This window comes from Gracilibacillus xinjiangensis (genome assembly GCF_042651765.1).
In the GTDB taxonomy this organism is placed as follows: domain Bacteria; phylum Bacillota; class Bacilli; order Bacillales; family Amphibacillaceae; genus Gracilibacillus; species Gracilibacillus xinjiangensis.
The window spans coordinates 1-56,397 of the sequence record NZ_JBHSDT010000009.1 but is presented as its reverse complement, the minus strand read 5'-3'; the positions used below and the strand labels follow the sequence as shown (position 1 = coordinate 56,397).

The following is a 56,397-nucleotide window of genomic DNA, read 5'->3' as shown; positions in this document are numbered from 1 at the left end:
TGAATCGTCATGCCAAATCAATTGACAATGCATTGCAGAGGGTCAAGAAAAAACTTGAAAGGTATCTGGAAGAAAGCGATATACATATTTCATGATATAATTATATCTACCATCCGTTGACAGGCTAATGGAACCATGCTACATTTATAAGGGTGAATAAACATGGGAAAAAAGATCGTCCTCGCTTGTGAGGTTTGTCATAATCGTAATTATAGTACGGATAAAAATAATACAAATACTACTCGTATGGAAGTGAAGAAATTTTGTAAGAAATGCAATCAGCATACCGTTCATCGAGAAACGAAGTAGATATAATGGTAGTAGACGACAGTTTGGAGGTACCTACAGTGAACCCAGTAACTTTTTTGAAAAATGTAAGTAGTGAAATGAAAAAGGTTTCATGGCCTCGAGGGCGTGAATTGACTCGTTACACAATTACTGTTCTTGTGACAGTTCTTTTTGTTGCTATCTTTTTTGCACTTATAGATCTAGGAATCACTCAATTATTAAACTTACTAGTTGAATAAATAGTCTTTATATATGTTATACTAAGAATAAATATGTTATTACAAAAACCCGTTCGGCGGGTTTTTTAATATGGACAGAATTTATCGCAATGGTAGAGTTAATTTACTTTTTACAAAACAGTCTATTAATAACGCGCCATAAATGGTGCTGGAAATTGACTAATCGGTTAAGGGAGGGACGGGCGGATAATCGCCCTCTGCAAATGGAAAAAAGATGGTATGTCGTACACACCTATTCAGGCTATGAGAACAAAGTAAAAACCAATTTGGAAAAGCGCTTGGAATCTATGGGAATGGAAGATAAAATATTCCGAGTGCTTGTACCCGAAGATGAAGAAACAGAAATCAAAAACGGCAAGAAGAAAGTTGCTAAAAAGAAAGTATTTCCTGGTTATGTATTAGCTGAAATGGTGATGACAGATGACTCATGGTATGTTGTTAGAAATACACCAGGAGTAACAGGTTTCGTCGGTTCAGCAGGATCTGGTTCAAAACCAACACCACTCCTGGAAGAAGAAGTGGAAATGATTCTTAAACGAATGGGTTATAACGAGCCGGTCACAGAGATTGACTTCGAGCTGAATGAAACAGTAGAAGTAATTGATGGACCATTTAATAACTTCTCAGGTACTATAGAGAAGATAGACTTAGATAAACAAAAAGTGAAAGTACATGTAAACATGTTTGGTCGTGAAACCCCTGTAGAATTAGACTTTTCTCAAATAAAAAAAATGTCTTAATTCAAGCAATTTTAATAAAATAGAGATATCCGCTTGCAATTTTCTTATAAAAATGCTAAAATTCTTATGTTCTTTATGCCTCGAGTATAAGGTTAGTATTTATCATATGAAATATGAGTGGGAGGGTAGAAAACCCTATTACCACATCACGGACTTAAGGAGGTGTGTCTCGTGGCTAAAAAAGTAGAAAAAGTAGTTAAACTTCAAATTCCTGCAGGAAAAGCGAATCCAGCACCACCAGTTGGGCCGGCATTAGGTCAAGCAGGTGTGAACATCATGGGATTTTGTAAAGAGTTTAATGCTCGTACACAGGATCAAGCTGGTTTGATCATTCCAGTAGAAATCTCGGTTTTTGAAGACCGTTCATTTACATTTATTACAAAAACTCCACCGGCGGCAGTGTTGCTTAAGAAAGCAGCTGGTATTGAAACTGCTTCAGGTGAACCAAATCGCAATAAAGTCGCTACACTAAAACGCGACAAAGTGAAAGAAATCGCTGAATTAAAGATGCCAGATTTAAATGCTGCTGATGTTGAAGCTGCTATGCGTATGGTAGAAGGTACTGCACGTAGCATGGGTATCGTTATCGAAGACTAATATCTCACAGCGTTTGACAAAGGCGGAAGGTTGCGGTAGTGGAGGATTGCTTCATGTCCGCAACCTTTGTTGTGGGCAGAACTTTGCCTCTGGCAAAGTTGCTCCGCTTTTGATAGTGGGAGGTATAACCGTTAAAACCACAAAGGAGGAAATAATAATGGCTAAAAAAACTAAAAAACAACAAGAAGCACTTAAACTTGTTGATCGTACAAAAGTATATGAAGTGAATGAAGCTCTGGAATTAGTTCAAAAAGCTTCTTCAGCAAAATTTGATGAGACAGTAGAAGCAGCGTTTCGTTTAGGGGTAGATCCTAAGAAAGCAGACCAGCAAATCCGTGGAGCAATGGTTTTACCGCACGGTACTGGTAAAACACAAACTGTTTTAGTTTTTGCTAAAGGTGATAAAGCGAAAGAAGCAGAAGCAGCGGGCGCTGATTTTGTTGGGGACCAAGACTTAATCAATAAAATCAATCAAGGTTGGTTTGAATTTGATGTAGTTGTTGCAACTCCTGACATGATGGCTGAAGTTGGTAAATTAGGACGTGTATTAGGACCAAAAGGTTTAATGCCAAACCCTAAAACAGGTACAGTTACATTTGAGGTTGAAAAAGCTGTTCAGGAAATCAAAGCAGGTAAAGTGGAATATCGTGTAGATAAACAATCTAACATTCACGTACCAATCGGTAAAGTTTCATTCGAGTTAGAAAAACTTGTTGAAAACTTCAACGCCTTAGCTGAAACAATTGTGAAAGCTAAGCCTCAAGCAGCAAAAGGAACTTATTTACGTAATATTGCTGTATCATCAACAATGGGTCCTGGTGTAAAAATAGATCCATCTGAATTTGCGAAATAATTATTCTTGACTTTTGATTGTGAAGCGAGTATAATTCACAAGGGTTAAGTTAATTACTATAAATCAATTACATTATACCGTAGACAGTAGGTGCCGGGTGCTTAATATCCTACCGAGGTGTGTCTGGATATATAAATGAATAGAGATTTTCTCTTTATTCAAATGTTATCAGTCATAAAACCTCCATGTCTACATGGGGGTTTTTTTCACTATATGCCGGTATAATGATCGCATAACAGGAGGTGGAAATATGTCAAAAATAATCGAGACAAAGAAGCAAGTTGTTTCTGAAATCACTGAAAAACTTCGTGAAAGTCAATCAACAATTCTTGTAGACTACCGTGGTTTAGATGTTGCGGAAGTTACAGAATTACGTACAAAACTTCGTGAAGCAGGGGTAGAATTCAAAGTATATAAAAATACAATGACTCGTCGCGCAGTAGCTGAAGCAGAACTAACTGGATTGAATGATATCTTAGTAGGACCGACAGCTATCGCATTCAGTAAAGATGATGTTGTAGCCCCAGCAAAGGTGCTAAACAACTTTGCAAAGGAACACGAAGCGCTTGAAATTAAAGGTGGCGTTGTTGAAGGTGAAGTAGCTTCTCTTGAGCAAATCAAGGAACTTGCAGATCTTCCAAACTACGAAGGTATGCTTTCGATGCTACTCAGCGTACTTCAAGCACCAGTACGAAACTTCGCTTATGCGACAAAAGCAGTGGCAGAGCAAAAAGAAGAACAAGGTGCGTAATCTTTTATTTTTACCAAATAATCAATATGTTCGAAATAAATAATAAAAAATTAGGAGGAATTGAACATGTCTAAAGAGCAAATTATTGAAGCTATCAAAGAAATGTCTGTTCTTGAATTAAATGATCTAGTAAAAGCAATCGAAGAAGAATTTGGTGTAACTGCAGCTGCGCCAGTAGCAGTAGCAGGTGCGGGTGCTGGTGAAGCAGCAGAAGAAAAAACTGAATTTGATGTAGTACTTGAAAGTGCTGGAGCATCAAAAATCAAAGTTGTTAAAGCTGTTCGTGAAATCACTGGTCTTGGACTTAAAGATGCTAAAGACTTAGTAGATAATGCACCAGGCGCTATCAAAGAAGGCGTTGCTAAAGAAGAAGCTGAAGAAATGAAAGCTAAATTAGAAGAAGCTGGTGCTTCTGTAGAATTAAAATAAGTTATAAATATATATGGAGAAGCTCGCTTTATAAAGGCGGGCTTTTCTTTTTCTATAATATGTGGACATTGGAATGAAACTTAGATAATAGAGAAAGCATAAACAGAGCTTACTATGTGATTTTTTTTTAATTTATGAAAGGTGGTTGTTCCTTTGGTTGATCAATATTTTTCTAAAAATCCTGATGCGATAAGTGAGAGGAAATCTTGGACATATACATTGAAAGATCAATTATACACCTTTACGACTGATAACGGAGTTTTTTCAAAAAGTGAAGTGGACTATGGTTCAAAGAAAATGATTGAGGCATTTGTGCCGCCTGCTGTGGATGGACCGATCTTAGATTTAGGGTGCGGATATGGCCCTGTTGGTATAGCGCTTGCGAGAGAAAATGAGGAACGGGAGATTCTCGGTGTTGATGTAAATCTCAGGGCGGTTGAATTGGCAAATGAGAATGCAAAACAAAACAATGTAGAAAATGCAAATTTTATTGAAAGTGATAAATTTGATAAAATTGGTGATCGGAAATTTGCGGCAATATTAACAAACCCGCCGATCCGTGCAGGGAAGAAAGTTGTTCATGAAATGTTAGAGCAATCAAAGCAGGCTTTGCTGGATGGTGGAGAGTTATGGGTTGTTATTCAGAAAAAGCAAGGTGCGCCATCGGCACAAAAGAAACTGGAAACTTTATTTCAAACAGTTGAACTCGTAACAAAGCAAAAAGGTTACTATATTTTTAAAGCGAAATAATTTGACTCCAACACTTTGTTGTGGTAATATTGAAAAATGCCAATAGGACGAAAGTTTGTCAAGTATTAATTTTTAAAAAATGTATATATCTTTGCGGAATGGGAAAACTATTCAATATGCGTAGAGATATTTTTTGGAAATTATGGCATTATTAGCTAATAGAGTTTCTACACAAATTCCTTATTTATTTCCACAGATTTTATTAGTAATTGAATAACATCTGTCTTTACAGATGTCAATATAAAACTTGTGTAAAAATCACAGGTTTGTTCGGTTTGCGAAAGCCGGATTACTGTATGACACTTACTAAATTATACGTTCTATAGAGAAAATGTCAATCACCTATAGTCAGCAATGTATAAATGGTAAGTGTGGTTTGATTTACTGCCATTTAATTTGGCGAATATCTTTTATTATTGATCGAGAGGTGAATCAGTTGACAGGTCAACTAGTTCAATACGGACGGCACCGCCAGCGAAGAAGTTATGCGCGTATCAGTGAAGTTTTGGAGTTACCAAATTTAATTGAGATTCAAACAGATTCATATCAATGGTTCTTAGATGAAGGGTTAAAGGAGATGTTTCAGGACATTTCTCCAATTGAGGACTTTGCAGGAAACCTTTCACTAGAATTTGTCGATTACAATTTAGGGGAACCTAAGTATCCTGTAGACGAATCAAAAGAGAGAGATGTAACTTATAATGCCCCTCTTCGTGTGAAGGTTCGTTTAATTAATAATGAAACAGGCGAAGTCAAGGAACAGGAAGTATTCATGGGTGATTTCCCGCTTATGACTGAAACCGGTACGTTTGTAATAAACGGTGCAGAGCGTGTTATCGTTTCACAACTTGTGCGTTCACCAAGTGTATATTACAATGCAAAAGTTGATAAAAATGGTAAGCGTGGTTATGCTGCAACTGTCATCCCAAATAGAGGTGCATGGCTAGAGTTTGAAACAGATGCTAAGGATGTTGTTCATGTTCGAATTGATCGGACAAGAAAATTACCGATAACTGTCTTATTAAGAGCATTAGGCTTCAATGATGATCAAGAAATTATCGATTTGTTAGGTGACAATGAATACTTAAGAAATACATTAGAAAAAGATAATACGGAAACAAGTGAGAAAGCCTTGTTAGAAATATATGAGCGTCTGCGCCCTGGTGAGCCACCAACTGTAGAAAACGCTAAAAGTTTACTTGTGTCAAGATTTTTCGATCCTAAACGTTATGATCTGGCGCATGTTGGACGATATAAAATCAATAAAAAGCTTCATATAAAAAATCGTTTGTTCAATCAGGTATTAGCTGAGCCAGTCGTCGATACGGAAACTGGTGAAGTAATTGCTAATAAAGGCGATAAGCTGGATAGACGCCTCCTTGACAAAATCTTACCGATCTTGGATTCGGAGGAGAGCCCTTTCGGCGAGAAAGTCTTAGAACCACTTGAAGGTGTTTTAGAAGAGCCGATCCGTCTTCAATCTGTTAAGATAATGGATCCAACTGATCCGGAAGGTGAGAAAGTATTAACGGTAATTGGTAATTGTAATGTTGATAACAGTATCAAAAACATTACACCAGCTGACATTTTATCTTCCATTAGCTACTTCTTCAACATTTTACATGAAGTAGGTGTGACAGATGATATCGACCACTTGGGTAACCGCCGTTTACGTTCGGTTGGTGAATTATTACAAAATCAATTTAGAATAGGTTTATCAAGAATGGAACGTGTGGTTCGTGAGAGAATGTCAATCCAAGATACATCCTCCATCACACCGCAGCAATTAATCAATATCCGTCCTGTAATTGCGTCGATTAAAGAGTTCTTTGGAAGTTCGCAATTATCACAGTTTATGGACCAGACAAATCCATTAGCAGAGTTAACACATAAGAGACGTTTATCCGCCCTGGGACCTGGTGGTTTAACACGTGAACGTGCTGGATTTGAAGTGCGTGACGTTCACTATTCACACTATGGCCGTATGTGTCCGATTGAGACGCCGGAGGGTCCGAATATCGGGTTGATTAACTCTTTGTCTTCATATGCAAAGGTTAATAAATTTGGTTTTATTGAGACACCATATAGAAGAGTGGATCCAGAGACAGGCAGAGTCACTCAGCAAATGGATTACCTGACAGCCGATGAAGAGGATAATTATGTTGTTGCACAGGCAAATGCGAAATTAAATGAGGATGGGACGTTTGCTGACGATGAAGTTATCGCTCGTTTCCGTGGGGAAAACACGATAGTCAAACGCGAAAAAATCGATTATATGGATGTATCGCCTAAACAGGTAGTTTCTGCTGCGACAGCTTGTATTCCTTTCTTGGAAAATGATGACTCTAACCGTGCGTTAATGGGTGCGAACATGCAACGTCAGGCAGTACCTCTAATGCAACCAAGATCTCCTATCGTTGGGACAGGTATGGAATACGTATCCGGAAAAGATTCGGGTGCTGCCGTAATCTGTAAACACGAGGGAATTGTGGAAAGAGTAGAGGCGAAAGAAGTGTTAGTTCGCCGAATAACAGAAGTAGACGGCAGAGAAGTTGAAGGAAACTTAGACCGCTACCGCTTACAGAAATTCGTGCGTTCAAACTCAGGAACATGTTATAACCAGCGTCCGATTGTAGCAAAAGGTAATCGTGTTACAAAAGGAGAAATTCTGGCTGACGGTCCTTCGATGGAAGATGGCGAGTTAGCGCTAGGACAAAACGTTTTAGTTGGTTTCATGACATGGGAAGGGTATAACTACGAGGATGCCATCATTATGAGTGAACGACTTGTAAAAGATGATGTCTACACTTCTATCCATATTGAAGAATATGAATCAGAAGCACGTGATACTAAGTTAGGACCAGAAGAAATTACCCGTGATATTCCGAACGTAGGTGAAGATGCATTACGTGACCTGGATGAACGTGGAATTATTCGTGTAGGTGCAGAAGTGGAAGATGGGGATCTTCTTGTTGGTAAAGTGACACCAAAAGGGGTAACAGAACTATCAGCAGAAGAACGCTTATTGCACGCGATCTTCGGTGAAAAAGCGCGTGAAGTTCGTGACACTTCTCTGCGTGTACCACATGGTGCTGGCGGTATTGTGCTAGATGTGAAGATTTTCAACCGTTCGGATGGCGATGAGTTACCTCCTGGAGTGAACCAGCTTGTTCGTGTATATATCGTTCAAAAGCGTAAGATTCACGAAGGAGATAAGATGGCAGGACGCCACGGTAATAAAGGGGTTATCTCGAAAATATTACCAGAAGAAGATATGCCATTCTTACCTGATGGTACACCAATCGATATCATGTTAAACCCATTAGGGGTACCTTCTCGTATGAATATCGGGCAAGTGCTCGAGCTTCACTTGGGTATGGCTGCAAGACAACTTGGTATTCATGTCGCTTCACCAGTATTTGATGGTGCTCGTGAAGAAGATGTATGGGAAACACTAGAAGAAGCTGGTTTAGCTAGAGATGCGAAAACAATTCTTTATGACGGCAGATCAGGTGAACCTTTTGATAACCGTGTATCTGTTGGTGTAATGTATATGATTAAACTTGCACACATGGTTGATGATAAGTTACACGCTCGTTCCACTGGGCCGTACTCACTAGTTACACAACAACCTCTTGGTGGTAAAGCACAATTTGGTGGGCAACGTTTTGGTGAGATGGAGGTTTGGGCACTTGAAGCATATGGTGCTGCCTACACATTGCAAGAGATTCTGACAGTAAAATCAGATGATACAGTAGGTCGTGTAAAAACTTATGAAGCAATTGTAAAAGGTGATAATGTCCCAGAACCAGGAATTCCGGAATCATTCAAAGTATTGATTAAGGAACTTCAAAGTTTGGGGATGGATGTTAAGATGTTGTCAGGTGATGAGCAAGAAATCGAACTTCGTGATGATGATGAAGATGATGTTCATTCAGCAGATAACTTCAATCTGGAAATTGAAGAAACTACTAATTAATGGAAAGGAGAGATGCAGTTTCCCTGATTATTTAACTTTAAGTGAAATAGTCAGGTAACTGTATTTCTTCCTCTGTTTAAATAGATTTTAGTAAAATACAAGACGACAATGGTGGCAAGAAAATCCGGAAGATTAAAAGGGAGGTTGACCCCTTGTTAGATGTAAATAATTTTGAATATATGAAGATAGGTTTGGCATCACCGAATAAAATCAGATCATGGTCATATGGTGAAGTGAAGAAGCCTGAAACCATTAACTATCGTACACTTAAACCAGAAAAAGATGGTTTATTTTGTGAGCGAATTTTTGGACCGCAGAAAGACTGGGAGTGTCACTGTGGAAAGTATAAACGTGTTCGTTACAAAGGCGTAGTCTGTGACAGATGTGGTGTAGAAGTAACGAAAGCAAAAGTACGTCGTGAAAGAATGGGTCATATTGAACTAGCTGCACCAGTTTCACATATTTGGTACTTTAAAGGGATCCCCAGCCGTATGGGGCTTGTATTAGACATGTCTCCACGTGCGTTAGAAGAAGTTATTTATTTCGCTGCCTACATCGTTACAGATGCAGGAGATACAGCGTTAGAAAAGAAACAACTGTTATCCGAAAAAGAGTATCGCGCATATCGCGATAAATACGGAAATACATTTAAAGCACAAATGGGTGCAGAAGCAATTAAGAAAATCCTGCAAGACATTGATTTAGAGAAAGAAGTAGAATTGCTTCGTGAAGAGCTGAAATCTGCACAAGGTCAAAGAAGAACTCGTGCGATTAAACGTTTAGAAGTGTTAGAAGCATTTCGTAATTCAGGAAATGAGCCAAGCTGGATGATTATGGACGTATTGCCGATTATCCCGCCTGAATTAAGACCAATGGTTCAATTAGATGGCGGCCGGTTTGCGACATCTGACTTAAATGACTTGTATCGCCGTGTAATCAACCGTAACAATCGTCTGAAAAGATTACTTGACCTCGGTGCACCTAGCATTATTGTTCAAAATGAAAAACGAATGTTACAAGAAGCTGTCGATGCATTAATTGATAATGGTCGTCGCGGACGCCCTGTAACAGGCCCTGGTAATAGACCATTAAAATCTTTATCACATATGCTAAAAGGGAAACAAGGTCGTTTCCGCCAAAACTTATTGGGTAAACGTGTTGACTACTCTGGTCGTTCGGTTATCGTTGTAGGTCCACATTTGAAAATGTACCAATGTGGTTTACCAAAGGAAATGGCTGTAGAGTTATTTAAACCATTTATTATGAAAGAGCTAGTTGAAAGAGGATTAGCACATAATATTAAGTCAGCTAAACGTAAAATCGAAAGACTGCATGCAGAAGTTTGGGATGTTTTAGAAGATGTAATTAGAGAACACCCGGTATTGCTTAACCGTGCACCTACATTACACAGATTAGGAATCCAGGCATTTGAGCCTACACTAGTTGAGGGTCGTGCAATTCGTCTGCACCCATTAGTATGTACAGCATATAACGCTGACTTTGATGGTGACCAAATGGCGGTTCACGTTCCGTTATCAGCTGAAGCGCAGGCAGAAGCACGTATTTTAATGTTAGCAGCGCAAAATATCTTAAACCCGAAAGATGGGAAACCAGTTGTTACACCTTCACAGGATATGGTATTAGGTAACTATTACTTAACATTAGAACGAGAAGGCGCAATTGGAGAAGGTATGGTATTCAAAGACCTTAACGAGGCATATATTGCTTACCATAATGGATATGTACACTTGCATACCCGTATTGCTGTACAGCCTTCTACTTTAAATAAAGCAACATTTACAGAAAGCCAAAAAGGGAAATTAATGATCACAACAGTAGGTAAGTTGATTTTTAACAACATGTTACCTGAATCATTCCCTTATATGAATGAACCAACACAAACAAACTTAGAAGAAGCTACACCAGATAAATACTTTGTTGAAAAAGGCGCGAATATTAAAGAAGAAATTGCAAATCGTGAAATAATCCCGCCATTCAAAAAAGGAATACTTGGAGATATTATTGCGGAAGTATTTAAGAAGTTCAAAATCAGTGAAACTTCTAAAATGCTTGACCGTATGAAAGATCTAGGTTTTGCTTACTCAACTAAAGCAGGTATTACAGTTGGTGTTGCTGACATCGTTGTTCTTGCAGAGAAGGAAGAAATCCTGCAAGCTTCTCAAGCGAAAGTAGATAAAGTATTGCAACAGTTCCGCAGAGGTTTAATAACAGATGAAGAGCGTTATGATCGTGTTATCTCTATATGGTCCAAAGCGAAAGATGATATTCAGGAACGATTAATGAAAACATTAAATCCGCGAAACCCAATCTTTATGATGAGTGACTCAGGTGCCCGTGGTAATGCATCAAACTTCACTCAATTAGCTGGTATGCGTGGTCTAATGGCCAACCCGGCTGGACGGATTATCGAGTTGCCAATCAAATCAAGTTTCCGTGAAGGTTTAACTGTATTAGAATACTTTATTTCCACTCACGGTGCCCGTAAAGGTCTTGCCGATACGGCACTTAAGACTGCTGACTCTGGTTACTTAACTAGACGTCTGGTTGATGTAGCGCAAGATGTAATTATTCGAGACGATGATTGTGGTACAGATCGAGGCTTAACAGTTGCTGCTATTACAGAGGGAACGGAAGTAATCGAACCACTAATCGATCGACTAATTGGCAGAACAGCATTCCAGAATGTATATCATCCGGAAACGAAAGAAGTACTGATTGAGAAAAATGAAGTGATTACGGAAGATATTGCGAAAGAGATTGATGAAGCAGGGATCGAGGAAGTAATGATTAGAACCGTATTTACATGTAACACGAAACATGGTACATGTAAGAAATGTTACGGCCGCAACTTAGCTACTGGTGAAGAAGTGGAAGTTGGAGAAGCTGTAGGTATTATTGCAGCACAATCAATTGGTGAGCCAGGTACACAGTTAACCATGCGTACATTCCACACAGGTGGGGTAGCAGGTAGTGATATCACACAAGGTTTACCGCGTATCCAAGAGATCTTTGAAGCGAGAAACCCTAAAGGGCAGGCAGTTATCTCTGAAATCTTCGGTATTGTTAAAGATGTTACGGAAGTTAAAGATAAACAGGAAATTGTTATCCAAGGTGCAATTGAAACAAAAACTTATACTGCGCCATATGGTTCTCGGTTGAAAGTAGTTATCGGGGATGAAGTGGAAGCAGGGCAGCCGCTTACAGAGGGTTCTATCGACCCGAAAGAGCTGTTGAAGATTAAAGGTATTGATGGTGTACAATCGTACTTGTTAAAAGAAGTGCAAAAAGTATATCGTATGCAAGGGGTAGAAATTGGTGATAAGCACGTCGAAGTAATGGTTCGTCAGATGTTACGAAAAGTACGTGTAGCAGACTCTGGTGACACTGATGTCTTGCCAGGTTCATTGCTTGAAATTCACCAGTTTAAAGATGCAAATAAACAAGCGTTATACACAGGCGGACAGCCGGCGGTTGGACGTCCAGTGTTGTTAGGTATTACAAAAGCTTCACTTGAGACAGATTCATTCTTATCTGCCGCATCATTCCAGGAAACAACAAGAGTATTGACAGATGCAGCAATTAAAGGTAAGCGAGATGAATTGCTAGGTCTGAAGGAAAATGTTATTATTGGTAAACTTGTTCCTGCCGGTACAGGTATGCAACGTTATCGACGCATTAAAGAAAAGCTGGCTGAAGAAGCAACTGCCAAAGAAGTTATAACTGATGAAGTAACACCATAAGCAAAAATTTTTGGATGGAGGTAAGTGCCCATGTACGGGCGCTTATCCCGACCATTAAAATTCACTTGATATAAAACAAGGTGAAATACGGAAGACATTGAATAAAAAATGTCGATTTTTTAAAATAAAAGTTGACTTTAAAATTATGGGATGATAGTATATTTAAGGTGCTTCCGTTATCCTTGTTACTTTGGAGGATATAATCGATGTCTTATGAAAAAGTGGCACAGGTAAATATCGAGAAGATTATCGGAACAAAACAAGTTTTAAAAGCCATTAAAAATGGCGACGCAAAAGAAGTGATCATTGCTAGTGACGCTGATATCCATATAACGGGTAAAGTATCGCAGGCAGCACAAGATCATAATATCCCTTTGTCATATGTTGATTCTATGAAAAAACTAGGAAAAACATGCGGTATTGACGTAGGGGCAGCAACGGTAGCAATCAAACAGTAAAGTTTTGGCAAACACCAGAGGTTTGTGAAAGCTTTGTTTTTTGCTTTAATATGAACCACCTGGATGTGTGGTATTACATTTTATATCGGAGAGGAGGAACTAAAGATGCCAACTATTAATCAGTTAGTACGTAAAGGTCGTGTTTCTAAAACAAAGAAATCAGACTCACCAGCACTTAATAAAGGTTATAATAGCCGTAAAAAAGTTGCTACTGACCAATCATCACCTCAAAAACGTGGAGTTTGTACTCGTGTAGGTACACTTACTCCTAAGAAACCGAACTCTGCATTACGTAAATATGCTCGTGTTCGTTTATCTAATCAAATCGAGGTGACTGCGTACATTCCTGGAATTGGTCATAACCTGCAAGAACACAGCGTTGTTTTAATTCGCGGTGGACGTGTAAAAGACTTACCGGGGGTACGTTACCATATCGTTCGTGGTGCGCTTGACACTTCAGGTGTAGAAGGACGTATGCAAGGCCGTTCAAAATACGGTGCGAAAAGACCAAAGAAATAAGTTGATTAATAAAATGATGGGAAGGAGGGGAAGATATGCCACGTAAAGGACCAGTAGCAAAACGTGATGTCTTACCAGATCCGTTATACAATTCAAAACTTGTAACACGTTTGATTAACCAAATTATGGTTGATGGAAAAAGAGGTAAAGCACAAAAAATTCTTTATAGTGCGTTTGAATTAGTTCAAGAACGCAGTGGACAAAACGCTATGGAAGTTTTCGAACAAGCAATGAAAAACGTAATGCCAGTACTTGAAGTTCGTGCTCGCCGTGTTGGGGGTTCTAACTACCAAGTACCAGTGGAGGTTCGCCCAGAACGTCGTCAGGCATTAGGTCTTCGTTACATCGTGAATTACTCACGTCTACGCGGAGAGAAAACAATGGAAGAGCGTTTAGCATATGAAATTCTAGATGCATCTAACAACACAGGAGCATCTGTGAAGAAACGCGAAGATATGCATAAAATGGCTGAAGCTAACAAAGCATTTGCGCACTATCGTTGGTAAAAAAAGCTTAAGTGCCTAATAAACAGGCTATTATCACCGCTTCCGGCGGCCAGGTCTTTATAAACCGCATGATGCAGGGCCCTTCGATCGAGGGGCTGGGCACTTTAGCTGTTTTTGTAATAAACTAAACTATCTTTTATGTAGGAAGGAGAAAGAATATGCCTAGAGAGTTCTCCTTGGAGAAAACACGTAATATCGGTATCATGGCACACATTGATGCTGGTAAAACAACTGCAACAGAACGTATTTTATTCTATACGGGACGTATCCACAAAATTGGAGAGACACACGAAGGTGCTTCTCAAATGGACTGGATGGAGCAAGAGCAAGAACGTGGTATCACTATTACATCTGCTGCAACGACAGCACAATGGAAAGGTCACCGCATTAACATTATCGATACACCTGGACACGTAGACTTCACAGTAGAGGTTGAGCGTTCATTACGTGTACTTGATGGTGCGGTAACTGTACTTGATGCACAATCTGGTGTTGAGCCACAAACTGAAACAGTATGGCGCCAGGCAACAACATACGGCGTTCCTAGAATTGTGTTTGTTAACAAAATGGACAAAACAGGTGCAGATTTCCTTTACTCTGTAGGCACATTGGGAGATCGTTTGGGAGCAAACGCACACCCTGTACAACTTCCTATCGGTGCTGAAGATGAATTTGAAGGTATTATCGACCTTATCACAATGGAAGCATACTTTTACTTAGATGATCTTGGAACTCGTGCAGAAGCGAAAGAAATTCCTGATGAGTACAAAGAACAAGCTGAAGAGTACCGTACGAAATTGGTTGAAGGTGTAGCAGAATTAGATGAAGATCTAATGGAGCGTTACCTAGAGGGAGAAGAAATTTCTAACGAAGAGTTGAAAGCTGCTGTACGTAAAGCTACTTTAAGTGTAGAATTCTATCCCGTATTCTGTGGTTCAGCCTTCAAAAACAAAGGGGTTCAGTTGTTAATTGATGGTGTAGTAGATTACTTGCCAGCACCGACTGATATTCCGCCAATTCAAGGTATTGTTCCACAAACAGAAGAAGAAGTTGTACGTAAGGCAGATGACAACGAACCATTCTCTGCACTTGCATTTAAAGTTGCAACAGATCCATTTGTTGGTAAATTGACTTTCTTCCGCGTTTATTCCGGAACTTTAAAATCTGGTTCTTATGTTAAGAACTCAACAAAAGACAAACGTGAACGGGTAGGACGTATCTTGCAGATGCACGCAAACTCTCGTGAAGAGATTTCTGAAGTATTTGCAGGAGATATTGCTGGTGCGGTTGGTTTGAAAGATACTAGTACTGGAGACACTTTATGTGACGAAAAGAGCTTAGTTATCTTAGAATCAATGGAGTTCCCGGAACCTGTTATCTCTGTAGCTATTGAGCCTAAATCAAAAGCTGACCAGGATAAAATGGCGATTGCATTAGGTAAGCTTGCTGAGGAAGATCCTACTTTCAGAACCGAGACTAACCAGGAGACTGGTCAAACGATCATCTCTGGTATGGGTGAGTTACACCTTGACATCATTGTTGACCGTATGAAGCGTGAGTTTAAAGTAGAGGCAAACGTTGGTGCTCCTCAAGTATCATATCGTGAGACTTTCCGTGGATCTGCGGAAGTTGAAGGTAAATTTGTACGTCAATCTGGTGGTCGTGGTCAATATGGTCACGTTTGGGTTAAATTTGAACCAAACGAAGAAGGCGCTGGATTTGAATTTGTGAACAAAATCGTTGGTGGTGTTGTACCACGTGAATATATCCCATCTATTGAAGCAGGTATTAAAGAATCAATGGAAAATGGTGTATTAGCTGGTTACCCGCTTATTGATGTGAGAGCTACGTTATTTGATGGAAGCTATCACGATGTCGATTCAAATGAAACTGCATTTAGAGTAGCCGCATCTATGGCTCTTAAAGCAGCGAAAAACAAGTGTAACCCAGTACTACTAGAACCTATGATGAAAGTGGAAGTAGTTATTCCAGAAGAATACATGGGTGATATTATGGGTGACGTAACTTCTAGACGTGGACGTGTAGAAGGTATGGAAGCTCGTGGTACTGCACAAGTAGTTAAAGCATTTGTTCCGCTTGCAGAAATGTTCGGATATGCAACTGCTCTTCGTTCAAACACACAAGGCCGTGGAACATATACAATGCACTTCGATCACTATGAAGAAGTACCGAAGAGTGTTGGTGAAGAAATTATCAAGAAAAATGCAGGGGAATAATTGATTTTTCTTGCAATCTAAAGTATAACTTGTATTATAGGCTTAGAAAGGATTTTTGGGTCTTTTCTAAGCTGAGATACTTGTAAATATAATAATACATTTCATTTATTTAAAGGAGGAAATACACATGGCTAAGGAAAAATTTGACCGTTCCAAAGACCACGTTAATATTGGTACTATTGGACACGTTGACCATGGTAAAACTACATTAACTGCTGCAATTACTAATGTACTTTTCAACAAATTTGGTAGAGGGGAAGCTCGTGCATACGATCAAATCGATGGGGCTCCTGAAGAAAGAGAACGTGGTATCACTATCTCAACTGCACACGTTGAGTATGAAACTGATACTCGTCACTATGCACACGTTGACTGCCCGGGTCACGCTGACTACGTTAAAAACATGATCACTGGTGCTGCGCAAATGGATGGAGCTATCCTAGTAGTATCTGCTGCTGATGGTCCAATGCCACAAACTCGTGAGCACATCTTACTTTCTCGTCAAGTAGGTGTACCTGCGATCGTAGTATTCTTAAACAAATGTGACATGGTAGATGACGAAGAACTTCTAGAATTAGTAGAAATGGAAGTACGTGATCTTCTATCTGAATATGATTTCCCTGGTGATGATGTACCAGTAATCAAAGGTTCTGCACTTAAAGCTCTTGAAGGTGAAGAGCAATATGTAAATGCAATCCTTGAACTAATGGATGCAGTTGATGAGTATATTCCTCGTCCAGACCGTGATACTGAGAAACCATTCATGATGCCAGTTGAGGACGTATTCTCAATTACTGGTCGTGGTACTGTTGCAACAGGACGTGTTGAGCGTGGTGTTGTAAAAGTTGGTGACGAAATCGAAATCATCGGTCTTGCTGAAGAAGCTTCTAAAACAACTGTAACTGGTGTTGAAATGTTCCGTAAGCTTCTTGATTATGCAGAAGCTGGTGACAACATTGGTGCACTTCTTCGTGGGGTTTCTCGTGAAGAAATCAACCGTGGTCAAGTATTAGCTAAACCAGGTACAATTACTCCTCACACAAATTTCAAAGCTGAGGTATATGTACTTTCTAAAGAAGAAGGTGGACGTCACACTCCATTCTTTACTAACTACCGCCCACAGTTCTACTTCCGTACAACGGATGTAACTGGTGTTGTTCAACTTCCTGAGGGTATTGAAATGGTAATGCCTGGAGATAACGTTGAAATGACTGTAGAGCTTATCTCTCCAATCGCGATTGAAGAAGGAACTAAATTCTCAATCCGTGAAGGTGGACGTACAGTAGGCGCTGGAGTAGTAGCAACAATCACTAAATAATTTATGATAAAAAACAGGTAGTTCCTCTACCTGTTTTTTCTTTTTAATATAAATGAAGCTGCCTCTTGTATTTTCTGCATCATGTTATTTAGTTGTCTTCCAATTGGGAATAAAGAATGATTTAAAAAAGATAGTCTATAATTATCCGACTCATTTATAATGAAGTTATTGTATGATGGTACAGATCTTCAATAGAGATTGTCTAATCAACAATCTATGAACTTCTATCAATATTATCCCTAAACGATGACATGTCCAGTTAAAAACTAATCTAAACAATCAAGCAATTTTAAGGGTAACCTATATAAATAGCTCAAACCTGCTACTAACTAATCAAACTGGAACCTCTAAAAACCACCCAACCATTCTATGGTATACAACGGATCGGAATTCAGGTTATTATCGTAATTTACTCGCACTTCCAACTAAATTATTGAAGTTGCCAAAGTCTCAAAAAAAATTCATAGAAAATCACATTTAACCTTGCATTTTACTGTTTACTTCTATATAATAAACAATGTTGGTCATAAAACAGGCGATGATGCGGAAGGTTGTTGGCACACCCGGCCCCTTTGCCATGGCTAGTGTGTTAAGGAATTTCCGCGGAGAAAGTCTATTATAAAATGGGCGAAAAGGAGGGAAAATAATGGCAAAAGAGAAAATTAGAATTCGTTTAAAAGCGTATGATCACCGTATTTTAGATCAATCTGCAGAAAAAATTGTAGATACAGCTAAAAGATCTGGTGCAGGTGTATCTGGGCCGATCCCGTTACCGACTGAAAAATCAGTTTACACGATCCTTCGTGCGGTACACAAATACAAAGATTCACGTGAGCAGTTCGAAATGCGCACACACAAGCGTCTAATTGACATTGTAAGTCCAACACCAAAAACGGTTGATGCACTTATGCGTCTTGATTTACCGTCAGGTGTAGATATTGAAATTAAATTATAATATATATTAACAATCTAGGAGGTGTTACGGATGACGAAAGGAATCTTAGGTCGCAAAGTCGGCATGACTCAGCTTTTCTCTGAAGAGGGAGAATTAATCCCTGTAACAGTTGTTGAGGCTGAACCAAACGTTGTGCTGCAAAAGCGTACACAAGAAAATGACGGTTATGAAGCAATCCAAATCGGTTTTGCTGATCAGAAAAAAAACCGTACGAACAAACCTGAACAAGGGCATGCTGAAAAAGCAAATACTACTCCTAAGCGCTTCATTCGTGAAGTCCGTGGCGTTAATCTTGATGAGTATGAATTAGGTCAAGAAATTAACGTAGAGGTATTTCAAGCAGGGGATAAAATTGATGTAACTGGAGTCTCAAAAGGGAAAGGATTTCAAGGTGCAATCAAGCGTCACAATCAATCACGCGGGCCAATGAGCCACGGTTCTCGTTACCATAGAAGACCAGGTACAATGGGTCCAATCGATCCAATGCATGTTTTCAAAGGTAAAAAATTACCAGGGCAAATGGGTGGAGAGCAAATCACTATCCAAAACCTTGAAATTGTCAAAGTAGATACGGAACGTAATCTTCTTTTAATTAAAGGAAATGTTCCAGGTGCAAAAAAATCATTCGTGAAAATCACGAGTGCATTGAAGGCTAACTAATTATTAACTGAAGGGAGGATATGTCATGCCTAAAGTAGCACTATTTAATCAAAGTGGATCACAAGTAGGTGATGTGGAAATTAGCGATGCAGTTTTTGGTATCGAGCCAAACGAACATGTATTACATGATGCTGTTCTTATGCAACGCGCGTCACTTCGTCAAGGAACACACGCTGTAAAAAATCGCTCGGAAGTACGTGGTGGTGGACGTAAACCATGGCGTCAAAAAGGAACTGGACGTGCTCGTCAAGGTTCAATTAGATCACCACAATGGGTAGGCGGTGGAACAGTTTTCGGCCCTACACCAAGAAGCTACAGCTACAAACTGCCTAAGAAAGTTCGTAGATTAGCGCTTAAATCTGCTCTTTCTTCAAAGGTAAAAGAAGATAGCTTAGTTGTTTTAGAAGGTCTTGCATTTGATGCACCTAAAACAAAAGAAGTAGTAGCAATGCTTTCTTCATTAAACGTAGATGCAAAAGCATTGATCGTTACTGCGGATGCAGATGCTGTTTTAGTAAAATCAGCAAACAACCTACCAAATGTAAAAGTTCTAACTGTAAGTGAAGTGAATGTATTAGACTTGCTTACGCATGACAAGCTGGTTATTACAAAAGAAGCAGCTGAAAAAGCAGGGGAGGTGCTTGCATAATGAAGGATCCTCGTGATATTATTAAGCGCCCTATCATTACTGAAAACACTGCAGATTTAATGGCTGATAAAAAATATACTTTTGAAGTTACAAAAGAAGCTAACAAATCTCAGATCAAAGATGCTGTTGAAGAAATCTTTGGTGTAAAAGTAGTTAACGTAAACACTTTAAACCGTAAAGGTAAATTCAAACGCATGGGACGTTATGGTGGATATCGTCCAAACCGTAAAAGAGCAATTGTTCAATTATCAGAAGACAGCAAAGAACTAGATTTCTTTGAATCACTATAATTTCAATTAAAAAGGAGGGAAAAAGATGGCGATTAAAAAATACAAACCAACCTCAAATGGTCGTAGAGGAATGTCAGTATCTGATTTTTCAGAGATCACTACAGATCAGCCGGAAAAATCATTGCTAGCACCTTTAAGCAAAAGAGGTGGGCGTAACAATCAAGGTAAATTAACTGTTCGTCATCAAGGCGGTGGACACAAGCGTAAATATCGTATTATCGATTTTAAACGTGACAAAGATGGTATACCAGGGAACGTTGCTACAATCGAGTATGATCCAAACCGTACCGCTAACATTGCATTAATCCATTATGCAGATGGAGAAAAACGTTACATTCTTGCACCAAAAGGTTTACAAGTTGGGCAACAAGTAGAATCAGGACCAGACGCTGATATTAAAGCAGGAAATGCTTTACCACTTATCAACATCCCTGTAGGTACTGTTGTACACAATATCGAATTAAAACCAGGTCGTGGCGGGCAACTTGCAAGATCTGCGGGTGCACAAGCACAGATTCTGGGACGTGAAGGTAAATATGTACTTGTTCGTTTAACATCTGGTGAAGTGCGCTTAGTTCTAGCAACATGCCGCGCAACTGTTGGCCAGGTTGGAAACTTAGAGCACGAATTGATTAACGTTGGTAAAGCTGGACGTTCACGCTGGTTAGGTAAACGCCCTACAGTTCGTGGTTCTGTTATGAACCCTAACGATCACCCGCACGGTGGTGGTGAAGGACGCGCGCCAATCGGTCGTAAATCACCAATGTCACCTTGGGGTAAACCAACACTTGGTTACAAAACGCGTAAACGCAACAAACCATCAGATAAATTTATTGTACGTAAACGTAAAAAATAACGGGGTTGAACGACGGGAGATAACACCCGTCCGCCAATCGCGAAGGGAGGCTTATCCATGGGTCGTAGCTTAAAAAAAGGACCTTTCGCAGATGACCATTTAATGAAAAAGATCGACAAATTGAACGAAGATGATAAAAAGACAGTTGTAAAAACTTGGTCTCGTCGTTCTACAATCTTTCCAAGCTTTGTCGGTCATACGATTGCGGTATATGATGGTCGTAAACACGTGCCAGTATACGTAACAGAAGATATGGTTGGACACAAATTAGGCGAATTCGCTCCAACACGCACGTATAAAGGGCATGCTGGGGACGACAAGAAAACAAAACGTTAATTGAGAGGAGGTACTCCTAATGCAAGCTAAAGCTGTTGCGAAATCAGTTCGTATTGCTCCTCGTAAAGTCCGCTTAGTCGTTGATTTAGTTCGCGGTAAGAATGTTGGAGAAGCAATTGCGATTTTAAAACACACACAACGTGGTGCATCATCAGTTGTAGAGAAATTAATTAACTCTGCTGTTGCTAACGCAGAGCATAACTATGAAATGAACCCAGATAATTTAGTGATTTCTGAAGCATTTGTGAACGAAGGGGTAACATTGAAACGTTTCCGTCCTCGCGCACAAGGTCGTGCAACACAAATCAATAAACGCACGAGCCATATTACAGTGGTTCTATCTGAGAAAAAGGAGGGATAATCTGTGGGTCAAAAAGTAAATCCAACGGGTCTTCGTGTCGGAGTTATCCGTGATTGGGAATCTAAGTGGTATGCAGGTAAAGATTATGCGGACCTGTTACATGAAGATATCAAAATTCGTGAATATATTGAAGAACGTTTGAAAGATGGAGCTGTATCAAAAGTTGAGATTGAAAGAGCGGCAAACCGTGTGAATATCTCAATCTCTACTGCAAAGCCTGGTATGGTAATTGGTAAAGGTGGTTCTGAAGTAGAAGCTCTACGTAAATCACTAAATGAACTAACAGGTAAAAGAGTACACATTAACATCGTTGAAGTGAAAAGAGCTGATTTAGATGCTAAATTAGTAGCAGAAAATATCGCTCGTCAATTAGAAAATCGTGTTTCATTCCGTCGTGCACAAAAACAAACAATCCAACGTGCAATGCGTGCTGGAGCTAAAGGGATCAAAACACAAGTTTCTGGTCGTCTTGGCGGTGCTGACATGGCAAGAGCTGAACACTACAGTGAAGGAACTGTTCCACTTCATACTTTACGTGCTGATATCGACTATGGTACAGCAGAAGCTGACACAACATACGGTAAACTAGGTGTTAAAGTATGGATCTATCGTGGTGAAGTCCTTCCAACAAAAAACAAGAAATAAGGAAGGGGGCAACGTATTATGTTAATGCCAAAACGTGTAAAACATCGTAAACAACATCGTGGTAATATGAAAGGTAAAGCGAAAGGCGGTACTACTGTTGCATTTGGTGAGTTCGGTCTTCAAGCAACAGAAGCCTCTTGGATTACTAGTCGTCAAATTGAAGCTGCTCGTATAGCGATGACTCGTTATATGAAACGTGGTGGTAAAGTTTGGATTAAGATTTTCCCAGATAAGCCATATACGAAAAAGCCTTTAGAGGTACGTATGGGTTCTGGTAAAGGTGCTCCTGAAGGATGGGTAGCAGTAGTAAAACCAGGAAAAATATTGTTTGAGATCGCAGGTGTATCTGAAGAAGTAGCTCGTGAAGCACTTCGTCTTGCTTCTCACAAATTACCGGTTAAAACGAAATTCGTAAAACGAGAAGAAATTGGTGGTGAAATCAATGAAGGCTAATGAAATTAGAGAACTAACCACTGCCGAAATTGAACAAAAGATCAAATCATTAAAAGAAGAGCTTTTTAACTTGCGTTTCCAACTTGCAACAGGTCAATTGGAAAACACTGCGCGTCTTCGTGAAGTGCGTAAATCAATCGCACGTATGAAAACTGTAGTTCGCGAAAGAGAGCTAAGCGTTTAATAACGGATAAATAAAGGAGGTTAGCCTCAGATGAGTGAGCGTAATAATCGTAAAGTCTATACTGGACGTGTCGTTTCAGACAAAATGGATAAGACTATTACAGTTTTAGTTGAAACTTACAAGTTTCACAAGCTGTATGGTAAACGTGTAAGATACTCGAAGAAATTCAAAGCTCATGATGAAAACAATCAAGCTAAAATCGGCGATATTGTAAGTATCATGGAAACTCGTCCACTTTCAGCTACAAAACGTTTTCGTTTAGTAGAAGTTGTGGAAGAAGCTGTAATTATTTAATTTAAAGTTCGCTCGGATAAGTTCCGAAGGGAGGTACACGAATATGATTCAACAAGAATCTCGTTTAAAAGTAGCAGATAACTCTGGTGCACGTGAGGTACTTACAATCAAAGTATTAGGTGGCTCAGGTCGTAAAACAGCGAATATCGGTGATGTAATTGTTTGTACGGTGAAACAAGCAACACCAGGAGGCGTTGTTAAAAAAGGTGAAGTAGTAAAAGCTGTTATTGTACGCTCTAAAAGTGGTGTAAGACGTAAAGATGGTTCTTACATTAAATTTGATGAGAATGCAGCTGTTATTATTCGTGACGATCAAAGTCCAAGAGGTACTCGTATTTTTGGACCGGTAGCACGTGAATTACGTGATGCTAAGTTTATGAAAATCGTATCTCTAGCTCCAGAAGTACTATAAGGCACGTAACGGAAAATACCGTGTAAGGAGGTGCGGATAGCATGCATGTAAAAAAAGGTGATAAAGTTCAAGTTCTATCTGGTAAAGATAAAGGAAAGCAAGGCGTAGTATTAGCAGCATTTCCTAAAAAAGATCGTGTGCTTGTAGAAGGTGTTAACATTGTTAAGAAACACGCAAAACCTTCTCAAGATAATCCACAAGGTGGTATTTTAAATCAAGAAGCACCGATTCATGTTTCCAATGTATTGCCAGTCGATCCTAAGTCTGGCGAACCAACTCGTGTTGGATTTGAAGTTCGTGATGGAAAGAAAGTAAGAATCGCTAAAAAATCTGGTGAAGCTTTAGATAAATAGTCATAGCGATGAAAGGAGGTTTACGTGATGAACGCATTAAAAGCAAAATACAATAAAGAAATTGTTTCTTCATTAGTAGAGAAATTTAATTATAAATCAGTAATGGAAGTACCTAAAATTGAAAAAATCGTTATAAACATGGGTGTCGGTGATGCAGTGCAAAATTCTAAGGCATTAGATTCTGCTGTTGAAGAATTAGCACAAATCACTGGTCAACAGCCTGTTATCACTAAAGCGAAGAAATCAATCGCAGGTTTCCGTTTGCGTGAAGGAATGCCAATTGGTGCAAAGGTAACTCTACGTGGTGAGCGTATGTACGATTTCCTTCAAAAATTAATTGATGTATCTTTACCACGTGTTCGTGACTTCCGTGGTATCTCTAAAAAGGCATTCGATGGTCGTGGAAATTACACTTTAGGTGTTAAGGAGCAATTGATTTTCCCTGAAATTAACTATGATCAAGTAAGCAAAGTTAGAGGGATGGATATTGTTATTGTTACAACAGCGAATTCTGACGAAGAAGCTGCTGAACTCTTAACTCAACTTGGCATGCCTTTCCAAAAATAAGCGAGAAAAGCTAAGATAAGGAGGGAAAAGAGTGGCTAAAAAATCAATGATCGCAAAACAAAAACGCCCTGCAAAATTTAAAGTGCAAGAATATACTCGTTGTGAACGTTGTGGACGTCCGCATTCGGTAATTCGGAAATTTAAACTTTGCCGTATTTGTTTCCGTGAACTTGCATACAAAGGTCAAATTCCTGGTGTTAAAAAAGCAAGCTGGTAAATCCCCGATTAGGGAAGGAGGTAATAAGAAATGGTTATGACAGATCCAATTGCAGATATGCTTACTCGTATTCGTAACGCTAACATGGTGCGCCATGAGAAATTAGAATTCCCAGCGTCGAATCTTAAAAAAGAAATTGCAGACATTTTAAAACGTGAAGGTTTTATCCGTGATTATGAATATGTTGAGGATAACAAACAAGGTATCCTGCGTGTTTTCTTAAAGTACGGAACGAATGAAGAACGTGTAATCACTGGTCTTAAAAGAATTAGTAAGCCAGGTCTTCGCGTTTATGCTAAAGCTGATGAATTACCTAAAGTATTAAACGGCTTAGGTATTGCGATCGTATCTACTTCTAAAGGTGTTCTTTCAGACAAAGAAGCACGTTCGCAAGCAATCGGCGGAGAAGTACTTGCATATATTTGGTAATATATTTTCAAATGACAGGAGGTGTATAGCATGTCTCGTATAGGTTTAAAACAATTGGAAATCCCACAAGGTGTGGAAGTTAAAATTGATGCCGGCCATGTAACGGTAAAAGGCCCTAAAGGTGAATTGAGTCGTCAGTTCAGCGAGGATATGGCTATCAAAATCGAAGATAATATTTTAACTGTTGAGCGTCCTAGTGATAGCAAACAACATAAAGCATTACACGGTACAACTCGCAGCATTATTGGAAACATGGTTGAAGGTGTTCACAAAGGCTTCGAGAAAGCTCTTGAAATTCAAGGTGTAGGTTACCGTGCGCAAAAACAAGGTCAGAAACTTGTTGTAAATGCGGGTTACTCTCACCCAGTTGAGATTGAACAAGTAGACGGAATTGAAATTGAAGTACCAGCGAATACAAAAGTAGTCGTTAAAGGTATTGATAAAGAAAAAGTTGGCGCTATTGCTGCTAACATTCGCGCAATTCGTCCACCTGAACCGTATAAAGGTAAAGGTATTCGCTACGAAGGCGAATATGTACGTCGTAAAGAAGGTAAAACTGCTAAGTAAGGTTAGGTAGGGAACAGAAAGGAGTGACCTAGATGATCACAAAGCCTGATAAAAACAATGTACGTAAAAAAAGACATTACCGTATCCGTAAAAACTTATTCGGTACTGCAGAACGCCCACGTTTAAACGTATTTCGTTCAAACAAACACATCTATGCTCAAATCATTGATGATGTAAACAATGTAACAATTGCAAGTGCATCAACAGTTGACAAAGATTTAAGTTTAGATGGTACTGGTAACGTAGAAGCTGCGAAACAAGTAGGAGAACTTGTTGCAAAGCGCGCAAAAGAAAAAGGTATTACAAATGTAGTATTTGATCGTGGTGGATATTTATATCATGGTCGTGTTAAATCTTTAGCAGATGCTGCTCGTGAAGCAGGTCTTGAATTTTAATAAAAAAGGAGGGACATATGTTGCGTACTAACATCGACCCAAACAAATTAGATTTAGAAGAACGCGTTGTAACGATAAATCGTGTAGCTAAAGTTGTAAAAGGTGGACGTCGTTTTCGCTTTGCTGCACTTGTAGTAGTTGGAGATAAAAATGGTCATGTAGGCTTTGGTACTGGTAAAGCTCAAGAAGTACCAGATGCTATTAAAAAGGCAGTGGATGATGCCAAGAAAAATTTAATCAATGTACCGATCGTTGGTACATCAATTCCACACGATATTACAGGTCAATTTGGTGCAGGAAGCATTTTAATGAAGCCTGCTGCAGAGGGTACTGGAGTTATCGCTGGTGGACCAGTACGTGCCGTATTAGAATTAGCTGGTGTAGGTGATATCCTATCGAAGTCACTAGGTTCTAATACCCCAATTAACATGGTTCGTGCTACAATCAATGGACTTAGCGAGCTGAAACGCGCTGAAGAAGTGGCTAAACTTCGTGGTAAGTCTGTAGAAGAATTGTTAGGATAAGGAGGGAAACCAAATGTCTAATAAATTAGAAATTACCCTCAAACGCAGTGTCATCGGTAGATCTGAAGTACAAAAAGCTACTGTTAAAACACTAGGTCTTAGAAAAATTCACCAGTCAGTAGTCCGTGAAGATACTCCTGTCGTGCGAGGCATGATCAATAAAGTATCACATTTAGTTGAAATTAAAGAAGTATAATTAATATCACTGTAAAGAGGAGGTGCTCGCATGAAACTTCATGAATTAAAACCATCACAAGCGAAAAAGAAGAGAAATCGTGTAGGTCGTGGTATGTCTTCTGGTAATGGTAAAACTTCTGGACGTGGACACAAAGGTCAAAAAGCGCGTTCCGGGGGTGGGGTACGACCAGGTTTTGAAGGTGGTCAAATGCCTTTATTCCAACGTTTACCAAAACGAGGATTCACAAACATCAACCGTAAAGAATATGCGATTGTTAACTTAGAAACATTGAATAACTTTGATGAAGGTACTGAAGTAACACCTGAACTTTTACTTGAAACAGGTACAATCAGTAAAGTTAAAGCTGGTGTTAAGATTCTTGGAAATGGCAAAGTTGAAAAGAAACTAACAGTAAAAGCTCATAAGTTTTCTGCTTCTGCTCAAGAAGCAATCATCGCCGCGGGCGGTCAAACTGAGGTGATTTAATGTTTCGTACAATCTCCAATTTTGTGCGTGTGGCTGATATCAGACAAAAAATTATATTCACACTTCTAATGTTAGTTGTATTTCGAATTGGGACATTTATTCCTGTGCCATTCACAGATCGAAGTGCAATTAACTTTACGAATGAACAGAATGTTTTTGGATTACTAAACACTTTTGGTGGTGGAGCATTACAAAATTTCTCGATCTTCGCAATGGGGATTATGCCTTACATTACTGCATCCATTATCATGCAATTATTGCAAATGGATGTAGTACAGAAATTTTCCGAGTGGAAAAAGCAAGGAGAAATGGGACGTAAGAAGTTAGCACAAGTAACGCGGTATGCGACAATTGTGCTTGCTTTTATCCAAGGGTGTGCAATGGCGGTCGGATTTAATGCAATGTCCGGCGGTTTGCTGATTAGTGATCCAGGAGTTGGCAAGGTTCTGGTAATTGCGATAATATTAACTAGTGGTACAGCATTCTTAATGTGGTTAGGTGAGCAAATTACTGCACATGGTGTTGGTAATGGAATCTCTATCCTTATTTTTGCGGGTATCGTAGCAGCAATTCCAAATGGTGTGAATCAAATTTATGCACAGTATTTTGGATCAGGTGCTGATGATGAACTATTCATTAATATCATCATTGTACTGTTAATCATTTTATTAGTTATTGCTGTAACAGTAGGAGTAATCTTTATTCAGCAAGCACTTCGTAAAATCCCAGTACAATATGCAAAGCGTCTAGTGAACCGTTCACCAGTTGGCGGGCATTCAACGCATTTACCTTTAAAGGTTAATGCCGCAGGAGTTATTCCGGTTATCTTCGCAGTATCTTTTATCCTGGCACCAAGAAGTATTGCTGGATTCTTTGAGGATAATCAAGTTGCAGTAACTATTTCCAACATTTTTGATTATACGAAACCTGTTGGTATGATTATCTATGTTGCTTTAATTATCGCCTTCACGTATTTCTATACGTTTGTTCAAGTTAATCCTGAACAAATGGCTGATAATTTGAAGAAACAGGGGGGATATATCCCAGGTATACGTCCAGGTCAAAATACGGAGACTTATTTAACTCGTGTGATGTATCGTTTAACTTTTGTCGGAGCACTGTTTTTAGCTGCAGTATCTGTATTACCAATTGCTATTGGTGGTATGGCTGGTTTACCTGATGCAGTCCAAATTGGCGGTACTAGCTTGTTAATTGTTGTCGGTGTAGCATTACAAACGATGAAGCAATTAGAAGGACAATTAGTGAAACGTAATTACAAAGGTTTTATTAAGTAAGTTGTTGTATCGGAATAGATAGAGAGCGAGGGGAAATTCGTTGAATCTTATCCTAATGGGCTTGCCTGGTGCTGGTAAAGGAACACAGGCAGAAAAAATTGTAGAGAAGTACCAAATCCCTCATATTTCAACAGGAGATATGTTCAGATTAGCTATTAAAGAAGGAACTGAGCTAGGACAAAAAGCAAAAAGCTTTATGGATGAAGGCGCACTAGTTCCTGACGAAGTAACCATTGGCATTGTAGAGGAGAGACTAAGCAAGTCTGATTGTGAGAAAGGATTTTTGCTTGATGGATTTCCTAGAACAATCGCACAGGCTGAAGCATTAGATCAATTGCTTGCTAAGATGAATAAATCATTAGACTATGTATTACATGTGGATGTTAATAAAAACGAACTAGTTGAGCGATTAACTGGCCGTCGCATTTGCCCAGCTTGCGGAGCAACTTATCATGTTCAATTCAATCCTCCAAAACAAGAGGGGATTTGTGATAATGATGGTGAGAAGCTTATTCAACGTGAGGATGACCAACCAGGTACAGTTAAGAACAGATTAGAAGTAAATATTGAACAGACACAGCCAATGCTAGACTTTTATTCAGATAAAGGAAGTTTAGTTACAATCGATGGCTCACAGCAAATTGATAAAGTATTCCAGGATATTGATGAAAAATTAAAGAACATTTCATGATTTTTTATTGATATTATTGGTATAATGATAAGGTACACGAATTGTATGTATGCTAAACTTATAACCTAAATGAAGGTGATGGTAGTTGAGCGAATCGGAGAGGTATCCGGAATTAGGTCAAGTTGTTCAAATCCTACAAGGACGAGAAGCAGGTCAGTTTGCAATTGTTATTGAAAAGCTAGACAGTCGTTTTGTATTATTGGCAGATGGAGATAAGCGTAAATATGATCGACCTAAGAAGAAAAACATTCATCATATTTCGTATACTAATTTTATTTCTCCTGAAGTACAAAAGAGCCTTCTCGAAACAGGGCGCGTAACCAATGGAAAATTGCGTTATGCTATTAATAAATTTGTCAATGAAATACTGACAGATTTGAAGAAGGGAGATCAACTCGATGGCGAAAGACGATGCAATTGAAGTAGAAGGTACTGTAATTGATACATTACCAAATGCAATGTTTAAAGTAGAATTAGAGAATGGTCATACCGTTCTTGCTCATGTCTCTGGTAAAATCAGAATGCACTTCATTCGTATTTTACCTGGAGATAAAGTAACGGTTGAACTTTCTCCATATGATTTAACAAGAGGTCGTATTACGTACCGCTATAAATAAAATGCTCCGATACAAGAGGAGGTATGGAAGATGAAGGTAAGACCATCTGTAAAACCTATTTGTGAAAAATGTAAGGTTATTCGCCGTAAAGGGAAAGTAATGGTAATTTGCGAAAACCCTAAACATAAACAAAAACAAGGATAATATTGAAGGAGGTGCACGCATAATATGGCACGTATTGCTGGTGTAGATGTTCCGCGTGATAAACGTGTAGTTATCGCATTAACGTATATTTACGGAATTGGTAAAACAACTGCTCAAAAAGTTTTAGCAGAAACTGGTATTAATGAGAACACTCGTGTTCGTGACTTAACAGAAGAAGAGTTAGGTCAAATCCGTCAAACGATTGATAGTTTTACAGTGGAAGGGGATCTTCGTCGTGAAGTATCTCTTAACATTAAACGTCTAATCGAAATTGGTTCTTATCGTGGTGTACGTCATCGCCGTGGGTTACCTGTTCGTGGTCAAAAAACGAAAAATAACTCCCGTACACGTAAAGGTCCAAGAAAAACTATGGCTAACAAGAAGAAATAATATAAAGGAGGTATGCTAATTTATGGCTCGTAAAACTAATACACGTAAGCGCCGTGTGAAAAAGAATATCGACACAGGTGTTGCTCATATTCGTTCTACTTTTAATAACACAATTGTAACGATTACAGATGTGCAGGGTAATGCTATAAGCTGGAGCAGCGCTGGTGCACTTGGTTTTAAAGGTTCACGTAAATCTACACCTTTTGCTGCTCAAATGGCTGCAGAAGCTGCTGCTAAAGGTGCACAGGACCATGGTATGAAAACATTAGAGGTTACAGTGAAAGGACCTGGTGCTGGACGTGAAGCAGCAATCCGTTCACTTCAAGCAGCAGGTTTAGAAGTAACTGCCATTCGTGATGTAACACCAGTTCCTCACAATGGTTGTCGCCCGCCAAAACGTCGTCGAGTATAATCATAGTATAATTATTTGTTAATCTGTCTATAATGGTTTATGATAGCTGAATAGAGTAGAGTTAGAATTTCCTCTTGACACCATTGCATTCGACAGACACTAGAATACAATTGCAGAGTGCAGAAACGGGAACTGCCTACCTGGGGAATTTCGGTTAGACAAATGTCTAACCGGGGTTTCGACGTTTTAAAGGAGGGTTTATGAATGATCGAAATTGAAAAACCAAGAATAGAAACAGTAGAAATCAGCGATGATGCTACTTATGGAAAGTTCGTTGTAGAACCACTAGAACGTGGATATGGTACTACACTCGGTAACTCCTTGCGTCGTATCCTACTATCTTCACTTCCTGGCGCTGCTGTAACATCTGTGCAAATAGATGGGGCACTTCATGAGTTTTCAACGGTAGATGGCGTAGTAGAAGATGTAACTACAATTATCTTAAATCTAAAAAAGCTAGCACTTAAGATTTACTCTGATGAAGAAAAGACGCTAGAGGTAGATGTACAGGGAGAAGGAAAAGTTACGGCTGCAGATATCATTTTTGATAGTGATGTCGAGATATTAAATCCTGATCTTCATATTGCTACATTAGGTGAGAATGGTCACTTGAAAATGCGTATTTCAGCAAAAGGTGGTAGAGGATATCGACCTGCTGATTCTAATAATCACGAAGACCGCCCAATTGGTGTGATTCCAGTTGATTCCATCTTTACACCCGTTCAGAAAGTAACTTATCAAGTAGAGAATACCCGTGTTGGCCAAGATTCTAATTTTGATAAACTTACTTTTGATGTTACAACAGATGGAAGTATACGTCCTGAAGAAGCTGTATCTTTAGGTGCAAAAATATTTATGGAACACATTAATATTTTTGTAGGGTTAACAGATGAAGCGAAAAATGCTGAAATTATGATCGAAAAAGAAGAAGATCAAAAAGAGAAGGTATTAGAGATGACAATTGAAGAGCTTGACTTATCTGTTCGCTCTTATAATTGTTTGAAACGTGCTGGTATTAATACCGTTCAGGAATTAGCTCACAAATCGGAAGAAGATATGATGAAGGTTCGAAATCTTGGTCGCAAGTCTTTAGAAGAAGTGAAGCATAAATTAGAAGATCTAGGTCTTGGTTTAAGAAACGAAGATTAATTTAGACATCTATAAGAATATTTACGAAGGAGGGGAATTTCTATGGCTAGAAAGTTAGGACGTACAACAGATCAACGTAAAGCATTGCTACGTGGTTTAGCTACTGATCTTATCATTCATGAACGTTTAGAGACAACACAGGCAAAAGCGAAAGAATTGCGTTCAGTTGTAGATAAAATGATCACTTTAGGCAAACGTGGAGACTTACACGCACGCCGTCAAGCTGCGGCATTCTTATACAAGGCAGAAGCAAGCGAAAATGAAGATGCTGTACAGAAGCTATTCAATGATATTGCTACTCGCTATGAAGATCGTCAAGGTGGATACACAAGAGTGTTGAAATTAGGACCTCGTCGTGGTGATGGGGCTGAAATGGCGATTATTGAACTTGTTTAATTAAATAAGTGAAGCAGGAAGGGGCAGGGGCCATTCTCTATATGAGGTGTATCCAAGCCCTTTTTTTGTTGCTGTAAAGGGATAAGGTTCATACTAACCTAGCGTTTAATGTGAAAAATGACATCCATAGAGCCCGGATCACAAGAAAAGAATTTACATTAATTCCTCGTAGATTAACCTGTTAATAAAACTCCTGTTTGATTTTTTATCACTCCTCAACGACCAAGTCAGCATTGCCGATTTCTTATTTCTTTTAATCATTTAGTAAATTTGAAGCCCTGCTGGTGAGAAAAGTCTTTCCCTTTTTAATACTTTTATCTCATTTATCGGATATTTTGAAACATTTTCAGCTATAAAATGGTATATTTCTATATAATGTTAATTAGATAAGGAGTGGCAAACTTGAAGAGAGTAATTTTAATTTTATCTTTTATTTTGTTAATAGCTTGCTCTGAGGATGAAGATGTGAATTCTAAGGTTGGAGAGAAAACTGGGGACCAGGAGATCGCAGAAAGTGCTGATCCATCCAAATCAGCAATAACAAACGAAATTGCGGATATTTCCTTGGCATCAGATATTAATACACTCAAACAGTTACCTGCTGGTGTTCTTACAGAGAATATTTCCTATGAAGAAGACACGGAACGAATCTTGTTTGGTTTAGATGAGTTAGACGGAACATATCAAGAGGAATTAAAAGATGCTATTGCACCAATTGTTAATGAAAGCAGTGAGCCGGAATTAATTGCAAAATCACTTATATACTTTGCTGGCAGTCCGACTCTCTCCAAGATAATAACAGAGCTAGATAACTTTGAGCCAAATTTTAAAGAACCTTTATTACCCCGTCCCCAAAAAGTAGAAAAGGATGGTGTAGAAGAAGGAGAAAGTTATGCATACATATTAATGGATGCTAGTTCGAGTATGCTGTTAGAGTCAGAAGGGACGCAAAGAATGCATATTGCTCGTAAGGCTGTCTCAAGCTTTGCACAAACAATAGGAGAGTCTAGTCAAGTATCTCTTATCGCATTTGGACATAAAGGTGATGATAGTGATAAAGGAAAAGATGTCTCATGTTCAGAGATCGAAGAGATATATTCATTAAGCGACTATGATGATGAGCAATTTACACAGTCAGTCGATTCTGTCGAAGCAAAAGGCTGGACACCTCTGGCAGCTGCAATTGAAAAGGTAGATGAATTAAGCAGTGCAATAGAAGGTAACGTAACAGTATATATCGTAAGTGACGGTGTTGAAACATGCGATGGAGATCCAGTAAAAGCTGCCGAATCTTTTGCAGGCAAAACAGAAAATAAAACAGTTAATATTATTGGCTTTCAAGTAGATGCAGAAGCAGAAGCACAATTGACAAAAGTTGCGGAAGCAGGTCAAGGGGAGTACTTTTCTGCTAATAATGGAGAAGAGCTGCTATCAACAATTGAGTATGAATGGTTACCATCCACTATTGAGCTAACCTGGGCTCCAGTAAACATGACACCAAATGGTTTTGCGATTACCCATGAACGACAGAGAGTGGATGGGCTAAGCTATGGATTGGAATATTCCTTAAAACGGGAAAATCACCGTTTCGAAACAGTACTTCATCTACTGATAGAAGAGGGGATCCTATCAGAATCATTAATGAAGCAAATAGAAGATATATTAAGTAAACGTGAAGAAGAGATACTAACTTTAAATGAACAACTTCGTGAAACAAAAAGAGAAGCCGTGGACAACAAGGCAGATGAGATAAAAGAAGAAGTTAATGCATGGGTAGAAGAGATGGAGGCATTAAAAGAATCTGTACAATGATAATCTTGCTTAACACTAGTATAGTGTTAAGCAAGATTATTTTATATTATATTATTAGGAATCAAACACCTAAAAAGTAATTCAGCCATCATTTATGATAAAATAAAATCAGGATTTCCCGGGAAATAATGACTGAGGAGAACAAGGAATGACAATAATCGAGTTTCGCGATGTGTATTATCGATATAATGAAGAAGAGAATTGGGTTCTAAAAAAAATCAGCTTCAAGATCACTGCTGGCGAATCTGTTGCCATTATTGGGCATAACGGGTCAGGCAAGTCAACGATAATTAAGTTAATCAATGGTTTACTTTTTCCGCAGGCTGGTGATATTTTCATAGATGGTGAAAAAATTAATGAGCGGAATATATGGGGAATCAGACAAAAAGTCGGGATGGTATTTCAAAACCCTGAAAATCAATTTGTCGGGACAACGGTTAAGGACGATGTAGCTTTTGGTCTGGAAAACCGCGGGATACCAAGGGAAGTAATGATGGAGAGAATTGACCAAAGCCTTCAAGCGGTTGGTATGCAAGACTTTTTGCTTCATGAGGCACAACATTTATCAGGCGGACAAAAGCAAAGAGTCGCAATTGCTGCTGTTATGGCCATTCAACCAAGTATCTTGCTATTGGATGAAGCAACTTCTATGCTAGACCCTTTAGGAAGAAATGAGATAATTGAAACTATCCAGCATTTAAAACAAATACACAACTTCACCCTTTTAACCATTACACATGATTTGGATGAAGTAACATTAGCCGATAGGGTTATCGTTCTTCGCGAAGGGAAACTTACGAATGATACAACACCAAGAGAACTTTTCTCTCAAGTAAATAATTGGGGGAGTTTGGGGTTGGCGCCTCCCTTCACGACTAAGCTTGCGAGTGCATTAAAGAAACTTGGATACAGATTCCCTGCCCATCCATTAAATCATAAGGAGTTACTGGAAGCGTTATGGACATACAATTTGAAAAAGTAAGTTATATTTACCAACCTAATACACCTTTTTCACACAAGGCTTTATATGAAGTTGATTTAAAGATTAAGTCAGGAGAATTTATTGCAATAGTTGGACATACAGGTTCAGGGAAATCTACCTTATTACAGCATCTGAATGGTTTACTGTATCCAACTTCCGGTGAAGTGAGGGTAGGGGATTTTATCCTGAATAAAGCCAATAAGAAGCAAGATTTAAAAGGTTTAAGGCAAAATGTAGGGGTCGTCTTCCAATATCCGGAACATCAGTTGTTTGAAGAAACCGTAAAAAAAGACATAGCATTTGGACCTAGAAACTTTGGTATTGCCGATGATGTGATTAACCAGAGAATTAAGTCAGTAATCAAAGAGGTTGGTTTGGATGAAGGGATATTATCAAAGTCGCCTTTTGAACTAAGTGGGGGGCAGATGAGAAGAGTTGCCATCGCAGGTATATTAGCTTCTATGCCGCAAGTGCTTGTATTAGATGAACCAACGGCAGGACTCGATCCATATGGGCATCAACAAATGATGGAATTATTTAGTCGTCTGCACCTGGAAAGAAACTTAACAACTATATTAGTAACACACAATATGGAGGATGCTTTTACATATGCTGATCGGATCATAGTATTAGAAAAGGGGAGGAAGTTTCTGGAAGGTTCGCCGGAAACAATATTTCACGACCGTCAATTACTTAACAATGTCCAGTTGGAATTGCCAGAAGTTTTGTTATTCTTAGAAAAGGTTAAAGAGAGTTTTCCCTTTTCCATAGAGTATAGGGGACAATCGATGGAAGAGTTAGCAAGAGAACTTGATTGGAAATTAAAGGAGTTTAAAGTTTAATGAAATCATGGTTAGTTATCGGTCAATTTGTCCCCGGTCATTCTATTTTGCATCGTTTAGATCCAAGGACAAAACTGTTAATGATTTTCAGCTATGTTGTTATTGTGTTTTTTGCAAATAATATGGCTAGTTATAGTCTTTTATCGGTTTTTGCGCTCTGGACCATTTTCTTATCGAAATTATCTCTTTCTTATATCCTGAAAGGTATTACTCCAATATGGTTTTTTATTCTGTTTTCTTTTTTGATTCATCTGTTTTTTACTAAAGATGGTGACATCCTATGGCAATTTAACAAAATATCGATTCACTCTGGAGGCCTTGTCCAAGGATTGACCATTTCATTACGATTTTTATTGTTAATAATGGTCACATCTCTGTTGACATTAACTACTTCACCAATGGAAATTACGGATGCATTAGAAAATTTATTAACCCCGTTAAAAAAATGGAAAGTACCTGTCCATGAATTAGCATTAATGCTGTCGATATCCTTACGCTTTATTCCCACATTAGTGGATGAATTAGATAAAATCTCAAAAGCCCAGGCATCGAGAGGCGTTGATTTAAGGACAGGCTCGATAAAAAGCAGAATGTATGCGGTTGTGCCATTGCTCGTCCCGTTATTTATCAGTGCTTTCCGGCGGGCAGAAGAACTAGCGATGGCGATGGAAGCGCGAGGTTACCATGGGGGAGAAGGACGAACGAAATTAAGGCAATTAAGCTATAAGAAGTTAGATTATCAAGCGGCAATTGTCTATATAGCGGTTATGACCGTCTTCTTCTTTTTGCGAAAATAAGGGGGCTGAAGATGTTGCGAATGAAACTAATTATTAGCTATGATGGCACCAGATTTTCGGGTTATCAAATCCAGCCGAATGGGAGAACAGTCCAAGGGGCGATTGAGAAGGTGCTTCAAAAGATGCATAAGGGAGAACCTATACGTGTTACAGCTTCAGGTCGGACAGATCAAGGGGTCCATGCAGTTGGGCAAGTTCTCCATTTTGATACAACTCTGGAAATCCCGGTTGATGGGTGGAAAAGGGCATTAAACACAATGTTACCTGAGGATATAGAAGTGTGGCATGCAGAGAAAGTATCAGATGATTTTCATGCCCGGTTTGATGTAAAGGAAAAGGAATATCGTTACTTTATCTGGAATGCTGTATCGCGTGATATTTTTAAACGGAATTACCAGCACCATGTTGATCAAAAATTAAACATAGAGGCAATGAAGATAGCTTGTAATTATCTTACAGGCAGGCATGATTTCACTTCGTTCTGTGCAGCAAACAGTAATGTTAAAGGCGATAAGATAAGAGAAATCCACCATGCAAGCATAGATAGGGAAGGGGAACAGCTAATTTTCCAAGTGAGAGGCAATGGGTTCTTATATAACATGGTACGGATTATTGCTGGCACTCTTATCGAAATTGGAATGGGAAAGAGAGAACCCGAAGAAATGAAGCAGATTATCGCGTCGAAGGACCGTGCCAATGCGGGACACACAGCTCCAGCACAAGGACTTTATTTATGGAAAGTTTATTATAAAAAGTAAGAAAAGAATTTTAATTAATACCCTTGAGCTTAACGTTACGTAAAGGTATATGATGAGTAATGTCAAGGAGGGACGACGATGGTATACACTGTAAGTCAACTGGCGAAATTATCTGGTGTGAGCGGCCGCACATTAAGATATTATGATCAAATTGGATTGTTAAAACCGGCACGGGTGAATAATGCCGGCTATCGCTTTTATGGTGTCAAAGAAGTGGACTTATTACAACAGATACTCTTCTTCCGTGAATTAGAATTTAGCCTTGAAGAGATACATGCGATTATCCACCAGCCGGATTTTGACGAGACAGAAGCATTAAAAAGCCATTATGAAAAGTTGCAAAAGAAACGTGACCGCCTTGACAATATTATCGCAACCGTTTCTAAAACGATTGCTGCAAAAGAGGGTGAAATGGATATGCCGAATGAAGAGAAATTTAATGCCTTCAAAGAGAAGATGATAGAAGAGAACGAGCAGAAGTATGGAGAAGAAATCCGCAAAAACTATGGGGAACAGACAGTAAATAAGAGTAATTCCAAATGGAGAGGGATGTCTGAAGAAGATTTCCGGGCAATGAGTCAATTAGGTGAAGAGATTTTTATATTACTAGAGGAAGCTGTTAAGACAAAAGATCCTGCTTCTGACATTGCGCAAGAACTCGCAGCAAAGCATAAGGAATGGCTAATGTATTCATGGACATCTTATTCAGAAGAAGCGCACAATGGCCTCGCAGAAATGTATGTTGCCGACGAACGATTTACTGCTTATTACGATAAACAGGTAAAGGGCGGCGCTCATTTTTTACGGGATGCTATATTAGTCTATACAGGGAAAAAGTGATGACCTATAGAACCAGTAGATGCAGCTGCATCTACTGGTTCATTTTTTTACATAAGCTATTGACATTAAGGCCTTTTTGATGTATTATGATCTATGGCATTTTATTTTCTATACCACGAATAGCCCCGGAAAGTTACTCGTGTTAGAATATAAATCGGACAAAATTAGACTATGGGAATTATAGATTTAGGAGGTAAACCAATTATGCGCACAACTTTCATGGCAAATGAAGCGAATATTGAACGTAAATGGCTTGTTGTAGACGCAGAAGGTCAAACGTTAGGTCGTTTAGCAAGTGAAGTTGCTTCAATCCTTCGCGGTAAGCACAAACCAACATATACACCGCATGCTGATACTGGTGATCATGTAATCATCATCAATGCGAACAAAATTGAATTAACAGGTAAAAAATTAAGTGACAAGCTTTACCGTCGTCACTCTAACCACCCAGGTGGATTAAAAGAACGTACTGCAGGCGAAATGCGTGAAAAATATCCTGAGCAAATGTTAGAACTAACAATTAAAGGGATGTTACCTAAAGGAAGCCTAGGCCGTAAAATGGGTAAGAAATTACACGTATACAGAGGCGCTGAGCATAAACATGAAGCACAAAAACCAGAAGTTTACGAACTTCGCGGATAATTAAAAGGAGGTCTATATAGTGGCACAAGTACAATACTACGGCACCGGACGCCGTAAAAGTTCAACTGCTCGTGTACGTTTAGTACCAGGTACTGGACGTATCGTTGTAAATAACCGTGATGCGGAAGATTACTTCCCATACGAAACACTTCGTACAATCATTAAGCAGCCATTAGCTGCTACTGAAACAGAAGGTAGCTATGATGTATTAGTAAACGTTCATGGTGGAGGTTTCACTGGCCAAGCTGGTGCAGTCCGTCATGGTGTTTCCCGTGCATTATTAGAAGCTGATCCAGAATACCGTTCTACTTTAAAACGTGCTGGATTCTTAACTCGTGACGCTCGTATGAAAGAACGTAAGAAATACGGTCTTAAAGGCGCTCGTCGTGCACCACAGTTCTCAAAACGTTAATATATCAATGTTCAAAGCACCTTTTCCACTTTGGATTAGGTGCTTTTTTCATACTTAAAATTGGTTTGTGACTATATTTTGACTCCAAGTTGGTTCCAAACAACTTGAATCTTATAAAGCATTTAACAGATTTAAAGCATCGGTATCCTGCTGGTGCTTTTTTTATGGCATTCATTCCAGATAATAATTTTGTGATGGTTTGAATATTAATAGGATCTAATCGCTTTGATAGATATGCCATATCTATATCCTGAGCAATAAAAATATTGCATGATTGTCTCCTAAACCTTGAAATATCGTTACTTTAATGTCCAATTTCGCAGGCTTTATTAAAATGTAGTTTTGGTAGTATGATTATTAGAGGTAATGTATTATATAGACTATGGGTTCATTACATATTAACGTGTGTTTATTCAATGAAATTCTCGAAGCTTATTGAACTACCGGGAAGGTTAGTTAAAGAAGGCGTACTGAACAAATCATGTGAGTAGTTAAATTCTATATTAATTAAACAAGTATTCTGAATTCGTCGAATGAGCAACTTGTCTTTAAGTATAATATATAAATTTCATAATTACTAATAGTGGCTAAACGTTTTTATTTGGATTCTTTATTTTGAAAATGAACGATTTTCCCCAGTTAGTCGTATTACATATAGATTATTATTGTATGGAGTAGATCTCATGGATGAAAAGGATTTAATTCGAAAGGCGAAAAATGGAGATACATTGGCGCTTTCGAAACTGCTACAACAGAATTATTCGTTCCTCGTAAAGTATTTAATGAAAGTTACCCTTCATCCCCAAATCGCAGAAGATTTAACACAAGAGACAATGATGAAGTGTATTGAAAAAATCCAATTGTATAATGGTGAATCCAAGTTTTCCTCATGGCTCATCACCATCGCAACGAATCTGTTTATTGATCAACAGCGTAGAAAGAAGCGGGAGAAAAACTGGCTAGAGCAGGAACAAGCGCTCCGAAAAGTGAAATGGAATGCAGCGAATATGAACGAAGAATGGAATGATGTACTTGATGTACTAGCTCAAATTAATGAAGAAATACGTATGCCAATCGTGTTAAAGCATTATTACGGATATTCCTATCAGGAAATTGGAATAATGATGGGTATTGCAGAAGGAACAGTAAAGTCTCGAGTTTCAAATGGTCTCAAAAGTGTACGAAAGGAGTTGGCTGATCTTGAAGGAGAATGATTCTAAAAATAGTAATTCTATGTTGGATGAGGAAGATGAATTAACGGTCAAGCAATTAATGGATGGTTTAGAGAAACTGGATCAATGGAATCCAGTATCTACTCCAAACTTACAATGGTTTCAACAGAATGTTGAATTAGAGAAAAAAAGAATACGAAAAAAACAGTGGAAAGACCTCCTTACATTTGTCTCTGTTGCAGTATTTGTGCTTATAGTTGTGATTGCTGTCGTTTATCGTCAGCCAATTCTTTTTCTTTATTTTCAGCTTGTGGGGATTATCTTACTGCCATTAGTTCTTAACAAAACTAGAAAGAAGGTCAGTAATGAATGAACTCAAACGAACTAAGTAACATACAGCTTTGGCTATGGGTAGTGATTGCAGTCATTCTGATTTGCCAGAGCTCATGGATGTTCTGGGATGCACGGAAGAGGGGACACAACGCTTGGCTATGGGGCCTTTTAGGTCTTATTCAATTTCCAACTTATCTTATTATCTATCTTATTTTTGCAAGGAAAATATTTAAAAGAAAAATCTCAGGATCAAATTCCTGAGATTTTTTTATTTATTTTTTCGTGAGTGAACGATTAGACGAACGTAATCGTATTAAGGGTAAATAAACAATCAGGAGGAGGAAAAAATGAATGAACTGTTAGATGGAATCCCATGGGGAGCAATTGCGCCAATTTTTGTCTTACAATTAATTCTTATGATTACCGCATTAGTTTCTTGTATTAGAGAAGAGAAAACGAATGGACCAAAATGGTTGTGGATACTTATTATTCTCTTTATTAACTTGTTAGGACCAGTGCTTTATTTCGTTGTTGGAAGGAGAAATGATTAATGAAGTTATTAAAGGCAAGCAATTTATCAAAAAGATTTGGAAATACGGATGCTGTTAAAGGAATTGATTTTCATATTGAAGAAGGCAGGTGCGTTTCATTACTAGGACCAAATGGAGCAGGAAAAACAACGACATTAAAAATGCTATCGGGATTATTAGAACCGACTTCAGGCAGTATTGATTTTAAAGGGGAAAAAGCAAAGGATTTAAGGCAGTTTATTGGGTACTTACCTCAATATCCTGCTTTCTATAATTGGATGAGCGGAAAGGAGTTTCTTGTTTTCGCAGGACAATTAGCAAAGCTGAATCGTAAAGAAGCAGAAAAAAGTAGTGAAGAATTACTTGAACGAGTAGGCCTGACAAATGCGAAGAAAAGAAAAATAGGGGGTTATTCTGGTGGAATGAGACAGCGCCTTGGTTTGGCACAGGCACTAATTCACCGTCCGAAATTACTTATTTTAGATGAGCCTGTTTCAGCACTCGACCCACTTGGGAGACGGGAAGTGTTGGAAATGATGAGAGAGATTAAAGAGGAAACAACCATTCTCTTCTCCACTCATGTCCTTCACGATGCAGAAGAAATAAGTGACGACATTCTTATTATAAATGCCGGGGAAATTGCGATATCAGGAAGCCTGGGGAGTGTAGTGGGAGAGTCTCGACAACCTATTATACAAATTGAATTTGAATCACAGCCTGCCGATTGGCTAAAGAGCATAGCAAGTTATAGCTTTGTATCTGAAGTGAACATTCAAGGTAACAAAACCAATATCGTATTAAAAGATATGAAAAATGGGAAGCATGCAATATTAAAAGATATCGTGGATAGAAAACTTCCGATTCGTAAGTTCGAGACTGCTCAAACAACATTAGAAGATTTATTTATGAAGGTGGTGAAGGCATGACACAATGGACTGTTCTTTATCGAAAAGAAATGCTGGAAATGGCGCGAAATTATAAGGTTTTATGGATTCCTATTGTCTTTGTTTTGCTCGGTGTCATGCAGCCGGTTAGTTCCTATTATATGCCGGAAATTTTGGACACTTTTGGCGGTCTTCCGGAAGGTACAATCCTTGAAATGCCTACTCCAACTGGGGAAGAAGTATTAATGCAAGTTCTATCTAATTATGGGCTGCTTGGTGTACTTATTCTTGTTTTGAGTGCTATGGGTGTCGTTTCAGCAGAAAGACAGAGTGGAGTAGCCGGTATGGTCATGATAAAACCAGTTCCATATTCCTCATATATATTATCGAAATGGGCTGGGCTATTTACAATTACACTCATTTCATTGTTTATCGGATATGCAGTTTCTTGGTATTATACGAGTTTACTCATTGAACCAGTCGCTTTTGAGCGTATTTTTCAAAGTGTAGGGATCTACAGCATATGGTTAGTTTTTGTTGTTACATTGACACTCTTTTTTAGTACGATAATGAAAGGAAATGGCAGTGTCGCTTTTGTTACAATTTTTGTGGTCTTTGCCCTTTCGACGGTTACATCCATTCTAGGAAAGTATATGAAATGGAGTCCGGCTACAATGACTGAGCACACAGGACAGGTCTTGTTGTCAGGAGAACTAGATTCCAGTTTCTTGCTAGCTTTTATTACAACTATTGCTATTATCATCGTCATTCTCCTCTCATCCATCCAATTTTTTAAGCGAAAAGAGCTATTGGAATAAGAAGGTATCCTTTCTGTGTCTTCTTTTTTTATAAAGGTTATGAAACACTTCACTTAAACTATAGGGGCTTTGCTTCATATGCTCCCATGATTAAAAGACTTTAAATTTACACATAGCAGTGGAATATATTAACAAAGTGTATTCAATACACTTAGAATTTCTCAAAACGTTAATTTTCAATATTATACAGACTCTTTTACTATTCTTGGAAAGAGTCTTTTTGTATACTTACAGATATAAATGTAATGAAAGATAGTATGGAGGTAATGATGGATAAAGACAAAATTTTGCAAGAGACGGAGAGAATGGTGAAAACTGTTTTAATAGATGAGAAATCTGGTCATGATTGGCTACATATTAAGCGAGTAAAAGAAACGGCGCTGGAGATTGCTTTAAAGGAAGGGGCAGATCCCTTTGTGGTAACTCTGGCTGCATTATTGCATGACTTAGCTGATGAGAAGATTGTTGAGAGTGAAGATGAAGCTTTAGTTGACATTAAGAATTTCCTTCTGAAATTAGGTGTAGATACATTGGACATTCAGCATATTCTTACAACTATCACAACGATGTCATTTAAGGGAGGAAATAGTCCGCCGGTTGAAACCCTAGAAGCTCAAGTAGTACAGGATGCAGACAGGCTTGATGCAATGGGAGCAATAGGCATTGCGCGCTGCTTTATTTATGCAGGGAAGGTTGGCAGTCCAATTTATGATCCTCAATTAGAGGTTAGAGACCAAATGTCTATCGAGGAATATAGAAACGATAAAACAAGTGCAATCCATCATTTTTACGAAAAACTGCTAAAACTAAAGGATCTGATGAATACGAAAACAGCAAAAGAATTAGCAACCTCACGTCACGAATTTATGGAAATGTTTCTGGAACAATTTTACCACGAAACTAGAGAACGAAGACGATAGAATAAGACTGGAAATATTTCAGTTAGGGTCTCGCTATAAAAATAAGTATTATTAAATCGGCATTAGACCAGAGCATATTTGTTTGAAGAATCTAGTTATAAAAAATATTTATCGAAACCATTCGGTTAAAAGAATCATTGTAATAAATCCGAAAATGAATGCAATTGTAGCAGTTCGTTCATTTCCATCACCATGGCTTTCCGGAATTAGTTCTTTGTAGACAACAAAAAGCATGGAACCAGCCGCAAAAGCTAGTCCAAAAGGGACGATATTCTCAAAGGTACTACCAAAGAAAATACCGACTAATCCGGATAGCATTTCTATCATTCCAGTTAGGCTTGCGAGAAAGACAGCTATTAATGGCTTAATATTCTGGGTAACCAAAAATAAGGCTACTAAAAATCCGTCTGGAATATTCTGTAGTCCAATCGCAAAAGCAACAAGTGAGCCTGCACCTTCTTCGTTATGATAATTACTAATCCCGACAGATAAACCTTCCGGCAGGTTGTGGATAGACATAGCGATAAGGAACAAGAATACTGCTCTTGGATTTGCTGTTGAAGGATCTTTAGAATGGTCTAGATCAGTATGTGGGATAAGGCTTTCTATCATTGTAAGGACAAAAGTACCTACTAACATGCCGATAACCAGAACAGAAAGGTTGGAAAGTTTAATGGCAGAAGGTATCAAACCATAGGCTGATGCTGCGACCATAATTCCAGCTGTATATGCCAGCAATGTATCTTTTCCTCTGTGTGAAACGTTTTTGATTAATAAAACGGGCATGGCACCAAGGCTTGTACAAAGTGACGAAATAATAATATGACTTAATGACATCTAAATCCTCCATCAGAATTTGGTGTTAGTAATAGGGTATCTAGATTAATCTATTATTCAACCGCTCATAATATGTTGACTTTGGAAAAGATAAATAAAACACGAAGAATGTCCCTAACGAACGATTTCTCTATAAAGGGATGTTTATAATTTTTAACCACGTGGTAGAAGTAGAAGTGTAAGGTAAAAAACACCAAACTATTTTATAGAGGAGTGTTCTTAAAAATGGCAAAGATAGCAACAGTTATTACAGACTATTTTGAAGATGTGGAATATACAGATCCGGCGAAAGAATTTAAAAATGCAGGACATGAAGTAGTAACAATCGAATCAGAGCAGGGAAAAACGGTTAAAGGGAAACAAGGTGATGCTACTGTAACAATTGATAAAGGGATTGATGATGTTTCACCAAATGACTTTGATGCATTATTTATTCCAGGCGGGTTTTCGCCAGATATGTTAAGAGCGGATGACCGATTTGTAAGGTTCGCTAAACATTTTATGGATGAGAAAAAGCCAGTACTTGCGATTTGCCATGGTCCACAGCTATTAATCACTGCAAAAACATTAGAAGGTCGTGACGTAACAGGCTTCAAATCTATCCAAGTTGATTTAGAATACGCTGGCGGTAACGTACATGATGAAGAAGTTGTCGTTTGTCAAAATCAGCTAGTTACAAGCAGAACGCCTGATGATATTCCAGCGTTTATTGAAGAATCGAAGAAAGTATTGCAATAAAAGATTAATAGTAAGCATGTAACCTTTCCAGATAAAAAGTTAATTCAGATAAGAAAGAATCACCAGTAGAATTGGTGATTCTTTCTTTTGTTTGCATGAATGAATGATGGAGGGAGACGATCCAAGTAAAATTATCTTATAACATAATAAATGAACAATTATTACAGGACAGAAAAAACCGTTATTGTATATAAATTGTACGATCGGTTAGTTGTTAGCGTTTTCATTTGTGGTTATGCTTAATTAGTAAACAATTTCTGATAGGGAGGGAGGGGCGGAAGTAATATAAAGCTATCTTTCCAGTCTGAATATTAACTACTTAAGAAACTATTTTAATGAAAACGGAGGGATAAAATGAAGCGTCTTTTTTTGATGGTGTTTTGTCTAATTGTTTGTTTTTCCATTTGGCCAGCATATAGTCCAGCTTCTTTGGCTGCTGAAGAACCAGAACTTTTGGCATTTCCAGGTGCAGAGGGGTTCGGCGCCTATTCCACTGGTGGGCGAGGGGGTGAAGTGTATCATGTTACAAGCTATGATTTGACTGGACCTGGAACTTTTCATGATGCACTCACAACAGCAGGAGATACTCCTCGAACAATTGTATTTGAAATATCAGGTGAGATTACAATCCCGCAAATTATTGTTAGAAATAAATCCAATATTACGATAGCGGGTCAAACTGCACCTGGGGATGGGGTGACAATCCGGGGCAATAATATTCGTTTCATTGACAGTCATGATATTATTATACGCCATATGCGTTTTCGCCTAGGGAAAAATGACTTTCAGGATGATGCCCTTTATTTTGAAGATTCTCAAAATGTCATCATCGATCACTCTTCGTTTTCTTGGGGGACAGACGAAAATTTGTCTATCCTAAGTAAAAATTACGAAAACCCCAAATCGAAAAACATAACTGTACAATGGTCGATAATTTCAGAAGGCCTTTTGACACATTCAATGGGTGGACTCATTGAGATGAATACGATCACAATGCATCATAACCTTTATGCCCACAATAATGATCGAAATCCAAAAACAAAAGGTCAAATCGATTTTGTTAATAATGTTATCTATAACTGGGGTGGTTATCCTTATGTAGCAGGTGGTGAATCTGGGACAAAGGGATATGGCAATGTTGTTGGGAATTACTTTATTGCAGGTGTAAATTCTGCTAATCCAGATTATGCAGTAGTCCGTGGAAATGAAAATTACAGCTTATACCTTCAAAACAATCGTATTGACAGTAATAAAAATGGTATGTTGGATGGAACAGATACGGGAACAGGAATGATGGAGAAGGAGAGGCCTAGCGTTATTGTCGATAAACGCTTTGAATATCCTTTGACCAATATAGAAGAACCGGAAGAAGCATATAAAAATGTTCTGGGATACGCTGGGTCATCCCTTGTTAGAGATAGTGTAGACCAGAGGGTAATATATGATGTTAGAAATCAAACGGGTGCTATTATAGGAAATGAGGCTGACGTTGGCGGGTATCCCGTTTTAGAGAAAGGAACGGCTCCTAAAGATACGGACAGGGATGGAATGCCTGATGAGTGGGAGCTGGCAAATGGACTTCATCCAGAGAACCCTGAAGACAGAAACGGAGATAATAATGGGAATGGTTATACGAATTTGGAAGAGTACTTAAATGAATTAGCTGCACCAACTTTCCCGGAAAACTATCCTATGGAACCCCCTGTATGGAATGAAGCTCCTTTTGTTCCGCCAGTAGACCCAGAGCCAGAACCAGAGCAAGATCCTAAACCTAAACCAGTAATGGATGGAGAAATCGTTAAAAATGTAGTTATTAATGATAATAGTAGCAATGGTACGGAGAATGCGACTAAATGGTCGGTTGAAAGAAGAATGGAAGTGGGTGATCTTGTAGCTGGGGACAGGGTCTCTGGAAGCAGTATATATCGATTTACCTCCATTCCCAATGAGTTACAAGGAGTGGAATGGATTCGATCTGCGGTTAATTCGAGAAGTGCCACAAATGATGATTTGGTCTCCTTTTATTTAGCGGCAGATGCATATGTATATGTGGCCCATGATTCACGAATAAGTCCAAAGCCAGAATGGTTAGCCTCAGCATATGAAAATACCGGTCAAACAATACAAGATGACCAGCCAGTAACATATGAGCTTTATCGAAAGTATTACCCAGCAGGCTCTCGTGTAGTAATGGGACCGAATAACAATAACAAACGAATGAACTATTTTGTCTTGGTGCAACAAGCTGACAAGCAACAATCGCCAGCAGATCGCCCTTCTGAATTGGAAGCAGAAGAAGGTGCAGAAGAGGTTTCTTTAAATTGGCCTTCAGTTGATAGAGCGACAGGATATTTAATCTACCGTTCTTCTTCAAAAGATTCGAACTTCCGAGTAATCGCAAGTACAGAAACAAATAAATTTACAGATAGCACAGTTGAATTGGGAGTGACATATCAATATCGAATTTCTGCAATAAATTCAGGCGGAGAGTCAGCTTTATCTGATTCAGTGGAGGTCTTTTTCTATGATCCAGATGAATCAGCACCTAGTGCACCGAATGATGTCACAATAACAGAAACAAAAAGCATTACAGTTGAGTTAGATTGGACACCAGTAAAAGGAGCAATTAGTTATAGTATATACAGATCCACCGAACCGAATGGGAATTTTGCCAAAGTAGCTAACACTATTTCTACAGCTTATACAGATAAACCTGTTGCACCATCCACTACTTATTATTATAAGGTATCAACAACAAGTATCGGTGGAGAATCGGAAATGTCTGACCAAGTCAGTACAACAACGAAAGAAGCAATCAGTTTGCCTGGAGTACCAAAAGGCCTTGGAACAGGAGAAGTTAGCACGGATGCTTTTGAGATAAATTGGGAGCCAGTTGCAAATGCGGAGAGCTACGATATTTATCGAAAGGCAAACGAAGAGAATGATTATAGTAAGATAGCCAGTATCGATACTACCTCTTTTAATGATACGAGTGTGAGTGTCAGTCGTACAGGTTATAGTTACAAAGTACGTACAGTTAACGAGATGGGAGCGTCTAATCTTTCTGAAGAACTAAATGTCGAAATGCCAAAACCTGTTGCCCCATCTGATTTGAAGATCACTCTAGCAGGAGAGAATTTTGTTGGATTGGCCTGGGACTCTCACGGTGGTGCTAATCAATATAACATTTATCGTGAAGCAAATGGAGAGGTTACTTATATAGGTTATGCAAAGGTAGATACTTTCTATGATCGTACAGCAGAACCTGGAGTTACTTATACGTATTTTATAAAGGCGGAAAATGCAAGCGGCGAATCACGAGAATCCAACTCGGTAAATGCAACACCAGGATATATGACTGCTATAAATAAGTACATGCAACAATTTAAAAAATCTGGTGACATGACTGTTCCGGCATTTTCCCAATTAACCAATACTCTAAAGCAAGTTGATCATCATCTGAAGAAGGACTCGATCAAACAAGCAGGCAAATTTCTATCTAAATATATCGCTCAACTTGATGAGCTGAAAATCAAAGGAAGTATTTCGCCGTTAGCTAAGGCGCTATTAACACATTACGCTGAATTGTACCTTGCGGATATGAACGGTTAATTGATCAAAAGGTTGTCCACCCTGTTTTCGTTAGTGGAGACAGGGGTGGACACATTTACTAGTTCACTAATCGCACTTATGCATTAAGTTCTTCTGTTTCCTTTTTCTTTCTCTTCCTTAGCGTATGTTTTGTTCCCCAATCATGCATTGCCTCTAAAATCGGCTGCAAACTTCTTCCATACTCAGTAATCGAATATTCCACTTTCGGCGGAACTTCAGGATAAACTACTCTCTCAACAATATCTTCTGCTTCTAATTCTCTTAATTGTTTAGTTAACATTTTTTGTGTAATCCCGGGCATACTTCTCCTAAGCTCATTAAAACGCTGGGTCCCATGATTTAATAGATGAAGCAATATAATTGGTTTCCATTTTCCGACAAGTATGCTAAGAGCGTCTTCTACACGACAGGCATTTGGCTCATATTTCATTTATTTTCCCTCCTTGCAGTATCTTTTAGGATACTATATATCTTTTAAGTGCGTACTTCCAATTATTATATATATGTTTCATAATAACACATATAAAGGATAATCATGAGAAGTTTTTGAAAAGAAAGGTTGTGCAAAATGGAACAATTTCGTGTCAATCCAAACAAAGGATTAGAATTTGGTTTATATACATTAGGTGATCATCTGCCGAATCCGGCAACTGGTGAGAGAATCTCAGCAAAGCAGCGATTGGATGAAATTATAGAATTAGCTAAGTTAGCTGAAGATGCTGGAATTGATTTTTTTAGTGTTGGGGAAAGCCACCAGGAATATTTTACGACACAAGCCCATTCCGTAGTATTAGCTGCTATCGCACAAGCAACAGAAAAAATAAAAATTGCAAGTTCATCAACGATTATTAGTACACTAGATCCGGTTAGAGTTTACGAGGATTTTGCAACAATTGATTTGATCTCAGGAGGACGTACTGAGATTGTTGCAGGAAGGGCTTCACGTGTCGGGAATTTCGAATTATTAGGTTATGATCTGCAGGATTATGAGGAGCTGTATGAAGAAAAGTTTGATTTATTGCTTCAGATCAATAAAGAAGAAGTGATTAATTGGAATGGTAAATACCGTGCACCATTAAGAGATGCGAAAGTCCTGCCACGTCCATTAAATGGTTCAATGCCAATTTGGCGTGCAGTTGGCGGCCACCCATCAAGTGCAGTCAAAGCAGGGTATGCCGGTGTGCCTATTTTCTTAGCATCATTAGGTGGGCCTGTGTCCATATTTAAGCGAACAATAGATTCTTATCGGGATGCACTTAAGGAAGCGGGTCATGATCCGTCCCAATTCCCTGTCGCAACGGCTGGATTTTTCTATTTAGCGGAAACAACTCAACAGGCACAACGAGATACGTATCCATCTGTCAATGAAGGGATGCAGCTTACGAATGGCCGAGGTTTTCCAAAGCAGCATTTTGCCCAAGGTGCCAGCCCGCGCGATGTAATGAATATTGGTAGTCCCCAAGAGGTTATTGAAAAAATCTTGTACCAACATGAAATGTATGGCCACCAACGCTATATTGCCCAAATGGATTTCGGCGGTATCCCTTTTGAAAAATTAAGAAAGAATATTGAATTAATTGGCAAAGAGGTATTGCCTGCAATAAGAAAATATACAGCAAAGCAGGGGTGTGAATAGAATGAAAGTAGTCTTTCTGTCTGGATCAATCGTTGGGTCTAAAACAAAAACAGCGATTAACTATGCAAAGACAAAGTTAATGGATGCATATCCCGAAGCAGAAGCAGAATTATTAGATTTAGCAGAATACGATGTCCAGTTTAGCGATGGGCGACACTATCTAGATTATAATGGCGATACTAAATACGTAACAGAGACACTTATGGGGGCGGATGTCCTTGTTATTGGTACACCAATATTCCAGGCATCACTACCAGGAACACTGAAAAATGTATTTGACCTACTGCCGGTAAATGCATTCCGGGATAAAGTTGTAAGTATGATTGTTACAGCTGGTTCTGCCAAGCATTATTTAATACCAGAACAGCAATTAAAGCCAATTCTTGCATATATGAAAGCGCAGATTGTACAAACATATGTCTTTATTGAAGAAATAGATTTTCAACATAAAGAAATTGTGAATGACGATGTTTTATTCCGTATGGACCGTTTAGTGGAAGATACCATCGTTTTAGCGGAAACATATCAGAATATTAAGAAGGCAAAAGAAGAAGCATACGATTTTTAAACATGTCCTTGTGATTTATTGGCATAACCGTTTTGCTTGTCCCATATAGTTAATTAAGAATTGCAGTTTGGGAGGAGAAGCGGTATGCCACGTAAGTTTAAAATAATTTTGTGGTTATCAGGCCTTTTTATATTAATTATATTGATTCAATATCCAATTCAGAAAACGATTGATTCATGGCAAACATGGTCATTACCACTCGCAGGAAAGACAATAGTGCTTGATCCGGGTCATGGTGGAGCGGACGGTGGTGCCGTTGGGTCTGATAAAACACAAGAAAAAGAGATTACTTTAACGGTCTCTAATTTGCTTAAAGACTATCTGCAGCAAGCAGGTGCTACGGTTTATATGACCCGTGATGGTGATTATGACCTAGCGGCCGAAGATACAAGGGGACTATCAAAAAGGAAAGCGGAAGATATTCAGCAGCGAGTAGAGTTTATTAGTGAAAAAAAAGCGGATTTCTTCCTGAGTATTCATCTGAATGCATTATCAGATGGAAGATGGAAAGGTGCACAAACATTTTATTACCCTGGGAGAGAAGAAAATGAACAGTTGGCTAAGTTCGTTCAGGCGGAAATTATCCGAAATCTAGAAAATACAAAAAGAGAGGCATTGCCGATTCACCAGATTTTTGTTCTAAAATATGCGGAGGCCCCAGGTGCGTTAGTGGAAATTGGTTTCTTATCTAATGCAGAAGAACTTGATTTATTGAAATCTGATGAGTATCAACGCAAGATGGCGGCAAGCATTTATGAAGGGATATTAAGGTTCGTAACAGAGAAAACTGAAAAAGGAAATGAAACGAATCAGTAAAGCATCCCGCTTAGTTTATAGAAAATTTATGTTATACTAGCAAATAGGAAGACAAGACTAAAATTCGAGGTGACCTATTTTGCTTACGGAACAAAATGTTATCGAACTTTTACACAATATGAAAGATCCGTTTTTACATCAAACTTTTAAAGAAACGGAAGGTATTGAGGAAGTTTCGATTAAAGCAGATAAAAACCATGTCAGTGTTAAGTTAGCAATTGCTAAAACAAATACAGGGGAGCAAATGCAACTTCAGCAAGAACTTGTAGGTGCTTTAAAACAATTGGGAGCAGCAACAGTGGGATTGCGATTTACTCAATTATCTGATGAAGTGATTGCTAAGTTTCAGCCGACAAAAGAGGAAGACCCTTCATTATTAAATGAACGTTCGAAAACAAAATTCCTGGCAATTGCTAGTGGTAAGGGTGGTGTTGGTAAATCAACTGTCACTGTTAACACTGCAGTAGCTCTTGCGAGATTAGGGAATAAAGTCGGGATTATTGATGCCGATATTTACGGCTTTAGTGTGCCAGATATGATGGGTGTAGAGGAACGACCGAAATTAAAAGGAAATAAAATTGTCCCTGTTGAACGATTTGGGGTAAAGATTATGTCGATGGGCTTCTTCGTTGAAGACAATTCACCAGTTATTTGGCGGGGGCCACGCCTAGGTAAAATGCTTGCAAGCTTCTTCAAAGAAGTTGAATGGGGTGAACTGGACTATCTTTTATTAGATCTTCCTCCTGGTACTGGTGATGTTGCACTGGATGTTCATAACATGATCCCAAGTTCAAAGGAGATCATTGTAACCACACCACACCCGACAGCCGCATTTGTCGCAGCACGAGCAGGGCAAATGGCAATTAATACAGAGCACGAAATCTTAGGTGTAATTGAAAACATGTCCTATTTTGAAAGTAAAGTAACAGGGGAGAAGGAGTTTGTCTTTGGTAAAGGTGGAGGAGACAAATTAGCGGATGTATTAGATACAAAAGTTATCGGACGTCTATCTTTACAACAGCCATATGAAGAGCAAGGTATATTTGCTCCGTCTGTTTATCAAGAAGAGCACCCAAACGGCCAAGAATATTTACAAGTTGCGAAACAAATTATGGAGAGATTATAAAAGGAAAAAGTCTAGCGGTGTATGGTAACGCTAGACTTTTCTGTAACTAAATATACTAGCTGCCTTGTTGTTCTCCTTGCGATCCGCCTTGATCTTGTCCACCTTCTTGTCCGCCTTCTGATCCTCCTTCTCCTGAACCGCCACTACTTGATTGACCGCCACCACCGCCTTCTCCACTAGGTTTCATCTCTTGTGCCGCATTCATTAAGAGTTCGGCAATTTTTGCTTGGAAAATTGGGGAACTAAATGTTTCATTCATTAACTTTTCCAGATGTGAGCGGAATTCTTGGCTTTTTAATACGGTCAACGTTTGTTTTTCCATATCTGGGTTGCTGAATATCTCTATTAATTTTGATTGATATTCAGGATCACTCATCAGTTTTTTTATTACTTTTTCCTGTTGGTCTTGTAAAGCTAATGAAAAGGACTCGACAAACTTAGGGTCTTGGAACATTTTATTCCAGTATTCTTTCCCTTTATCTGAAGAGAGTGCACTCTCTACTGAATCTTTTACTACCTTTGCATCAATAACGTATGTTTGTTGCATATCATCACTTGTAAGGACTTCTGTAATAGCTTTTTTTCCTTCGTCTGTCTTTAAAATATCTGCAACCATCTTTTTCGTGCCCTCATAATTTCCTTGTTCCTGACCTTCACTATTATTACCGCCACCGCCACAAGCTGAAAGCAAAATCAGCATTGTGAGCAGATATATATATATATATTTACTCTTCATACATAACGCTACCTTTCTGTATGTCAATTCTGTGTACTAATAATATGGAACTTATTAAATTTTATATGTATGAATAGCGCAAAAAAAAATCGTTCATGGTAAAATATTTGGAGGAATGGAAATAGAGGTAGGAGGATTTGTCTTGAAAAGCCGTAATGTTGTTCGTTTGTTCTTTTCTACATTATTATTAGGGGGAATTTCAACCTTAATTACTAGTTTTTTTGTAAAGAGTGATGCATATGCTCAATTTATGAAGCCGTTTGATTGGTTTGAGATATTAGGTTTAGTAATATTTTTCCTAGCACTGGGCTTTGTGTTCAGTTTAGTTAGTCAGATGGGTTACTTTGCGTATTTAACAGTAAATCAGTTTGCACTAGGCATTTTTAGAAGTATATGGCCAATGCTGCAAATTGTGCTTATTGTCTTTGCTTTATTTGATCTTGTTTATTTTCGTTATAAATCCGTAGAAGCCGGTTCGATTGGTATATTTTTGATAACCGCAATCGCTCTGCTTGTATATGGGTTAGTGATTGCAGCAATTAAAGCAAAGGAAACAAGTAAAAAAGCATTTATTCCGGCATTATTCTTTATGGTCGTCGTTACAGCAATCGAGTGGGTGCCTGGGCTTAGAACAAGTGGCGGAGATTATGCATGGTTAATGATTGTTCCGCTTATTGTCTGTAATACATATCAATTATTAATATTACACCGGTTAACCAATGATAAAAAATAGACCTTTCAAACAGGTCTATTTTTTATTGGATTTCAGTTCTTGTTGTGAACCTTCTGCGTGTGTAATTAACTCAGAGACCGTTAAAATGTCTAACTTCCGCTGCTTTATTTCAGGAATTACTATAGCTAATGCTTTGTCCGTTTGTCTTACTGAATCAGACGCATGTAACAAAATAATAGCACCATTTTCAACATTCGATAAGATATGGTCTGTAATAACTTCTGTTCCGGGATTCTTCCAGTCATTTGGATTGATACTCCAATGTATCATTTTTAATCCTTGATTCTCTATTATCTGCAGCATTTCTTTATTTAAATAACCATTTGGAGAGCGGAATAGATAAGTATCCTCGTAGCCTAGCTTACTGAAGGTTTCTTTAGCTTTTGCAATATCTTGTCTGATTCTTTCAATGTTTTGTTCTTCATATGGGGAATAACGATACCCTAACATGCCTACTTCGTGTTTTGCTTCTTTTATTTTCTCTAATAAATCGGGGTGTCGCTCTGCCCATTCCCCACTGACAAAGAATGTAGCGATAACATTAGACTTAGCTAATTGATTGAGGATGGGTTCTACTTGTTCAGAGCCGTGACTGATATTAAAAGTTAGAGCAATTGATTGGTGATCCTGATTACCAGTGCTTAACGCTTTTGGCTCGTCCTGATTAGAGAAAACAGTAAAAGAATAGTTAGTTCCGAGAAATAAGAATATGGCAGCAAATAATGCTATCGGTAATATGAAAAATAGTTTTCGTTGTTTTTTAATATCTACTATATAAAGTCGCCGCATTTGCTTCCTCCTTTATTTTAGGCTTGTTTCATTTTATGAAGAGTTATTAAAAGTTATGATGTCTAATTATGTTTATTTTTGATAAAAAGAAGGAATACAGGTAATAGTAATTATGTAGTAAGGTCGTGAAAAGTAAGGGAGTGATAGGTATGTTAGGATTATTAATAAACGACAAAGAACAGGTTGAATTAGAATTTGTAGTTAAAAGAGAATTAGAAGAATTACTATTTGATCTAGAGGATCACCGTATTGATCAGCTAGTAAAACAATCAATGCGTGAAAGATATAAGGTTCTTTTTCAATTGTTAAGAAGAGTGGCATCAGAAGAAGAGATAAAAAAGTATATTCCTAAGCAAGTAAAGAATGAATATTAATTTGCAAACTATACCTGATAAAAATTGCCAGGTATAGTTTTTTATTTTTTTTAGAAAACCTCTTGTCTGACTCTGTAATTTATGATATATTATTTTTTGTCGTTAAGAAATAACCGATTAAAGCTTCATAAATGCTTAGTAAAATAAGCGATAAAAAAGTTCAAAAAAAACAATTGACAACTTTTGAGAAGCATGATATATTATATTTCGTCGCAAAAAACGACAAACATTGATCATTGAAAACTGAACAAAACAACCAGTATGAAATAAATTGTAAGAACAAGCTAGCTTTTAGAAGCGAGCGGATCAAATTAGCACATGAATGTGCAATTTTTATTGAGAGTTTGATCTTGGCTCAGG

At 38.4% G+C, this 56,397-nt stretch carries 72 protein-coding genes and 1 other annotated feature (1 of these 73 only partly in view); of the genes, 68 read left to right on the top strand and 4 right to left on the bottom strand.

The window, feature by feature from the left end:
• The 60 genes from sigH to ACFOY7_RS18015 all read left to right on the top strand — a co-directional run.
• Positions 1–95: the 3' portion of an RNA polymerase sporulation sigma factor SigH gene (gene sigH / locus ACFOY7_RS18310; RefSeq protein WP_390254299.1), read on the top strand. It extends 550 nt beyond the left edge of the window; the window shows 95 of its 645 coding nt (coding positions 551–645); its start codon lies off the left edge, out of view; it ends in the stop codon at positions 93–95.
• Between the two features lie 67 nt (positions 96–162).
• Positions 163–309 carry a 50S ribosomal protein L33 gene (gene rpmG / locus ACFOY7_RS18305; RefSeq protein ID WP_390254297.1) on the top strand — a complete coding sequence of 49 codons (147 nt, stop codon included), beginning with the start codon at positions 163–165 and terminating at the stop codon, positions 307–309.
• Between the two features lie 38 nt (positions 310–347).
• Positions 348–527, top strand: coding sequence for a preprotein translocase subunit SecE (gene secE / locus ACFOY7_RS18300; RefSeq protein WP_390254295.1), 180 nt, complete (start codon positions 348–350; stop codon positions 525–527).
• Positions 528–730: 203 nt separating this feature from the next.
• A complete protein-coding gene (gene nusG, locus ACFOY7_RS18295) occupies positions 731–1,267 on the top strand; it encodes a transcription termination/antitermination protein NusG (RefSeq protein ID WP_390254293.1) in 537 nt (178 codons plus the stop codon).
• Between the two features lie 171 nt (positions 1,268–1,438).
• A complete protein-coding gene (gene rplK / locus ACFOY7_RS18290) occupies positions 1,439–1,864 on the top strand; it encodes a 50S ribosomal protein L11 (protein ID WP_139180338.1) in 426 nt (141 codons plus the stop codon).
• 157 nt (positions 1,865–2,021) lie between these two features.
• Positions 2,022–2,717: a 50S ribosomal protein L1 gene (rplA, locus tag ACFOY7_RS18285; RefSeq protein WP_390254291.1), complete on the top strand. Its 696-nt coding sequence runs from the start codon at positions 2,022–2,024 to the stop codon at positions 2,715–2,717.
• 59 nt (positions 2,718–2,776) lie between these two features.
• Positions 2,777–2,933: a sequence feature (ribosomal protein L10 leader region), on the top strand.
• A 34-nt stretch (positions 2,934–2,967) separates the two neighbouring features.
• Positions 2,968–3,468 (top strand): 50S ribosomal protein L10, encoded by a 501-nt coding sequence (rplJ, locus tag ACFOY7_RS18280; protein ID WP_390254289.1) that lies wholly within the window; start codon positions 2,968–2,970, stop codon positions 3,466–3,468.
• 66 nt (positions 3,469–3,534) lie between these two features.
• Positions 3,535–3,897 (top strand): 50S ribosomal protein L7/L12, encoded by a 363-nt coding sequence (gene rplL, locus ACFOY7_RS18275; protein ID WP_390254287.1) that lies wholly within the window; start codon positions 3,535–3,537, stop codon positions 3,895–3,897.
• Between the two features lie 153 nt (positions 3,898–4,050).
• Positions 4,051–4,647: a class I SAM-dependent methyltransferase gene (locus ACFOY7_RS18270; protein WP_390254285.1), complete on the top strand. Its 597-nt coding sequence runs from the start codon at positions 4,051–4,053 to the stop codon at positions 4,645–4,647.
• 436 nt (positions 4,648–5,083) lie between these two features.
• Positions 5,084–8,626, top strand: coding sequence for a DNA-directed RNA polymerase subunit beta (gene rpoB, locus ACFOY7_RS18265; protein ID WP_390254283.1), 3,543 nt, complete (start codon positions 5,084–5,086; stop codon positions 8,624–8,626).
• A gap of 152 nt (positions 8,627–8,778) precedes the next feature.
• Positions 8,779–12,387, top strand: coding sequence for a DNA-directed RNA polymerase subunit beta' (rpoC, locus tag ACFOY7_RS18260; RefSeq protein ID WP_390254281.1), 3,609 nt, complete (start codon positions 8,779–8,781; stop codon positions 12,385–12,387).
• A gap of 206 nt (positions 12,388–12,593) precedes the next feature.
• Positions 12,594–12,845: a 50S ribosomal protein L7ae-like protein gene (locus ACFOY7_RS18255; protein ID WP_390254279.1), complete on the top strand. Its 252-nt coding sequence runs from the start codon at positions 12,594–12,596 to the stop codon at positions 12,843–12,845.
• 105 nt (positions 12,846–12,950) lie between these two features.
• Positions 12,951–13,364, top strand: coding sequence for a 30S ribosomal protein S12 (rpsL, locus tag ACFOY7_RS18250; RefSeq protein WP_153406124.1), 414 nt, complete (start codon positions 12,951–12,953; stop codon positions 13,362–13,364).
• Positions 13,365–13,399: 35 nt separating this feature from the next.
• A complete protein-coding gene (gene rpsG / locus ACFOY7_RS18245) occupies positions 13,400–13,870 on the top strand; it encodes a 30S ribosomal protein S7 (protein WP_089743688.1) in 471 nt (156 codons plus the stop codon).
• Positions 13,871–14,028: 158 nt separating this feature from the next.
• A complete protein-coding gene (gene fusA / locus ACFOY7_RS18240; RefSeq protein WP_390254277.1) occupies positions 14,029–16,107 on the top strand; it encodes an elongation factor G in 2,079 nt (692 codons plus the stop codon).
• A 127-nt stretch (positions 16,108–16,234) separates the two neighbouring features.
• Entirely contained in the window at positions 16,235–17,425 is a 1,191-nt protein-coding gene (gene tuf / locus ACFOY7_RS18235; RefSeq protein WP_390254275.1) for an elongation factor Tu, read from the top strand.
• 646 nt (positions 17,426–18,071) lie between these two features.
• Positions 18,072–18,380, top strand: coding sequence for a 30S ribosomal protein S10 (gene rpsJ / locus ACFOY7_RS18230; protein WP_089743697.1), 309 nt, complete (start codon positions 18,072–18,074; stop codon positions 18,378–18,380).
• A 30-nt stretch (positions 18,381–18,410) separates the two neighbouring features.
• Positions 18,411–19,040 (top strand): 50S ribosomal protein L3, encoded by a 630-nt coding sequence (gene rplC, locus ACFOY7_RS18225; RefSeq protein ID WP_390254273.1) that lies wholly within the window; start codon positions 18,411–18,413, stop codon positions 19,038–19,040.
• Positions 19,041–19,065: 25 nt separating this feature from the next.
• Positions 19,066–19,689 carry a 50S ribosomal protein L4 gene (rplD, locus tag ACFOY7_RS18220; RefSeq protein WP_390254271.1) on the top strand — a complete coding sequence of 208 codons (624 nt, stop codon included), beginning with the start codon at positions 19,066–19,068 and terminating at the stop codon, positions 19,687–19,689.
• Positions 19,689–19,979, top strand: coding sequence for a 50S ribosomal protein L23 (rplW, locus tag ACFOY7_RS18215; protein ID WP_390254269.1), 291 nt, complete (start codon positions 19,689–19,691; stop codon positions 19,977–19,979). Before rplD ends, rplW begins: the two co-directional genes overlap by 1 nt.
• Before the next feature lie 25 nt (positions 19,980–20,004).
• On the top strand, positions 20,005–20,835 hold the full coding sequence (gene rplB, locus ACFOY7_RS18210; RefSeq protein WP_390254267.1) for a 50S ribosomal protein L2: 831 nt from the start codon (positions 20,005–20,007) through the stop codon (positions 20,833–20,835).
• A gap of 57 nt (positions 20,836–20,892) precedes the next feature.
• A complete protein-coding gene (gene rpsS / locus ACFOY7_RS18205; RefSeq protein ID WP_390254265.1) occupies positions 20,893–21,171 on the top strand; it encodes a 30S ribosomal protein S19 in 279 nt (92 codons plus the stop codon).
• Between the two features lie 19 nt (positions 21,172–21,190).
• The gene (gene rplV, locus ACFOY7_RS18200; protein ID WP_390254263.1) at positions 21,191–21,532 is read left to right on the top strand and encodes a 50S ribosomal protein L22; all 342 of its coding nucleotides are present in this window, start codon (positions 21,191–21,193) and stop codon (positions 21,530–21,532) included.
• A gap of 3 nt (positions 21,533–21,535) precedes the next feature.
• Entirely contained in the window at positions 21,536–22,177 is a 642-nt protein-coding gene (gene rpsC, locus ACFOY7_RS18195; protein WP_390254261.1) for a 30S ribosomal protein S3, read from the top strand.
• 18 nt (positions 22,178–22,195) lie between these two features.
• The gene (gene rplP, locus ACFOY7_RS18190; protein ID WP_390254259.1) at positions 22,196–22,630 is read left to right on the top strand and encodes a 50S ribosomal protein L16; all 435 of its coding nucleotides are present in this window, start codon (positions 22,196–22,198) and stop codon (positions 22,628–22,630) included.
• The gene (gene rpmC / locus ACFOY7_RS18185; protein WP_390254257.1) at positions 22,620–22,814 is read left to right on the top strand and encodes a 50S ribosomal protein L29; all 195 of its coding nucleotides are present in this window, start codon (positions 22,620–22,622) and stop codon (positions 22,812–22,814) included. Before rplP ends, rpmC begins: the two co-directional genes overlap by 11 nt.
• Positions 22,815–22,844: 30 nt before the next feature.
• The gene (gene rpsQ, locus ACFOY7_RS18180) at positions 22,845–23,108 is read left to right on the top strand and encodes a 30S ribosomal protein S17 (RefSeq protein WP_390254253.1); all 264 of its coding nucleotides are present in this window, start codon (positions 22,845–22,847) and stop codon (positions 23,106–23,108) included.
• 43 nt (positions 23,109–23,151) lie between these two features.
• Positions 23,152–23,520, top strand: a complete 369-nt coding sequence (rplN, locus tag ACFOY7_RS18175) for a 50S ribosomal protein L14 (RefSeq protein ID WP_153406137.1) — start codon at positions 23,152–23,154, stop codon at positions 23,518–23,520.
• Positions 23,521–23,561: 41 nt separating this feature from the next.
• Complete coding sequence (rplX, locus tag ACFOY7_RS18170) at positions 23,562–23,873, top strand: 50S ribosomal protein L24 (RefSeq protein ID WP_390254250.1); 312 nt, start codon at positions 23,562–23,564, stop codon at positions 23,871–23,873.
• A 27-nt stretch (positions 23,874–23,900) separates the two neighbouring features.
• Positions 23,901–24,440 carry a 50S ribosomal protein L5 gene (gene rplE, locus ACFOY7_RS18165; protein WP_390254248.1) on the top strand — a complete coding sequence of 180 codons (540 nt, stop codon included), beginning with the start codon at positions 23,901–23,903 and terminating at the stop codon, positions 24,438–24,440.
• A 31-nt stretch (positions 24,441–24,471) separates the two neighbouring features.
• Positions 24,472–24,657, top strand: a complete 186-nt coding sequence (gene rpsN, locus ACFOY7_RS18160; protein WP_054787917.1) for a 30S ribosomal protein S14 — start codon at positions 24,472–24,474, stop codon at positions 24,655–24,657.
• Between the two features lie 30 nt (positions 24,658–24,687).
• The gene (gene rpsH / locus ACFOY7_RS18155; RefSeq protein WP_390254246.1) at positions 24,688–25,086 is read left to right on the top strand and encodes a 30S ribosomal protein S8; all 399 of its coding nucleotides are present in this window, start codon (positions 24,688–24,690) and stop codon (positions 25,084–25,086) included.
• A gap of 30 nt (positions 25,087–25,116) precedes the next feature.
• Positions 25,117–25,653: a 50S ribosomal protein L6 gene (rplF, locus tag ACFOY7_RS18150; protein ID WP_390254244.1), complete on the top strand. Its 537-nt coding sequence runs from the start codon at positions 25,117–25,119 to the stop codon at positions 25,651–25,653.
• Positions 25,654–25,685: 32 nt separating this feature from the next.
• On the top strand, positions 25,686–26,048 hold the full coding sequence (gene rplR, locus ACFOY7_RS18145; RefSeq protein WP_390254242.1) for a 50S ribosomal protein L18: 363 nt from the start codon (positions 25,686–25,688) through the stop codon (positions 26,046–26,048).
• A 17-nt stretch (positions 26,049–26,065) separates the two neighbouring features.
• Positions 26,066–26,572, top strand: a complete 507-nt coding sequence (gene rpsE / locus ACFOY7_RS18140) for a 30S ribosomal protein S5 (RefSeq protein ID WP_390254240.1) — start codon at positions 26,066–26,068, stop codon at positions 26,570–26,572.
• A 13-nt stretch (positions 26,573–26,585) separates the two neighbouring features.
• Positions 26,586–26,768 carry a 50S ribosomal protein L30 gene (gene rpmD, locus ACFOY7_RS18135; protein ID WP_390254238.1) on the top strand — a complete coding sequence of 61 codons (183 nt, stop codon included), beginning with the start codon at positions 26,586–26,588 and terminating at the stop codon, positions 26,766–26,768.
• A 30-nt stretch (positions 26,769–26,798) separates the two neighbouring features.
• On the top strand, positions 26,799–27,236 hold the full coding sequence (gene rplO / locus ACFOY7_RS18130) for a 50S ribosomal protein L15 (protein WP_390254236.1): 438 nt from the start codon (positions 26,799–26,801) through the stop codon (positions 27,234–27,236).
• On the top strand, positions 27,236–28,531 hold the full coding sequence (gene secY, locus ACFOY7_RS18125) for a preprotein translocase subunit SecY (RefSeq protein ID WP_390254234.1): 1,296 nt from the start codon (positions 27,236–27,238) through the stop codon (positions 28,529–28,531). Before rplO ends, secY begins: the two co-directional genes overlap by 1 nt.
• 40 nt (positions 28,532–28,571) lie before the next feature.
• Positions 28,572–29,222, top strand: a complete 651-nt coding sequence (locus ACFOY7_RS18120) for an adenylate kinase (RefSeq protein WP_390254232.1) — start codon at positions 28,572–28,574, stop codon at positions 29,220–29,222.
• An 85-nt stretch (positions 29,223–29,307) separates the two neighbouring features.
• Positions 29,308–29,643 (top strand): RNA-binding protein, encoded by a 336-nt coding sequence (locus ACFOY7_RS18115; RefSeq protein ID WP_390254230.1) that lies wholly within the window; start codon positions 29,308–29,310, stop codon positions 29,641–29,643.
• The gene (infA, locus tag ACFOY7_RS18110) at positions 29,621–29,839 is read left to right on the top strand and encodes a translation initiation factor IF-1 (protein ID WP_018934234.1); all 219 of its coding nucleotides are present in this window, start codon (positions 29,621–29,623) and stop codon (positions 29,837–29,839) included. Before ACFOY7_RS18115 ends, infA begins: the two co-directional genes overlap by 23 nt.
• Positions 29,840–29,869: 30 nt before the next feature.
• Positions 29,870–29,983, top strand: a complete 114-nt coding sequence (gene rpmJ / locus ACFOY7_RS18105; RefSeq protein WP_003156543.1) for a 50S ribosomal protein L36 — start codon at positions 29,870–29,872, stop codon at positions 29,981–29,983.
• Positions 29,984–30,007: 24 nt separating this feature from the next.
• The gene (rpsM, locus tag ACFOY7_RS18100) at positions 30,008–30,373 is read left to right on the top strand and encodes a 30S ribosomal protein S13 (RefSeq protein WP_390254228.1); all 366 of its coding nucleotides are present in this window, start codon (positions 30,008–30,010) and stop codon (positions 30,371–30,373) included.
• A gap of 22 nt (positions 30,374–30,395) precedes the next feature.
• Positions 30,396–30,785 carry a 30S ribosomal protein S11 gene (gene rpsK / locus ACFOY7_RS18095; protein ID WP_390254226.1) on the top strand — a complete coding sequence of 130 codons (390 nt, stop codon included), beginning with the start codon at positions 30,396–30,398 and terminating at the stop codon, positions 30,783–30,785.
• A 204-nt stretch (positions 30,786–30,989) separates the two neighbouring features.
• A complete protein-coding gene (locus ACFOY7_RS18090; RefSeq protein WP_390254224.1) occupies positions 30,990–31,934 on the top strand; it encodes a DNA-directed RNA polymerase subunit alpha in 945 nt (314 codons plus the stop codon).
• A gap of 42 nt (positions 31,935–31,976) precedes the next feature.
• Positions 31,977–32,330 (top strand): 50S ribosomal protein L17, encoded by a 354-nt coding sequence (rplQ, locus tag ACFOY7_RS18085; RefSeq protein ID WP_390254222.1) that lies wholly within the window; start codon positions 31,977–31,979, stop codon positions 32,328–32,330.
• 402 nt (positions 32,331–32,732) lie between these two features.
• Positions 32,733–34,142 carry a vWA domain-containing protein gene (locus tag ACFOY7_RS18080; RefSeq protein ID WP_390254220.1) on the top strand — a complete coding sequence of 470 codons (1,410 nt, stop codon included), beginning with the start codon at positions 32,733–32,735 and terminating at the stop codon, positions 34,140–34,142.
• A gap of 148 nt (positions 34,143–34,290) precedes the next feature.
• Positions 34,291–35,124: an energy-coupling factor transporter ATPase gene (locus ACFOY7_RS18075; RefSeq protein WP_390254219.1), complete on the top strand. Its 834-nt coding sequence runs from the start codon at positions 34,291–34,293 to the stop codon at positions 35,122–35,124.
• A complete protein-coding gene (locus ACFOY7_RS18070; RefSeq protein ID WP_390254218.1) occupies positions 35,100–35,966 on the top strand; it encodes an energy-coupling factor ABC transporter ATP-binding protein in 867 nt (288 codons plus the stop codon). Before ACFOY7_RS18075 ends, ACFOY7_RS18070 begins: the two co-directional genes overlap by 25 nt.
• The gene (locus tag ACFOY7_RS18065; protein ID WP_390254216.1) at positions 35,966–36,763 is read left to right on the top strand and encodes an energy-coupling factor transporter transmembrane component T family protein; all 798 of its coding nucleotides are present in this window, start codon (positions 35,966–35,968) and stop codon (positions 36,761–36,763) included. Before ACFOY7_RS18070 ends, ACFOY7_RS18065 begins: the two co-directional genes overlap by 1 nt.
• A gap of 11 nt (positions 36,764–36,774) precedes the next feature.
• Entirely contained in the window at positions 36,775–37,521 is a 747-nt protein-coding gene (truA, locus tag ACFOY7_RS18060) for a tRNA pseudouridine(38-40) synthase TruA (protein ID WP_390254214.1), read from the top strand.
• A gap of 78 nt (positions 37,522–37,599) precedes the next feature.
• The gene (locus tag ACFOY7_RS18055; RefSeq protein WP_390254212.1) at positions 37,600–38,361 is read left to right on the top strand and encodes a MerR family transcriptional regulator; all 762 of its coding nucleotides are present in this window, start codon (positions 37,600–37,602) and stop codon (positions 38,359–38,361) included.
• A gap of 204 nt (positions 38,362–38,565) precedes the next feature.
• Positions 38,566–39,003 carry a 50S ribosomal protein L13 gene (gene rplM / locus ACFOY7_RS18050; RefSeq protein ID WP_390254210.1) on the top strand — a complete coding sequence of 146 codons (438 nt, stop codon included), beginning with the start codon at positions 38,566–38,568 and terminating at the stop codon, positions 39,001–39,003.
• Positions 39,004–39,022: 19 nt separating this feature from the next.
• Positions 39,023–39,415, top strand: a complete 393-nt coding sequence (gene rpsI, locus ACFOY7_RS18045; RefSeq protein WP_390254208.1) for a 30S ribosomal protein S9 — start codon at positions 39,023–39,025, stop codon at positions 39,413–39,415.
• A gap of 683 nt (positions 39,416–40,098) precedes the next feature.
• On the top strand, positions 40,099–40,629 hold the full coding sequence (gene sigY, locus ACFOY7_RS18040) for an RNA polymerase sigma factor SigY (RefSeq protein ID WP_390254206.1): 531 nt from the start codon (positions 40,099–40,101) through the stop codon (positions 40,627–40,629).
• On the top strand, positions 40,616–40,960 hold the full coding sequence (locus ACFOY7_RS18035) for a YxlC family protein (protein ID WP_390254205.1): 345 nt from the start codon (positions 40,616–40,618) through the stop codon (positions 40,958–40,960). The genes sigY and ACFOY7_RS18035 overlap by 14 nt, the downstream gene beginning before the upstream one ends.
• Positions 40,961–41,267: 307 nt before the next feature.
• Positions 41,268–41,471 (top strand): PLDc N-terminal domain-containing protein, encoded by a 204-nt coding sequence (locus ACFOY7_RS18030; protein WP_390254203.1) that lies wholly within the window; start codon positions 41,268–41,270, stop codon positions 41,469–41,471.
• Positions 41,471–42,376 (top strand): ABC transporter ATP-binding protein, encoded by a 906-nt coding sequence (locus ACFOY7_RS18025; RefSeq protein WP_390254201.1) that lies wholly within the window; start codon positions 41,471–41,473, stop codon positions 42,374–42,376. Before ACFOY7_RS18030 ends, ACFOY7_RS18025 begins: the two co-directional genes overlap by 1 nt.
• Positions 42,373–43,152, top strand: coding sequence for an ABC transporter permease (locus ACFOY7_RS18020; RefSeq protein ID WP_390254199.1), 780 nt, complete (start codon positions 42,373–42,375; stop codon positions 43,150–43,152). Before ACFOY7_RS18025 ends, ACFOY7_RS18020 begins: the two co-directional genes overlap by 4 nt.
• Positions 43,153–43,397: 245 nt before the next feature.
• A complete protein-coding gene (locus tag ACFOY7_RS18015; RefSeq protein WP_390254197.1) occupies positions 43,398–44,072 on the top strand; it encodes an HD domain-containing protein in 675 nt (224 codons plus the stop codon).
• A 108-nt stretch (positions 44,073–44,180) separates the two neighbouring features.
• On the opposite strand, the gene ACFOY7_RS18010 is transcribed toward ACFOY7_RS18015, so the two are convergent.
• The gene (locus ACFOY7_RS18010) at positions 44,181–44,909 is read right to left on the bottom strand and encodes a ZIP family metal transporter (RefSeq protein ID WP_390254195.1); all 729 of its coding nucleotides are present in this window, start codon (positions 44,907–44,909) and stop codon (positions 44,181–44,183) included.
• Between the two features lie 225 nt (positions 44,910–45,134).
• Between ACFOY7_RS18010 and ACFOY7_RS18005 the strand changes: the two genes are divergently transcribed.
• Both ACFOY7_RS18005 and ACFOY7_RS18000 read left to right on the top strand, forming a co-directional pair.
• Positions 45,135–45,647, top strand: coding sequence for a type 1 glutamine amidotransferase domain-containing protein (locus tag ACFOY7_RS18005; protein ID WP_390254194.1), 513 nt, complete (start codon positions 45,135–45,137; stop codon positions 45,645–45,647).
• Positions 45,648–46,001: 354 nt separating this feature from the next.
• Positions 46,002–49,259 (top strand): FIMAH domain-containing protein, encoded by a 3,258-nt coding sequence (locus ACFOY7_RS18000; RefSeq protein WP_390254192.1) that lies wholly within the window; start codon positions 46,002–46,004, stop codon positions 49,257–49,259.
• 76 nt (positions 49,260–49,335) lie between these two features.
• Here the strand turns inward: ACFOY7_RS18000 and ACFOY7_RS17995 are convergent, their stop codons facing one another.
• Positions 49,336–49,689, bottom strand: a complete 354-nt coding sequence (locus ACFOY7_RS17995) for a winged helix-turn-helix transcriptional regulator (RefSeq protein WP_390254190.1) — start codon at positions 49,687–49,689, stop codon at positions 49,336–49,338.
• 138 nt (positions 49,690–49,827) lie between these two features.
• On the opposite strand from ACFOY7_RS17995, the gene ACFOY7_RS17990 reads away from it, so the two are divergent.
• The 4 genes from ACFOY7_RS17990 (at position 49,828) to ACFOY7_RS17975 (ending at position 53,405) form a co-directional block, all read left to right on the top strand.
• On the top strand, positions 49,828–50,895 hold the full coding sequence (locus tag ACFOY7_RS17990; RefSeq protein WP_390254188.1) for an LLM class flavin-dependent oxidoreductase: 1,068 nt from the start codon (positions 49,828–49,830) through the stop codon (positions 50,893–50,895).
• A gap of 1 nt (position 50,896) precedes the next feature.
• Complete coding sequence (locus ACFOY7_RS17985; RefSeq protein WP_390254186.1) at positions 50,897–51,463, top strand: NADPH-dependent FMN reductase; 567 nt, start codon at positions 50,897–50,899, stop codon at positions 51,461–51,463.
• Positions 51,464–51,547: 84 nt separating this feature from the next.
• Positions 51,548–52,279, top strand: a complete 732-nt coding sequence (gene cwlD / locus ACFOY7_RS17980; RefSeq protein WP_390254184.1) for an N-acetylmuramoyl-L-alanine amidase CwlD — start codon at positions 51,548–51,550, stop codon at positions 52,277–52,279.
• Between the two features lie 79 nt (positions 52,280–52,358).
• Entirely contained in the window at positions 52,359–53,405 is a 1,047-nt protein-coding gene (locus ACFOY7_RS17975; protein WP_390254183.1) for a P-loop NTPase, read from the top strand.
• A gap of 55 nt (positions 53,406–53,460) precedes the next feature.
• On the opposite strand, the gene gerD is transcribed toward ACFOY7_RS17975, so the two are convergent.
• On the bottom strand, positions 53,461–54,141 hold the full coding sequence (gene gerD / locus ACFOY7_RS17970; RefSeq protein WP_390254181.1) for a spore germination lipoprotein GerD: 681 nt from the start codon (positions 54,139–54,141) through the stop codon (positions 53,461–53,463).
• Between the two features lie 142 nt (positions 54,142–54,283).
• Between gerD and ACFOY7_RS17965 the strand changes: the two genes are divergently transcribed.
• Positions 54,284–54,874: a KinB-signaling pathway activation protein gene (locus tag ACFOY7_RS17965; RefSeq protein WP_390254179.1), complete on the top strand. Its 591-nt coding sequence runs from the start codon at positions 54,284–54,286 to the stop codon at positions 54,872–54,874.
• A gap of 15 nt (positions 54,875–54,889) precedes the next feature.
• On the opposite strand, the gene ACFOY7_RS17960 is transcribed toward ACFOY7_RS17965, so the two are convergent.
• On the bottom strand, positions 54,890–55,663 hold the full coding sequence (locus ACFOY7_RS17960) for a polysaccharide deacetylase family protein (protein WP_390254177.1): 774 nt from the start codon (positions 55,661–55,663) through the stop codon (positions 54,890–54,892).
• A gap of 149 nt (positions 55,664–55,812) precedes the next feature.
• Here ACFOY7_RS17960 and ACFOY7_RS17955 point away from each other — a divergent pair, with 149 nt between their 5' ends.
• Positions 55,813–56,037, top strand: coding sequence for a hypothetical protein (locus tag ACFOY7_RS17955; protein ID WP_390254175.1), 225 nt, complete (start codon positions 55,813–55,815; stop codon positions 56,035–56,037).
• Positions 56,038–56,397 lie beyond the last annotated feature (360 nt).

Bases quoted from the DNA above. Each gene is read 5' to 3' on its own strand.
- rpmG (WP_390254297.1), top strand. From the start codon at position 163: ATGGGAAAAAAGATCGTCCTCGCTTGTGAGGTTTGTCATAATCGTAAT.
- nusG (WP_390254293.1), top strand. From the start codon at position 731: ATGGAAAAAAGATGGTATGTCGTACACACCTATTCAGGCTATGAGAAC.
- rplA (WP_390254291.1), top strand. From the start codon at position 2,022: ATGGCTAAAAAAACTAAAAAACAACAAGAAGCACTTAAACTTGTTGAT.
- rplJ (WP_390254289.1), top strand. From the start codon at position 2,968: ATGTCAAAAATAATCGAGACAAAGAAGCAAGTTGTTTCTGAAATCACT.
- rplL (WP_390254287.1), top strand. From the start codon at position 3,535: ATGTCTAAAGAGCAAATTATTGAAGCTATCAAAGAAATGTCTGTTCTT.
- ACFOY7_RS18255 (WP_390254279.1), top strand. From the start codon at position 12,594: ATGTCTTATGAAAAAGTGGCACAGGTAAATATCGAGAAGATTATCGGA.
- rpsL (WP_153406124.1), top strand. From the start codon at position 12,951: ATGCCAACTATTAATCAGTTAGTACGTAAAGGTCGTGTTTCTAAAACA.
- rpsG (WP_089743688.1), top strand. From the start codon at position 13,400: ATGCCACGTAAAGGACCAGTAGCAAAACGTGATGTCTTACCAGATCCG.
- fusA (WP_390254277.1), top strand. From the start codon at position 14,029: ATGCCTAGAGAGTTCTCCTTGGAGAAAACACGTAATATCGGTATCATG.
- tuf (WP_390254275.1), top strand. From the start codon at position 16,235: ATGGCTAAGGAAAAATTTGACCGTTCCAAAGACCACGTTAATATTGGT.
- rpsJ (WP_089743697.1), top strand. From the start codon at position 18,072: ATGGCAAAAGAGAAAATTAGAATTCGTTTAAAAGCGTATGATCACCGT.
- rplC (WP_390254273.1), top strand. From the start codon at position 18,411: ATGACGAAAGGAATCTTAGGTCGCAAAGTCGGCATGACTCAGCTTTTC.
- rplD (WP_390254271.1), top strand. From the start codon at position 19,066: ATGCCTAAAGTAGCACTATTTAATCAAAGTGGATCACAAGTAGGTGAT.
- rplW (WP_390254269.1), top strand. From the start codon at position 19,689: ATGAAGGATCCTCGTGATATTATTAAGCGCCCTATCATTACTGAAAAC.
- rplB (WP_390254267.1), top strand. From the start codon at position 20,005: ATGGCGATTAAAAAATACAAACCAACCTCAAATGGTCGTAGAGGAATG.
- rpsS (WP_390254265.1), top strand. From the start codon at position 20,893: ATGGGTCGTAGCTTAAAAAAAGGACCTTTCGCAGATGACCATTTAATG.
- rplV (WP_390254263.1), top strand. From the start codon at position 21,191: ATGCAAGCTAAAGCTGTTGCGAAATCAGTTCGTATTGCTCCTCGTAAA.
- rplP (WP_390254259.1), top strand. From the start codon at position 22,196: ATGTTAATGCCAAAACGTGTAAAACATCGTAAACAACATCGTGGTAAT.
- rpmC (WP_390254257.1), top strand. From the start codon at position 22,620: ATGAAGGCTAATGAAATTAGAGAACTAACCACTGCCGAAATTGAACAA.
- rpsQ (WP_390254253.1), top strand. From the start codon at position 22,845: ATGAGTGAGCGTAATAATCGTAAAGTCTATACTGGACGTGTCGTTTCA.
- rplN (WP_153406137.1), top strand. From the start codon at position 23,152: ATGATTCAACAAGAATCTCGTTTAAAAGTAGCAGATAACTCTGGTGCA.
- rplX (WP_390254250.1), top strand. From the start codon at position 23,562: ATGCATGTAAAAAAAGGTGATAAAGTTCAAGTTCTATCTGGTAAAGAT.
- rplE (WP_390254248.1), top strand. From the start codon at position 23,901: ATGAACGCATTAAAAGCAAAATACAATAAAGAAATTGTTTCTTCATTA.
- rpsH (WP_390254246.1), top strand. From the start codon at position 24,688: ATGGTTATGACAGATCCAATTGCAGATATGCTTACTCGTATTCGTAAC.
- rplF (WP_390254244.1), top strand. From the start codon at position 25,117: ATGTCTCGTATAGGTTTAAAACAATTGGAAATCCCACAAGGTGTGGAA.
- rplR (WP_390254242.1), top strand. From the start codon at position 25,686: ATGATCACAAAGCCTGATAAAAACAATGTACGTAAAAAAAGACATTAC.
- rpsE (WP_390254240.1), top strand. From the start codon at position 26,066: ATGTTGCGTACTAACATCGACCCAAACAAATTAGATTTAGAAGAACGC.
- rpmD (WP_390254238.1), top strand. From the start codon at position 26,586: ATGTCTAATAAATTAGAAATTACCCTCAAACGCAGTGTCATCGGTAGA.
- rplO (WP_390254236.1), top strand. From the start codon at position 26,799: ATGAAACTTCATGAATTAAAACCATCACAAGCGAAAAAGAAGAGAAAT.
- secY (WP_390254234.1), top strand. From the start codon at position 27,236: ATGTTTCGTACAATCTCCAATTTTGTGCGTGTGGCTGATATCAGACAA.
- infA (WP_018934234.1), top strand. From the start codon at position 29,621: ATGGCGAAAGACGATGCAATTGAAGTAGAAGGTACTGTAATTGATACA.
- rpmJ (WP_003156543.1), top strand. From the start codon at position 29,870: ATGAAGGTAAGACCATCTGTAAAACCTATTTGTGAAAAATGTAAGGTT.
- rpsM (WP_390254228.1), top strand. From the start codon at position 30,008: ATGGCACGTATTGCTGGTGTAGATGTTCCGCGTGATAAACGTGTAGTT.
- rpsK (WP_390254226.1), top strand. From the start codon at position 30,396: ATGGCTCGTAAAACTAATACACGTAAGCGCCGTGTGAAAAAGAATATC.
- ACFOY7_RS18090 (WP_390254224.1), top strand. From the start codon at position 30,990: ATGATCGAAATTGAAAAACCAAGAATAGAAACAGTAGAAATCAGCGAT.
- rplQ (WP_390254222.1), top strand. From the start codon at position 31,977: ATGGCTAGAAAGTTAGGACGTACAACAGATCAACGTAAAGCATTGCTA.
- ACFOY7_RS18075 (WP_390254219.1), top strand. From the start codon at position 34,291: ATGACAATAATCGAGTTTCGCGATGTGTATTATCGATATAATGAAGAA.
- ACFOY7_RS18070 (WP_390254218.1), top strand. From the start codon at position 35,100: ATGGACATACAATTTGAAAAAGTAAGTTATATTTACCAACCTAATACA.
- ACFOY7_RS18065 (WP_390254216.1), top strand. From the start codon at position 35,966: ATGAAATCATGGTTAGTTATCGGTCAATTTGTCCCCGGTCATTCTATT.
- truA (WP_390254214.1), top strand. From the start codon at position 36,775: ATGTTGCGAATGAAACTAATTATTAGCTATGATGGCACCAGATTTTCG.
- ACFOY7_RS18055 (WP_390254212.1), top strand. From the start codon at position 37,600: ATGGTATACACTGTAAGTCAACTGGCGAAATTATCTGGTGTGAGCGGC.
- rplM (WP_390254210.1), top strand. From the start codon at position 38,566: ATGCGCACAACTTTCATGGCAAATGAAGCGAATATTGAACGTAAATGG.
- sigY (WP_390254206.1), top strand. From the start codon at position 40,099: ATGGATGAAAAGGATTTAATTCGAAAGGCGAAAAATGGAGATACATTG.
- ACFOY7_RS18030 (WP_390254203.1), top strand. From the start codon at position 41,268: ATGAATGAACTGTTAGATGGAATCCCATGGGGAGCAATTGCGCCAATT.
- ACFOY7_RS18025 (WP_390254201.1), top strand. From the start codon at position 41,471: ATGAAGTTATTAAAGGCAAGCAATTTATCAAAAAGATTTGGAAATACG.
- ACFOY7_RS18020 (WP_390254199.1), top strand. From the start codon at position 42,373: ATGACACAATGGACTGTTCTTTATCGAAAAGAAATGCTGGAAATGGCG.
- ACFOY7_RS18015 (WP_390254197.1), top strand. From the start codon at position 43,398: ATGAAAGATAGTATGGAGGTAATGATGGATAAAGACAAAATTTTGCAA.
- ACFOY7_RS18010 (WP_390254195.1), bottom strand. From the start codon at position 44,909: ATGTCATTAAGTCATATTATTATTTCGTCACTTTGTACAAGCCTTGGT.
- ACFOY7_RS18005 (WP_390254194.1), top strand. From the start codon at position 45,135: ATGGCAAAGATAGCAACAGTTATTACAGACTATTTTGAAGATGTGGAA.
- ACFOY7_RS18000 (WP_390254192.1), top strand. From the start codon at position 46,002: ATGAAGCGTCTTTTTTTGATGGTGTTTTGTCTAATTGTTTGTTTTTCC.
- ACFOY7_RS17995 (WP_390254190.1), bottom strand. From the start codon at position 49,689: ATGAAATATGAGCCAAATGCCTGTCGTGTAGAAGACGCTCTTAGCATA.
- ACFOY7_RS17990 (WP_390254188.1), top strand. From the start codon at position 49,828: ATGGAACAATTTCGTGTCAATCCAAACAAAGGATTAGAATTTGGTTTA.
- ACFOY7_RS17985 (WP_390254186.1), top strand. From the start codon at position 50,897: ATGAAAGTAGTCTTTCTGTCTGGATCAATCGTTGGGTCTAAAACAAAA.
- cwlD (WP_390254184.1), top strand. From the start codon at position 51,548: ATGCCACGTAAGTTTAAAATAATTTTGTGGTTATCAGGCCTTTTTATA.
- gerD (WP_390254181.1), bottom strand. From the start codon at position 54,141: ATGAAGAGTAAATATATATATATATATCTGCTCACAATGCTGATTTTG.
- ACFOY7_RS17960 (WP_390254177.1), bottom strand. From the start codon at position 55,663: ATGCGGCGACTTTATATAGTAGATATTAAAAAACAACGAAAACTATTT.
- ACFOY7_RS17955 (WP_390254175.1), top strand. From the start codon at position 55,813: ATGTTAGGATTATTAATAAACGACAAAGAACAGGTTGAATTAGAATTT.